37 protein-coding genes (1 of these 37 only partly in view) are annotated in these 43,154 nt (G+C 66.4%); 17 read left to right on the top strand and 20 right to left on the bottom strand.

The genetic code is table 11. From position 1 onward, the window contains the following. Positions 1–513: 513 nt before the first annotated feature. The 4 genes from EO139_RS19560 to EO139_RS19545 form a co-directional block, all read right to left on the bottom strand. The gene (locus tag EO139_RS19560; RefSeq protein ID WP_104535170.1) at positions 514–1,275 is read right to left on the bottom strand and encodes an ABC transporter permease; all 762 of its coding nucleotides are present in this window, start codon (positions 1,273–1,275) and stop codon (positions 514–516) included. After that, on the bottom strand, positions 1,272–2,216 hold the full coding sequence (locus EO139_RS19555) for an ABC transporter ATP-binding protein (protein WP_126972070.1): 945 nt from the start codon (positions 2,214–2,216) through the stop codon (positions 1,272–1,274). Before EO139_RS19555 ends, EO139_RS19560 begins: the two co-directional genes overlap by 4 nt. Positions 2,217–2,649: 433 nt before the next feature. Then, positions 2,650–4,287 (bottom strand): Na+/H+ antiporter, encoded by a 1,638-nt coding sequence (locus tag EO139_RS19550; RefSeq protein ID WP_104583208.1) that lies wholly within the window; start codon positions 4,285–4,287, stop codon positions 2,650–2,652. Between the two features lie 387 nt (positions 4,288–4,674). Continuing rightward, complete coding sequence (locus EO139_RS19545) at positions 4,675–4,995, bottom strand: hypothetical protein (protein WP_206515168.1); 321 nt, start codon at positions 4,993–4,995, stop codon at positions 4,675–4,677. A 323-nt stretch (positions 4,996–5,318) separates the two neighbouring features. Here EO139_RS19545 and EO139_RS19540 point away from each other — a divergent pair, with 323 nt between their 5' ends. After that, positions 5,319–5,876, top strand: coding sequence for a fasciclin domain-containing protein (locus tag EO139_RS19540; RefSeq protein ID WP_164739931.1), 558 nt, complete (start codon positions 5,319–5,321; stop codon positions 5,874–5,876). A gap of 470 nt (positions 5,877–6,346) precedes the next feature. Here EO139_RS19540 and EO139_RS19535 read toward each other — a convergent pair whose 3' ends face one another. The 4 genes from EO139_RS19535 to EO139_RS19520 all read right to left on the bottom strand — a co-directional run bounded on the left by EO139_RS19535 (position 6,347) and on the right by EO139_RS19520 (position 10,877). Beyond that, positions 6,347–7,786, bottom strand: coding sequence for a UdgX family uracil-DNA binding protein (locus EO139_RS19535; protein WP_119128270.1), 1,440 nt, complete (start codon positions 7,784–7,786; stop codon positions 6,347–6,349). Between the two features lie 192 nt (positions 7,787–7,978). Continuing rightward, a complete protein-coding gene (locus tag EO139_RS19530) occupies positions 7,979–9,223 on the bottom strand; it encodes a putative DNA modification/repair radical SAM protein (RefSeq protein WP_104650190.1) in 1,245 nt (414 codons plus the stop codon). A gap of 414 nt (positions 9,224–9,637) precedes the next feature. Next, complete coding sequence (locus tag EO139_RS19525) at positions 9,638–10,435, bottom strand: class III extradiol ring-cleavage dioxygenase (protein ID WP_104583205.1); 798 nt, start codon at positions 10,433–10,435, stop codon at positions 9,638–9,640. A gap of 25 nt (positions 10,436–10,460) precedes the next feature. After that, the gene (locus EO139_RS19520; RefSeq protein WP_126972068.1) at positions 10,461–10,877 is read right to left on the bottom strand and encodes a DoxX family protein; all 417 of its coding nucleotides are present in this window, start codon (positions 10,875–10,877) and stop codon (positions 10,461–10,463) included. Positions 10,878–10,982: 105 nt separating this feature from the next. Here EO139_RS19520 and EO139_RS19515 point away from each other — a divergent pair, with 105 nt between their 5' ends. The 5 genes from EO139_RS19515 to EO139_RS19495 all read left to right on the top strand — a co-directional run bounded on the left by EO139_RS19515 (position 10,983) and on the right by EO139_RS19495 (position 16,787). Beyond that, entirely contained in the window at positions 10,983–11,876 is an 894-nt protein-coding gene (locus EO139_RS19515; RefSeq protein WP_126946262.1) for a LysR family transcriptional regulator, read from the top strand. A gap of 91 nt (positions 11,877–11,967) precedes the next feature. Next, a complete protein-coding gene (locus EO139_RS19510) occupies positions 11,968–12,537 on the top strand; it encodes a flavodoxin family protein (RefSeq protein WP_126972066.1) in 570 nt (189 codons plus the stop codon). A gap of 221 nt (positions 12,538–12,758) precedes the next feature. Then, positions 12,759–13,754 (top strand): aldo/keto reductase, encoded by a 996-nt coding sequence (locus EO139_RS19505; RefSeq protein ID WP_104583202.1) that lies wholly within the window; start codon positions 12,759–12,761, stop codon positions 13,752–13,754. A gap of 118 nt (positions 13,755–13,872) precedes the next feature. Continuing rightward, complete coding sequence (locus EO139_RS19500) at positions 13,873–14,568, top strand: glycosyltransferase (RefSeq protein ID WP_126972064.1); 696 nt, start codon at positions 13,873–13,875, stop codon at positions 14,566–14,568. 149 nt (positions 14,569–14,717) lie between these two features. Continuing rightward, a complete protein-coding gene (locus EO139_RS19495; RefSeq protein ID WP_164739934.1) occupies positions 14,718–16,787 on the top strand; it encodes a M13 family metallopeptidase in 2,070 nt (689 codons plus the stop codon). A 109-nt stretch (positions 16,788–16,896) separates the two neighbouring features. Here the strand turns inward: EO139_RS19495 and EO139_RS19490 are convergent, their stop codons facing one another. After that, a complete protein-coding gene (locus EO139_RS19490) occupies positions 16,897–17,823 on the bottom strand; it encodes an oxygenase MpaB family protein (protein ID WP_104583318.1) in 927 nt (308 codons plus the stop codon). Between the two features lie 543 nt (positions 17,824–18,366). Between EO139_RS19490 and EO139_RS19485 the strand changes: the two genes are divergently transcribed. Further along, positions 18,367–18,996 (top strand): hypothetical protein, encoded by a 630-nt coding sequence (locus tag EO139_RS19485; protein WP_208411946.1) that lies wholly within the window; start codon positions 18,367–18,369, stop codon positions 18,994–18,996. A gap of 245 nt (positions 18,997–19,241) precedes the next feature. Here EO139_RS19485 and EO139_RS19480 read toward each other — a convergent pair whose 3' ends face one another. From EO139_RS19480 to EO139_RS19465, 4 genes are all read right to left on the bottom strand, one after another. Beyond that, positions 19,242–20,837: an APC family permease gene (locus EO139_RS19480; protein ID WP_104583200.1), complete on the bottom strand. Its 1,596-nt coding sequence runs from the start codon at positions 20,835–20,837 to the stop codon at positions 19,242–19,244. 162 nt (positions 20,838–20,999) lie between these two features. After that, on the bottom strand, positions 21,000–21,371 hold the full coding sequence (locus tag EO139_RS19475) for a hypothetical protein (RefSeq protein WP_119131737.1): 372 nt from the start codon (positions 21,369–21,371) through the stop codon (positions 21,000–21,002). Positions 21,372–21,406: 35 nt separating this feature from the next. Continuing rightward, complete coding sequence (locus tag EO139_RS19470) at positions 21,407–22,183, bottom strand: LytTR family DNA-binding domain-containing protein (RefSeq protein WP_104650182.1); 777 nt, start codon at positions 22,181–22,183, stop codon at positions 21,407–21,409. After that, positions 22,180–23,463 carry a histidine kinase gene (locus EO139_RS19465; RefSeq protein ID WP_126972060.1) on the bottom strand — a complete coding sequence of 428 codons (1,284 nt, stop codon included), beginning with the start codon at positions 23,461–23,463 and terminating at the stop codon, positions 22,180–22,182. The genes EO139_RS19470 and EO139_RS19465 overlap by 4 nt, the downstream gene beginning before the upstream one ends. A 308-nt stretch (positions 23,464–23,771) precedes the next feature. Between EO139_RS19465 and EO139_RS19460 the strand changes: the two genes are divergently transcribed. Continuing rightward, positions 23,772–24,986: an FAD-dependent oxidoreductase gene (locus EO139_RS19460; RefSeq protein ID WP_126972058.1), complete on the top strand. Its 1,215-nt coding sequence runs from the start codon at positions 23,772–23,774 to the stop codon at positions 24,984–24,986. Between the two features lie 23 nt (positions 24,987–25,009). On the opposite strand, the gene EO139_RS19455 is transcribed toward EO139_RS19460, so the two are convergent. Next, on the bottom strand, positions 25,010–25,204 hold the full coding sequence (locus EO139_RS19455; RefSeq protein ID WP_126972056.1) for a hypothetical protein: 195 nt from the start codon (positions 25,202–25,204) through the stop codon (positions 25,010–25,012). A gap of 512 nt (positions 25,205–25,716) precedes the next feature. Here EO139_RS19455 and EO139_RS19450 point away from each other — a divergent pair. Continuing rightward, positions 25,717–26,223: a ferritin-like domain-containing protein gene (locus EO139_RS19450; RefSeq protein WP_104583195.1), complete on the top strand. Its 507-nt coding sequence runs from the start codon at positions 25,717–25,719 to the stop codon at positions 26,221–26,223. Positions 26,224–26,357: 134 nt separating this feature from the next. Further along, positions 26,358–27,257, top strand: coding sequence for a manganese catalase family protein (locus EO139_RS19445; RefSeq protein WP_104583194.1), 900 nt, complete (start codon positions 26,358–26,360; stop codon positions 27,255–27,257). Between the two features lie 241 nt (positions 27,258–27,498). Here the strand turns inward: EO139_RS19445 and EO139_RS19440 are convergent, their stop codons facing one another. Together EO139_RS19440 and EO139_RS19435 are read right to left on the bottom strand one after the other, a co-directional pair. After that, entirely contained in the window at positions 27,499–28,071 is a 573-nt protein-coding gene (locus EO139_RS19440; protein ID WP_126972094.1) for a hypothetical protein, read from the bottom strand. Positions 28,072–28,333: 262 nt separating this feature from the next. After that, on the bottom strand, positions 28,334–31,888 hold the full coding sequence (locus EO139_RS19435; protein WP_164739929.1) for a CheR family methyltransferase: 3,555 nt from the start codon (positions 31,886–31,888) through the stop codon (positions 28,334–28,336). 205 nt (positions 31,889–32,093) lie between these two features. Here EO139_RS19435 and EO139_RS19430 point away from each other — a divergent pair, with 205 nt between their 5' ends. Next, on the top strand, positions 32,094–32,477 hold the full coding sequence (locus EO139_RS19430) for a response regulator (RefSeq protein WP_115677835.1): 384 nt from the start codon (positions 32,094–32,096) through the stop codon (positions 32,475–32,477). Here EO139_RS19430 and EO139_RS19425 read toward each other — a convergent pair. The 3 genes from EO139_RS19425 to EO139_RS19415 all read right to left on the bottom strand — a co-directional run bounded on the left by EO139_RS19425 (position 32,471) and on the right by EO139_RS19415 (position 34,736). Further along, positions 32,471–32,698: a hypothetical protein gene (locus EO139_RS19425; protein ID WP_164739928.1), complete on the bottom strand. Its 228-nt coding sequence runs from the start codon at positions 32,696–32,698 to the stop codon at positions 32,471–32,473. The two genes, EO139_RS19430 and EO139_RS19425, sit on opposite strands and share 7 nt — an antisense overlap. Further along, positions 32,699–33,979 (bottom strand): sigma-54 dependent transcriptional regulator, encoded by a 1,281-nt coding sequence (locus EO139_RS19420; protein WP_104583191.1) that lies wholly within the window; start codon positions 33,977–33,979, stop codon positions 32,699–32,701. A gap of 571 nt (positions 33,980–34,550) precedes the next feature. Continuing rightward, positions 34,551–34,736, bottom strand: coding sequence for a hypothetical protein (locus EO139_RS19415; RefSeq protein WP_104535190.1), 186 nt, complete (start codon positions 34,734–34,736; stop codon positions 34,551–34,553). Positions 34,737–34,950: 214 nt separating this feature from the next. Here EO139_RS19415 and EO139_RS19410 point away from each other — a divergent pair, with 214 nt between their 5' ends. The 6 genes from EO139_RS19410 (at position 34,951) to EO139_RS19385 (ending at position 42,861) form a co-directional block, all read left to right on the top strand. Continuing rightward, positions 34,951–35,817, top strand: coding sequence for an SDR family oxidoreductase (locus EO139_RS19410; protein ID WP_126972054.1), 867 nt, complete (start codon positions 34,951–34,953; stop codon positions 35,815–35,817). 418 nt (positions 35,818–36,235) lie between these two features. Further along, complete coding sequence (gene galE, locus EO139_RS19405; protein WP_126972052.1) at positions 36,236–37,405, top strand: UDP-glucose 4-epimerase GalE; 1,170 nt, start codon at positions 36,236–36,238, stop codon at positions 37,403–37,405. A gap of 37 nt (positions 37,406–37,442) precedes the next feature. Beyond that, on the top strand, positions 37,443–38,627 hold the full coding sequence (locus EO139_RS19400) for a glycosyltransferase family 1 protein (RefSeq protein WP_126972050.1): 1,185 nt from the start codon (positions 37,443–37,445) through the stop codon (positions 38,625–38,627). Continuing rightward, entirely contained in the window at positions 38,624–39,811 is a 1,188-nt protein-coding gene (gene glf / locus EO139_RS19395) for a UDP-galactopyranose mutase (protein WP_164739933.1), read from the top strand. The genes EO139_RS19400 and glf overlap by 4 nt, the downstream gene beginning before the upstream one ends. A 126-nt stretch (positions 39,812–39,937) precedes the next feature. Continuing rightward, entirely contained in the window at positions 39,938–41,089 is a 1,152-nt protein-coding gene (locus EO139_RS19390; RefSeq protein ID WP_126972046.1) for a beta-glucosidase, read from the top strand. Continuing rightward, entirely contained in the window at positions 41,086–42,861 is a 1,776-nt protein-coding gene (locus EO139_RS19385; RefSeq protein ID WP_126972044.1) for an ABC transporter ATP-binding protein, read from the top strand. Before EO139_RS19390 ends, EO139_RS19385 begins: the two co-directional genes overlap by 4 nt. A 167-nt stretch (positions 42,862–43,028) precedes the next feature. Here EO139_RS19385 and EO139_RS19380 read toward each other — a convergent pair whose 3' ends face one another. Next, positions 43,029–43,154 carry the 3' portion of a DUF4142 domain-containing protein gene (locus EO139_RS19380; protein ID WP_126972042.1) on the bottom strand. Its footprint extends 519 nt past the window's final position, so 126 of the gene's 645 nt are visible here — the last part of the coding sequence; its start codon lies beyond the right edge, outside the window — the gene reads right to left on this strand; its stop codon occupies positions 43,029–43,031.

Below are 43,154 nucleotides of genomic sequence, written 5' to 3'. Positions count from 1 at the left end.
ACCTCACGCTGTTCTATTGCAGAGCTGCCGGGCGGAGAGTTTGCTGCGGGGCCCCTGCCCGCCCACCCTCGCGGGACACGCTGCAAGGACGTTCGTGTAGCAGCGATGATTGGCGCATTCGCAGCTGATCTGCGACTTGGCTGCAGGGTCCTTGCCCGCCCGCCATCGCGGTACATGTCGCAAGTACGTCCATGCAGGCTCTTACGCGGCATCCATGCCGCGTAAGAGCCCGCGACGGTGGGCGGGCAAGGACCAGTCGCGATGGTCGGTGTTCATGGCTTTCAAACAACCAGCAGAGTTTCTGGTGCGGTGTCCTCACCGGTTGCGGGACCGTGTGGCGGCATGGATGCCGCCACCGAGCCTACATGGATGGGTTTACGGCGTGTCCCGCGAGCGGCGAGGACACCGCGCACTCGACCCACTCCGCGTTTGATCTGGACTTCCGACGCGTTTGACCTGGACGTCCGACGGCATCCACCAGGATGCGGCCGACCAAACCACTGCATCCACCTCTCAGGCCTTGAGCCGGTAACCGCTGCGGAAGATTGCCGCCACCACGCCCAGGCACACCAGCAGGAACAGGAAGGTCATGCCGGTGCTCACTGCGATGTGCACGTCGGCCTTGCCGTAGAAACTCCAGCGGAACCCGCTGATCAGGTACACCACCGGATTGAACAAGGTGACCTTCTGCCATAGCGGCGGCAGCATGTTGATCGAGTAGAAACTGCCGCCCAGGAAGGTCAGCGGCGTCACCACCATCAGCGGGATCACCTGCAGTTTCTCGAAGCCGTCGGCCCAGATGCCGATGATGAAACCGAACAGGCTGAAGGTCAGTGCGGTGAGCACCAGAAAGCCCAGCATCCACAGCGGATGGGCAATCTGGTAAGGCACGAACAGCCGCGCGGTGAGCAGGATCAGCAAGCCGAGCAACACCGACTTGGTCGCCGCCGCGCCCACATAGCCGATCACGATCTCCCACCAGGCCACCGGCGCCGACAGCACCTCGTAGATGGTGCCGGCCCAGCGCGGCATGTAGATGCCGAACGAGGCATTGGAAATGCTCTCGTTGAGCAGCGACAGCATCACCAGCCCGGGGATGATGAAGGCGCCGTAGCTGATGCCGTCGATGTCGCCCATGCGCGAACCGATCGCCGCGCCGAACACCACGAAATACAGCGAGGTCGACAACACCGGCGAGGCGATCGACTGGGTCAGCGTGCGGAAGGCGCGCGCCATTTCGAAGCGGTAGATCGCCGCGATCGCATGCCGGTTCATGCGTGCACCTCCACGTTGCGGGCGCCATGCACCAGGTTGACGAAGATCTCCTCCAGCGAGCTCTCGCTGGAATGCAGATCCTTGAAGTCGATGCCCTGCTCGTTGAGCCGGCGCAGCAATGCGCCGATGCCGGTCTGCTCGGCCTGGGTGTCGAAGGTGTAGACCAGGCTGTTGCCGTCGGCCGCCAGTTCCAGCGGCAGATCGCCCAGCGCAGTCGGGATGGCCTGCAGCGGCGCCTGCAGGCTCAGCGTGAGCTGCTTCTTGCCGAGCTTGCGCATCAGCGTGTGCTTGTCTTCCACCAGCACCAGCTCGCCGCGGTTGATCACCCCGACCCGGTCGGCCATGTCTTCGGCTTCCTCGATGTAATGGGTGGTCAGGATCACCGTGGTGCCCTGCTCGCGCAGCCGCCGCACCATCTGCCACATGTCGTGACGCAACTCCACGTCCACGCCGGCGGTGGGCTCGTCCAGGAACAGGATGCGCGGCTCGTGCGCCAGCGCCTTGGCGATCAGCACACGCCGCTTCATGCCGCCGGACAGCGTGGAAATCTTGTTGTGGCGCTTGTCCCACAGCGAAAGTTCGCGCAGCACCGTTTCCAGATACGCCGCATTGGCCGGCTTGCCGAACAGGCCGCGGCTGAAGCGCACGGTGGCCCACACGGTTTCGAACGCGTCGGTGGCCAGCTCCTGCGGCACCAGGCCGATGCTGGCACGCGCGGCCCGGTAGTCGCGCACGATGTCGTGGCCGTCGGCCAGCACGGTGCCGGTGCTGGGGTTGATCAGCCCGCAGATGATGCTGATCAGCGTGGTCTTGCCGGCGCCGTTGGGACCTAGCAGCGCGAAGATCTCGCCGCGCTGGATGTCCAGATCCACCTGCTTGAGCGCCTGGAAACCGCCGGCGTAGGTCTTGCTCAATCCCTGGATGGAAACGATGGAAGTCATGGGCTGTGCATGGCAACGATAAGCGCCACAGGGTAGGCCGCGCGCCGTGACGATGGGAGGGGGTCTGGTGGGATGGTGTCTCCCGACCCGTGGTTTGCCTGGTGCCTGGTGCCCGCTGCACACGGATAAGACCGGCAGGTTGCGCATTGCGTCGGCTCAAGGGCTGCGATGCTTACATCCTTGTGGCGCGCGCGGTGTCGTAGGAGCGCACCTGAGCGCGACGGGGCTGTCCAGAGAACGCCTCTCGCGCCCGGGTGCGCTCCTAGCGCAGCCGTAGTCATCGTCCTGGCCGCTGCGATTTCCGATTCCCGAGCCGGCACGCCTGGACGTGTGTCGGGACAGCCCGGTCGCGCCCTGGTGCGCTCCTACGATGGCCGTGGCCATTGCCCTGGCTTTTGCGATTCCCTATTCCCGAATCCCGATTCCCGCGCGCTCAAGCGCGCTTGCGCGACTCGATCAGATCCAGGTTGCGCACCAGCCGGCGCGACAGGTCATCGGAAATCTCGCGGCGCCTGGCCAGCTTGAACAACTCGTTGCGCTCGGCCACCAGCGCGGCATGGCGGAACTGGCGCAGCGCCTGTTCGTAGGCACCGGCCTCTTCCGGATCGGTCTCGGCCATGTCCACCGCGCCGAGCTTGCGTTGATAGCGCTGGCTGACCTGGTTGGCGGCGGCGTTGTAGCGCTCGGCATGCCGGCTGTCCTCCACCAGGCGCTGGCGCAGTTTTTCCACCGCTTCCAGCGCGGCCTGCGAGGCGGCCTTCACCGCCAGGTCTTCCTTGAGCTGTTCGTCTTCCTCTTCGGGCAGCTCCAGCCCGCGCAGCAGCCGCGGCAAGGCCACGCTGGCCACCAGCAACGACACCAGGATCACCGAGGCGGCCAGGAAGATCGCCAGCTGGCGCGCAGGAAACGGCGAGCCATCTTCCAGCATCAACGGCAGCGTGAGCACGCCGGCCAGGGTGATCGCACCGCGCACGCCAGCCAGCGAGACCGCCACCACGATGCGCCACGGCGGGCTGACATGCTGCTCGCCGCGCCACTGCGCCTTGAAGATGTTCCAGCGCAGCGACAGGAAGACCCATACGAAGCGCAGCGCCATCAGGCTGGCGCTGATGGTGGCCACGTACACCGCCAGCCACCACGGATTGAGGTGCCCGGCTTCCTGCACGCTGCGCACCGCCCCGTCCAGGATGCCCGGCAACTGCTCGCCCAGCAGCACGAAGATGATGCCGTTGAAGGTGAACTGCACCGTGTCCCACACCGCCGAACGCTGCAGCCGCATGTTGCCCGGCGCGTTGCCGGCCATTTCCACGTAGCTCATGGTGACGCCGGCCGCCACTGCGGCCAGGATGCCGGAGGCATGGAAGGCCTCGGCCAGCAGATAGGCCGCGAACGGGGTCAGCAGATTGACCAGGATCGCCGAACCCGGCTCCTCGCCGAAGTGGCGCCAGATCCAGGCCTGGATGCGGCTCAGGCCGAAGGTGGTGGCCACGCCCAGCGCCAGCCCGGCCAAGGCCACCCACAGGAAGGTCAGCGAGGCGGTGGCGATCGAGAAGCTGCCGGTCAGCACCGCGGCCACCGCAAACTGGAAGCACACCAGCCCGGAGGCATCGTTGAGCAGCGACTCGCCTTCCAGGATGTGCATCAGCCGCTTGGGGATCGGCACCTTGGAGGCGATCGAGGACACCGCCACCGGATCGGTCGGCGAGATGATCGCCGCCAGCGCGAAGGCCACCGCCAGCGGCATCGCCGGGATCAGCCAATGGATCAGCAGGCCCGCGCCGACCACGGTGAACACCACCAGCCCCAGCGCCAGCTCGAGGATGGCGGCCTTGTCGCGGAACAGGCCTTGTTTGGGAATGCGCCAGCCATCCAGAAACAGCAGCGGCGGCAGGAACAGCAGGAAGAACAGCTCCGGTTCCAGCTCATGCCCGGCATCGAACACACCCGAGACCACCGCGCCAAGCGCAATCTGGACCAACGGCAGGGGCAAGGAGAACGGCAGGATGCGGATCAGATAACCGCTGGCCGCGACCGCCAGCAACATGGCGAGGACGACATCGATCGAATGCATGGAAAACCCGGAAGAAAAAACAGTGCGCGTGCGGCATCGCAGAGTGCAACGCACCACCACGTGCCAACGGAAACATACCGGTTTGCACCCGGCGATGAAACCTCTGTGCCCCCTGACTGGCGCGCCACAGGCTGCGGCAGAGCTGCCATGCGCCCGTGTCGATGCCACGCGGTTGCCCATCCGTATGGCGCTGGCGCCGTTGGATACGCCAGCGGATGGACGCCGGCCCGATGGTGCGGCAGTGCCCTGCCCAGGCCCACGGCCTGACCCGATGGTCGGCCGCTGCAACGCCAGCAACGGCAACACTGCCGACCACGCACACCGCCTGCGAAAGAGCGCAGTTGCTGCGTTAGCCGCCTTGCAGGCAGCTCACCGGCGAAAACGCGATCAGGCGTGGCGAACGTGCTCCTTCGCATGCAGCGTCGATTGCCGCGTGGTCTCGACCGCGACGATGGAGGTTGCTTCCTGCAGTGTCAGCCTGGAAGCAAGGTGACTCCCCCTCACCTTGACCACCCTGGGCTTCTGCCTGAAGGCATACGGCCACTGCGCATCGACCATCTGCTGGCCCACCGTCCTGCCGCTGGCATTTTCCACGAGCGTGAAGTGCACCGGGTGATTGCCTGCGCCGCCATTGTCGGCATCGTCGGCATCGACCACCTCGATGTGGGCCCGCGAAAACGCGTGCCGTCGATTTTCCGCGTCATGCATCCACGAGCTTTGTGCGTGAGTCGAATTTCCCGCTTCATGCATCTAAGACCTTGTGCGTGATTCGGTGCGCCATGTCGCCCGCGAATGCGGATGCCGGACAGCGACTTCAACACCATGATCTGCATCCGCCCCCAACAAGGATGGCCGCCGTTGGCGCGAGGCTACATGGCGCAAGTGCGACGTCGCGCGCAGGAGCGTGCCCTGAACGCTGTATCGCGCACGCCTGTGTAAAGACGGCGTGATGCATCCGCGCTGCATCCACCCGCGTATCTGAGCACACGATTGCCAACCGGGCAGTCGCCTACCCAAAGGATCGATGCCTCATGAAGACCTCATTCCAGTCGCTTGCCGTCGCCACTGCCATCGCCCTGACCAGCGCAATGGCGCCCGCCTACGCCGCATCGAACCCGACCGTGGGCGGTGCGCCGATGCTGGTGACCAAGGACATTGTCGACAATGCCGTCAACTCCAAGGACCACACCACCCTGGTCGCCGCGGTCAAGGCCGCCGGCTTGGTCGACACGCTGAAGGGGCCGGGCCCGTTCACCGTCTTTGCCCCGACCAATGCCGCATTCGCCGCACTGCCGGCCGGCACGGTGGACACCCTGCTCAAGCCCGAATCCAAGCCCACGCTGACCAAGGTGCTGACCTACCACGTGGTACCGGGCAAGGTCGACGCTGCCTCGTTGATCGCCAAGATCAAGGCCGGTGGTGGGAGCGCGACGCTGACCACCGTGCAGGGCGAGGCACTGACCGCCAAGCTCAACGGCAAGAAGGTCACCATCACCGATGCCAAGGGCAACACCGCCAACGTCACCATTGCCGATGTCATGCAGAGCAATGGCGTGATCCATGTGGTCGACAAGGTGTTGATGCCGTAACTGGGTCTTGCTGTGAAGCAGGCGGTTGCATGCCCATGCCTCCATCGGCGGAACCGAGCCACGTTCCGCCGGTGGATCGACAACGATTTGCGCAAGCCGGCGCTTTAAGCGTGGAGATGAGGCATGACAAGCACTCCGGTAAGCGCGGACGGTGCGCTCGACGCCGGGCGTTCCGGCGGTGCATGCCGATTTCGCACACTGGCCGCGCCTGCCTGACGGCCATGTAGCAGTCCTGCGGGCCGTTCTTGCTTGACGTGTTTGGCTGCGCTGGCGTTGCACTACAACGCCAGCGCATCAGCTGCACGTTACGACGTGCACATTGTTGAATTGCGAATCCGCGCGTGCCTGGAAACAGGGTCCAGGCAGCGCCACCACACCGCGAAGCGGCGGTGAGGACCACTGGCTCGCCAGTGGCCCACTTGGTGTCATCATTCTCCGACACCGTGCGCGTGCACTTGCACGCGCATTTTTTATGTCCGGGCCGCGCGCGCTGCAGCGCTCGGTGCATCCAGCAACTGGCGCAGGTCGGCGACAAATCCGCGGTAGCCGTCCTCGCGTGCGGCCTCCGAACCCTGCCGCAGTACCCATGAGGGATGCACGGTGGTCAGCACCGGCGTGCCGTCGTCCAGCCGCAGCCACTGGCCACGCTGCTGCATCAAGCGGAAGCTGTTTCCCAGCACCGCCTGTGCGGCGGTCGCACCCAGGCACACGATCTGTGCCGGACGCAGCTGCGCGCGCTCGGCCTGCAACCAGCCACTGCAGGCCTGCACATGCGAGCGTTCCGGGTTGCGATGCAGACGCCGCTTGCCACGTTGCTCGAAACGGAAATGCTTGACCGCATTGGTCACGTAGACCGTGTTGCGATCGAGACCGATCTCGTCCAGTGCCCTATTGAACAAACGCCCGGCCGGCCCGACGAACGGACGCCCGCTCAGATCCTCTTCGTCGCCGGGCTGCTCGCCGATCACCATCACCGACGCGTCGCTCGGCCCCTCGCCGAACACCGTCTGCGTTGCCGGTTGCCATAATGCGCAGCGCCGGCAATCGCGCGCGGCCACGCGCAACTGCGCCAGGCTTTGCGTGGCCACTTCCGGGATCGGCGTTGGCGCTACCGGCACGCGCCGCCGCACCGGCTCGGGCGCACGCTCGGCCATCTCGCGCACGCGCACGCCGGCCTCGCGGATCAGCTCCGGCAGCAAGCGCGCCTCGGGCAGGTTCTTCCAGTATTTCTGCGGCATTTCCTGCCGCATCATGGTCGGGTTGAGCCGCGCCGGATTGAAGATATGCGCGTAATAGGTGCGCCAGAGCGTCTCCTGCGCATCGTCGGCCGGCACCTGGGTGCGCACGGCGCCCTCGCCGAACGTCAATGCCTCGCCATCCCAGCGCACGCTGCGATACGGGGTGAGGATCGCCCAGCGCATGCCGGCGAAGCGGCGCGCGAAAAACGGCCCCACCCGGTCCACGATCCAGTGCTCGGGCTCGAACCACGCCACGAAGTCTTCCTCTTCCACCGGCAACCGCCGAAAGCGCACGAACGCCTTCATCTTGTGGGTGTCGCGCTGCACCGCCTTTTGCCACTGCGTCACCCGATGCACGTCGACATCGGTGGCCCGCTCCAGCAGCGCGCGCTCTCCGCTCGCCACCCGCCACAACAAGCGGTACAGCACCGCATGGCGCTGCGGGTCGCGATGACACAGCACTGCCCCCGCCATCTGCAGGAACGCGGCCGACACCCGCGGCGGCGCAACCACGGCCGGCAGATCCAGCAGCCCCTGCCCCATCAACAGGCCGCCCTGCGCTCCGCCATTCCACGCGATGGAGTCCGGCTCCACCTGCGCGCACCACCCCGCCCGCGCCAGCGCACGCCATGCGTCAAGGCTCCAGCCCGGCGCAACGTCAGCGTTGAACATCGCGGTGGTCGGGATTGGGGATTGAGGGATTGGGGATTGGCAACAGCGTCATGTTCCTAGGTAGGCACTGGCGCTCGGTGGCGCCCTTGCGCTTGATGCCATCCTTATCCGCCCTTCGGGCGCCTCGGCCGGCAACAGGGGAGAAGCCAGTGGAAGCGGCGATGCGCCGGATGCTGGCGGAGAGCTGCGATCTCAATCGAACAGACTCGCCTGCCTGGGCGCTGGCGCCAGTTGCGCGCGCAAGCGCACCGGATCGTCCAGGCGCTGGCGCGGATGATGATCCAGCACACTCACGAACGGCAGCAGCTTCTTCATCGGCACCCGCAACCGCGCCAGATCGCCCACCCGCAGGCGCGCATGCCGGCGCGACAACAGCAGCCGGTCCACATTGCGGGTGCCCAGGCCTGGCACCCGCAGCAGCATCTCGCGCGGCGCCACGTTCAGGTCCACCGGAAAGCGCTCGGGATTGCGCAGCGCCCAGGCCAGCTTCGGGTCCACGTCCAGATCGAGCATGCCGCTGGACTGGGTTGGCGCGATTTCCTCCACGCTGAATTCGTAGAAGCGCAGCAGCCAGTCGGCCTGATACAGCCGGTGCTCGCGCTGCAGCGGCGGCGCCTGCAACGGCAGTTTGGACGAGGCATCCGGGATCGGGCTGAAGGCCGAGTAATACACCCGACGCATCCGGTAGTTGCCGTAGAGATTGTGGCTGGTGTCCAGGATGCTGCGGTCGTTGGCATCGTCGGCGCCGACGATCATCTGCGTGCTCTGCCCGGCCGGCGCAAAGCGCGGCGGCTTGGCACGGCGGACTTTTTCGGCCTTGCGCTCCAGCTGGTTTTCTTCGATGCGCCAGCGCAACTCGCCCATGGCCGAACGGATGCCGCCGACGCTTTTTTCCGGCGCCAGCAGCGTCAATCCCTGCTCGGTCGGCAGTTCCACGTTGATGCTCAGGCGGTCGGCATAGCGGCCGGCGGCAGCCAGCAGGTCGGGCGCGGCATCGGGAATGGTCTTGAGGTGGATGTAGCCGGCGAAGTGATGCACCTCGCGCAGCTGCCGCGCCACTTCCACCAGCTGCTCCATCGTGTAGTCGGAGTTGCGGATGATGCCGCTGGACAGGAACAGGCCTTCGATGTAATTGCGCTTGTAGAAGTCCAGCGTCAGCGTGACCACTTCTTCCGGCGTGAAGCGCGCGCGGCGCACGTTGCTGGAGACACGGTTGACGCAATACGCGCAATCGAACACGCAGAAGTTGGTGAGCAGGATCTTCAACAGCGACACGCAGCGGCCGTCGGGTGTGTACGAGTGGCAGATCCCCATGCCCTCGGTGCTGCCGACCCCGCCGGTCCCGAGCGAATTGCGCTTGTTCGCGCCACTGGAGGCGCAGGACGCGTCGTATTTGGCCGCATCGGCCAGCACTGCGAGTTTGTCGAGGATTTTCACGCGAGCAGCATGTCGCGCTGCAGTCTCAGCCTGTGAGACTGCAGCGCGCGTCATCGTGAATGCTTCAGAGCGCTGCGCTGCCGATGCTTATCGGCACCATACCTGGTGGCTGCAGTGCCGGCGCTTGTCGGCGCCATGCCTCACGCCCGGGGGCCGCGCTTGCCGGCACCCGGCCTATGGCTGCGGGCCGGTTCGCCGTAAGCCCAAGCCTTATCGCTGCGGGCCTTGCTCGTTGTCGCCACCGCACCGGGCCGGCTTGTAGCGGCAGCAACAGGCCGCATGCCATCGCGTGCCGGCGGTTGCGCGGTGCCCCGTGGCCGCCGGTCCGGCGCGCTGCCTGCACCGTCGATAACGGCCACGGTGCAGGCGTGCCGCGCTCGCCACGGCTCAGGCGACGACCGTGCCCGCGCGCGATCAGCATGGATCGCCATCGAACCGGTAGATATCCATCGCCAGAAACCCCGCATCGATGCCGGCATCGATGCGCTGTGCGCCGAGCCGGTCCCCGCCGGCCGCGCCCATCGCCACGTACAGCGGCAACAGGTGCTCGTCGGTGGGATGCGCGCGCGCGGCGTGCGGCGCCTGCCGGCGATAGTCCAGCAGTGCGGCGATGTCGTCCTGGACCAGCTTGCGCTCGGTCCACTCGATGAAGGGCCGCACATACGGCGCCTCGCGCTCGGCGCTGTAACCATGGCGGAAGTCGTGCAGGTTATGGGTGATGCTGCCGGAGCCGACCACCAGCACGCCGTCCTCGCGCAGCGGTGCCAGCGCGCGGCCGACCGCAAACTGGTGCGCCGGCCCCAGCTCGGGCTGGATCGACACCGACACCACCGGAATCCCGGCGGCCGGATACAGCAAGCGCAGCGGCACCCACACGCCATGATCGAAGCCGCGCTGCGGGTCCAGGTGCGGATGCAGGCCGGCCTGCTCCAGCCGGCGCACGATCTGCTGCGCCAGCGCCGGTTCGCCGGGTGCGGGATACTCCAGTTCGTACAGCGGTGCCGGAAAACCGCCGAAGTCATGGATGGTCTGCGGCTGCAGCGCGCCACTGACCAGCGGGCGGCGGCCCAGCCAATGCGCGGACGCCACGACGATCGCGCGCGGCTGCGGCAAGGTCTGCGCAAGCTCGGCCAGGCGCTCGCCGACCTGCCCCGGCTGCAAGGCGGTCATCGGCGATCCGTGCGAGATGTACAGGGAAGGCAAACGGCTCATGGCGCACTCCTCGGAAGAACGATCATCAGCCTCGACGCGCCGGCTTCAGCGCCCACGCGCCCTCGCCAAGCAGCAATTGCACGACCAGCAACACCGCCCACAGCGCCGGGTATTCCCAGCCGCCGCCCGGATTGGAGAAGCCGAAGCCATTGCCGCCATGCACGCTGATGATGGTGCCCAGCAGCAGCGGCACCCCCAGCAGCCCGACCCAGCGTGCGTAGATGCCCAGCAGCATGGACAGGCCCAGGCCGAGCTCCAGCGCGATGGTGAGGTAGGCCAGCGCGCCCGGCAGGCCGAGCGACTGGAAATAGGCCACGGTGCCGGCCGGGGTGAACACCAGCAACTTGATCAGGCCATGCACCAGAAACAGCGCGCCCAGACTGATGCGCAGCAAGGCCGCGCCATAGGCGGCGGTACGCGGGGAAGCGAGGGAGGTGGACATTGGACAGACTCCAGTGAAGACCTGCACAGCGTATTGCTTACAAATTTCTGATAAATAGCTTCACTTCGGATAATTTATTGCACTCAAGGCAACAATCGGATACCGATGGATACCCTCGATGCAATGCGCGTGTTTGCAGCGGTAGCCGAACGCAGCGGCTTCAGCGCCGCCGCCGATGCGCTGGACCGTTCCACCGCCAGCGTGACCCGGCAGGTCGCCGCGCTCGAGCAACGGCTGGGCACGCGCCTGCTCAACCGCACCACCCGGCGGGTCAGCCTGACCAGTGCCGGCACTGCGTACTACCAGCGCTGTCTGCAACTGCTGGCCGACCTGGACGATCTGGAGGCCACGGTCGGCGCGCAGGCACTGGAGCCGGCCGGCGTGCTGCGCGTCAACGCGCCGGTGAGTTACGGCATCGAGCGCCTGGCCGCGCTGCTGCCGGACTTCTGCGCGCGCTACCCGCAGGTGGAACTGGACCTGTCGCTGTCGGACCGGCTGGTCGACATGGTCGAGGAAGGCTTCGATGTGGCCATCCGCATCACCCGCCAGCCGGCGCCGACCTTGATCGCCCGGCGCCTGGGCACGGTCCGCCTGGTGCCCTGCGCGGCGCCGGCCTACCTGGCCCGTGCCGGCACCCCGATGCATCCGTCCGACCTGGCCGGCCACGACTGCCTGCTGTACCACTACTCGCCCAACGGCGACGAGGTGCGCTTCCATGGGCCCGAGGGCGATAGCGAGGTGCGCCTCCACGGCAACCTGCGTGCCAACAACGGGCATGTGCTGAGCGCGGCGGCGGTGGCCGGCCTGGGTATCGCGATGCAGCCGGACTTCCTGGCCGACGAGCACCTGGCCGCAGGCCGGCTGGTGCGTATCCTTCCGCAGTACGCGCTGGGAGAGATCGGCATCTTCGCCGTCTATACCAGCCGCAGCCACCTGGCCCCGAAGGTCCGCAGTTTCATCGATTACCTGGTCGAGCGCATGGGCGATGCCGGGCGCTGATGAGCCCGGCAACAGTACGTCCCGTCGATGGTCATTAACCTGACACGGCATGTGTGGTCACAATCGGCTCCCCCCGACCACAGGACTGCGCATGAGCAAGATCGCCATCATCTATTTCAGCGGCTACGGCCACACCAACAAGCTGGCCGAGGCCGTGCATGCCGGCGCCGCCAGTGTCGGCGAGGCCACGCTGTACCGCATCGACCAGGACGGCAACCTGCCCGACGACGCCTGGGAGGCGATCGGCGCCGCCGACGCCATCATCTACGGCAGCCCCACCTACATGGGCGGGCCGGCGTGGCAGTTCAAGAAGTTTGCCGACGCCAGCTCCAAGCCGTGGTTTGCGCAGGCCTGGAAGGACAAGATCGCAGCCGGCTTCACCAACTCGGCCTCGGTGAACGGCGACAAGTACGCCACCATCCAGTATTTCTGGACGCTGTCGCAGCAGCACGGCCAGGTCTGGGTCGGTACCGGTCTGCTGCCGGCCAACACCAAGGCGCACGGTCCGCAGGACATCAACTGGACCGCCGGCTCGGCAGGCGCGCTGGCGATCTCGCCCTCCGATGCCTCGCCGGAAGAAGCGCCACGCAGCGGCGATCTGGAAACCGCCAAGTTGCTCGGCAAGCGCGTGGCCGAGTTCGCCGGCAAGCTCAAGGGCTGACGCGGCAGCTGGTAGCGTCCGCGTCACGACACCCGTGCATGGCAGTGGACCCTGGTCTGCTGACATGTGCGGGTTGTTGGGTCGGTCGCAGCGCGCGTTCGGGTGTGTGATGTCGGGCCCAATGCCTGCCTGCTCGCGCATCGTCGCCCGGGCCACATCGCGCTAACGCACGCCGCTGCATCCTTCCCCTGCCTTCCTTGCCGCACGGAGTTTTCTCCACCATGCAAACCCGCACGCTTGGCCGTTCAGGCCCCACCGTTTCTGCGCTCGGCCTCGGTTGCATGGGCATGAGCGCGTTCTACGGCAATCGCAGTGACGAGGCCGCCTCGATCGCGGTGATCCACCGCGCCCTCGATCACGGCGTCAGCCTGCTCGACACCGCCGACATGTACGGCCCGCACACCAACGAAATCCTGGTCGGCAAGGCCATCGCCGCGCGCCGGCACGAGGTGTTCCTGGCCACCAAATTCGGCATCAAGCTCGATCCCAACGACCCGTCGGTGCGCGGCATCGATGGCAGCCCGGACTATGTGCAAACGGCCTGCGAAGCCAGCCTGCGCCGCCTGGGCGTGGAGCATATCGACCTGTACTACCAGCACCGCGTGGATCCCAACGTGCCGATCGAAGACACGGTGGGTGCGATGTCGCGCCTGGTCGAACAAGGCAAGGTGCGTTTCCTCGGGCTGTCGGAAGCCGCCGCAGCCACCATCCGCCGCGCGCATGCGGTGCATCCCATCACTGCAGTGCAGACCGAATATTCGCTGTGGTCGCGCGAGCCCGAGGACAATGGCGTCTTCGAAACCGTGCGCGAGCTGGGGATCGGATTCGTTCCGTATTCGCCGCTGGGTCGCGGTTTCCTGACTGGCGCATTCGCCTCTCCCGATGACTTCGACGCCGACGATTACCGTCGCCATTCGCCGCGTTTCCAGGGCGAGAACTTCACCCGCAACCTGCAGCTGGTGGAGCAGGTCAAGGCGATCGCCGCCGACAAGGGCATCACGCCGGGGCAGCTGGCGCTGGCCTGGGTGTTGGCGCAGGGCCAGGACCTGGTGCCGATCCCGGGCACCAAGCGGCTGGCCTACCTGGAAGAAAACCTCGGCGCGCTCGACGTGGCGCTGATGCCGGACGAGCTCGCACGCATCGATGCGATCTTCCCGCTGCAGGCCGCGTCCGGGACGCGTTATCCGGAAGCGATGATGGGCGCGCTCAGCCGCTGAGCGGTACGCGTGGAAGCGCACGCCGCCACAGTGGCCCGGCGATGGCGTGCGCTCACGCCATCGCACCGGCATGGCTCGCACACTGGGCCTCACCGCCATCGGAGTGACGCGTCCTGCCATGCTGTCTTTCGTGATCCCCGCCCATGACGAGGCCGCGCTGATCGGCCAGACGCTGCAGTGCCTGCACGCCTGTGCGCAGACCCTGCAGCTGGAATACGAGGTGATCGTGGTGGCCGATGCCTGCGAGGACGCCACCGCCGCCATCGCGCGTGCGGCCGGTGCGCAGGTGCTGGAGGTGCAATTGCGCCATATCGCCGCCACCCGCAATGCCGGCGCGCAGCAGGCGCAAGGCGATCGCCTGCTGTTTCTGGACGCCGATACGCTGGTGAACCCGCAGGTGCTCGGCGCCGCGCTGGCGGCGCTGGATGCCGGCGCCGTCGGCGGTGGCGCGCAGGTGCATCTGCAGGGCAGGCGCGTGTGGTTCGAGCGCATGGCGCAGGCGATCTTCGGCGGGTTGTTCCGTCTCGGCGGCATCGCACCGGGCTGCTTCCTGTTCTGCACGCGCGCCGCATTCGTCAGCGCCGGCGGCTTCGATACGCGTTACTACGCCGGCGAAGACGTGGCATTGAGCCGCGCGCTGGCGCGCTGCGGGCGGTTCGTGATCCTGCGCCAGACCGTGCACACCTCCGACCGCAAGCTGCGCAGCTTTTCCAAGCGCGAGCACCTGGGCCTGCTGTTGCGCTTCCTGTGGCGTGGGCGAGGCATGCTGCAGACCCGCGATGCCCTGGGCTTCTGGTACCAGCGCCGGCGCTGAACCGCGCGTGTCCGCAGGGCGGCCACGGCGGCGGCGCGCTGCCTTGCGTGGGGACGTGGCGACGGTGGCAATTTACACTGGTATGTCTGTTTTTCGTTTCCGAGTTGCACCGCATGGCTCTTCTGCACCGTCCTGTCCTGATCGCTGCCCTGTCGGCTGCCCTGCTGAGCACCGCCGCGTGCCACCGCGATGGCGCCTCACCGGCAACGACGACGCACGCCAAGGCCACGCCCACCACGCCCAAGCTGGGCGATTTCGGTTTCGATGCGGCGGGCATGGACCGCAGCGTGGCGGCGGGCGACGACTTCTTCAGCTACGCCAGCGGCAACTGGGTCAAGACCACCCAGATCCCGGACGACCGCTCCAGCTTCAACAGCTTCGTCGGCATCGCGATCGAAACCGAGCAGCACAGCCGCGACATCATCGAAGGCGCCGCTGCCAACGACCGCGTCACCGGCGAAGACAAGCAGATCGGCGATTACTACGCCGCCTACATGGATGAAGCCGGGATCGAGACCAAGGGCGTGCGCCCGGTGCAACCGGAACTGGACGCCATCGCGCAGCTGGACGACAAACAGGCGCTGGCGCGCACCCTGGGCGGCCAGCTGCGCGCCGATGTGGACCTGCTCAACTCCACCAATTTTTATACCGACCGGCTGTTCGGCCTGTGGATCTCGCAGGATCTGCATCACCCCGGCCGCTACGTGCCGTATCTGGTGCAGGGCGGCCTGGGCATGCCGGACCGCAGCTTCTATCTGGACGACGGGCGCATGACGCAGATGCGCGAGGCCTACCGCGCGCACATCGTCAAGCTGCTGGAACTGGCCGGCATCGCCGACGCGCCAGCCAGGGCCGAGCGCATCCTGGCCCTGGAAACCGCGATGGCGCGCGTGCACGCCACCGCCGAACAGACCAACAACGTGCAGGCCGGCGCCAATGCCTGGAAACAGGCCGATTTCGCGCGTAATGCGCCCGGCCTGGATTGGGCGCCGTTCTTCGAAGCGGCCGGCCTGAAGGCGCAGCAGGATTTCATCGTCTGGCAGCCCGGTGCGGTGACCGGCCTGTCGGCGCTGGTGCGCTCCGAGCCCCTGCAGACCTGGAAGGATTACCTGAGCTTTCGCGCCCTGGACCGCGCCTCGCCGTACCTGTCCAAGGCCTTCGCCGACGAACGCTTTGCGTTCTACGGCACCACGCTGGAAGGCACGCCGCAACAACGCCAGCGCTGGAAGCGCGGCATCGACGCCACCAACGCAGCCTTGGGCGAAGCGGTGGGCCAGCGCTACGTGCAGAAGTACGTCAGTGCCCAGACCAAGACCCGTGCCGAGGAGATGGTCAAGAACATCGTCACCGCCTTCGGCAAGCGCATCGACGCGCTGGCGTGGATGAGTCCGGAAACCAAGCAGCATGCCAAGGCCAAGATTGCCGGGCTGACCGTGGCGGTGGGTTATCCGGAGACCTGGCGCGACTACAGCGGGCTGGACGTGCGCCGCGACGATGCGCTGGGCAATGTGCAGCGCTCGGAGCTGTTCGAGTACCGGCGCAATCTGGCCAAGCTGGGCAAGGCCGTGGATCACCGCGAGTGGTATCTGCTGCCGCAGGAGGTCAACGCGCTGAACGTGCCGCTGGAAAACCGCCTGCTGTTTCCGGCGGCGATCCTGCAGCCGCCGTTCTTCAACCCCGCAGCCGACGATGCGGTGAACTACGGCGCCATCGGCGCGGTGATCGGCCACGAGATCAGCCACAGCTTCGACAACATGGGCGCGCAGTTCGACGAACATGGCGAGCTGCACAACTGGTGGACGCCGCAGGACCTGAAAAAATTCGCAGCCGCCGGCGATGCGCTCGCAGCGCAGTTCAGCGCCTACAAGCCGTTCGACGATCTGAACGTCAACGGCAAGCTGACGCTGGGCGAGAACATCGCCGATGTGGCCGGCCTGGCGACCGCCTACGATGCCTATCAGCTGTCGCTGCAGGGCAAGCAGCCGCAGACCATCGACGGGTTCAGCCCGGACCAGCGCTTCTTCCTGGGCTTTGCGCAGGCCTGGCGCGGCAAGTACCGCGACGCGGCGCTACGCAACGCCGTGCTCACCGACGTGCACGCACCCGGACGCTTCCGCGCGCAGACCGTGCGCAACCTCGATGCCTGGTATCCGGCATTCGATGTGCAGCCGGGCCAGCAGTTGTATCTGCCGCCCGAGCAGCGGGTGCGGATCTGGTAACAGACTGCCCCTCACCCCTCGGGAGAGGGCATGGGGCGAGGGTACGGTCACACGGCGCACCATCCTCCGCATGACGCCATTGCCTTGCACTCCAGGCAGGCACCCGCACTCACCGCTGCCCGGGCCACTCCAGCAACATCGCCTGCGGCAGCTGCATGCGACGGCACGCGCGTGCAGACAGCCCATCGCGTAGCGCAGTACGGAACAGCGGCGACAGGCTGCGCAGCAACCGCGCCGACGCATGCGCCTGTGCGCGCTGGGTGGTGGTGCGGCCAAGCATGTCGCTGGCCCAGCCTGGCAACAGGGCGGTACCGGCACCGAGGAACACGCCGCGCGACAGCCCGGCCGCCGGCACCGGCAACTGGATGCTGGTGAGGATGTCGAGCACCTCGCGCGAGCGCGTGTCCATGCGCAGCTGCCCGCGCACGGTGGCGAAATAGGCATCGACCTGCGCCTCGCTGGCGGGTACATCGGCCGCGCCCAGCGCTTCGGCGACACGTCGCGCTTCGTCGTAGTAGCGATCGGCGATGCTTGCCGGCACGTCGCGGCAATAACGTCGGCAGCCCTGCAGAAAACCGTAGGCCTCGGTGACGTGCACCCAGGTCAGCAACTGCGGGTCGTTGGCGTCGTAGGGCACGCCGTCGGCGGTGTGGCCGTGGATATGCGCATGGATGCTGCGCACGCGGGCGATCAACTGCTCGGCCTCGGCGCGCGGGGCATAGGTGGTGCCGGCAACGAAGTTGGTGGTGCGCCGCAGCCGCCCGATCAGGTCGGCGCGGAAGTTGGAATGGTCGTAGACCCCGGCCAGCGCGCGTGGATGCAGCAACTGCAGCATCAAGGCGCACAATCCGCCGGACAACATGCCGGGAAATTCCGAATGCACCCGCCAGGTGACGCTGTCGGGCCCGAAGATGCCGGGATCGCCGAGGGGCTGGTCGTAGTCGATGGAGCTCTGACCACGCGGAAACGCGCCCAGCACCCAGCGATGGATCTGTCTGGCGGCAGGGGCAGTGAGGGTACGCAGGACGGCTGACATGCATGCGAGCATACCCAGCCCGCTGCAAGACCGCGTCGTGGCCGTGAGGGGCTGGGATTGGGGATTCGGGATTTGGGATTGGTGAAAGGCGGCTCCGTGTTCGCTGCTCGTCCCCATGCGCATCGACCGTCTCGACGGGTGCGTGCCCGCCTGTCGCCGGACCTTGCGCGGCAGGGATGCTTGCGCGGCGCTCACGCGACCTGCACGCCGGAATCGATTGCGCGCCGGTCGCACCCGCCTCGATCACGGATGCATGCACGCAAGCGCGAGTGTGCAGTGCAGCAAGAATGGCCACGCACTGGCGCTGCAGTCGTCCGGCAAACGCTGCGAAGCGCCTGAATACCGCGATTTGTGCGCAGGTGCGCAGGATTGGCCGCTCATCGGATCGCAGCAGGCATTGCCATGCACAGCGAAAGTGCTAGAACTAGGGCAGTCCGAGCGCCGGCCTGCATCACTGCCAGCCATTGCCCGGCCGCTCCAGGGCACCGGCGCTTTGCCGGGTGCAGCAAGTCGTTCGTACCAGCCATCCGTCAGGAGCTTGTCATGATCGCTTTGTTCCAGGGTTTGGGCCTGCTATTGCAGGACAACGCACTCCATCGACTCCCCTTCGACGAGCAGGTCGCGCACTGGCGCGAGAAAACCGACGACCAGCTCGACCAGGAGCTCAATCTGCTCAAGGTGGCCAAGAAACAATGGGTGATCGCCTCGATCATCGGCTGGCAGGCGATCTCGCTGGTGTTGCTGGGCGTGATCACCCATCAGCTGTGGCAGAACGACTACCACCTCACCTTCAGCCGCGTGGTGATCATCTTTACCTCGTGGGCCTCGATCCTGTTCGTCATGTGGTACATCGCCGATCTGTTCGATCACAGCGCCGGTTTCGAACGCTGGCTGCGCGCCTTCAACAGCCGCGCGCGGCTCACCCCGGATGCCGACTCGGTCGAGTGCGTGGCCGATGCGCTGGACATGACCCGTCGCTACCCGGAAGTGCTGCGCTACAAGCAGGAAGTCAGTTCCAGGCGCGAATTGCGCCACGAGGACATCGTCAACATGCGCGAGATGGGGCGGCTGCGTCGCTACACCGAGTTGTTGCGCGATCTGGACCGCTTCGATGGTGCGCCACGCCTGGTGACCAATACCAATACCCATAGCGCAGCGGCGACACTGGCGTAGCGGTCAAGCGATGGATGCGGTGGTTGCCGCAGCGCATCGGCAATGCGGCGCGCCGGGCGAAAACAGGCGGATTGATCGGCCCGATATCTGATCGCTCCAGGGCGTGCGCTGCCAAGGCAGTGCCAGTCGCTGCACTCTCGGCGTGCGTGGCGACCAACAAGAACGGCCGGTGCAGTGCACCGGCCGTCGTTGTTTGCGGCGCCTGGAGACGGCGCCCGGTCGATCCGTTGTCAGCAAGCAGGCGCTTACGCCTGCGCGACGGCCTTCTCCACCGACGGCGTGCGCCAACCGCTGCGCACACCCCAGAGGTAGAACACCGCGCCGACCACCGCGACCACGGCCAGATCGGTGCCGTAGCTGAGGTAGCCATGCCCGCCGAAGTCGCTGCTGCCGGCCCAGGACAGCAGCGCGATCGTCGGCAGGTAGCAGATCATCCAGGCCGCGCCCTTGAGGTTGCGCCCAAGATCCGGCCAGCCCTGCTTGGCCTGGTAGTAGCAGTACACCGGCAGCGCCACGACCATCAGCAGGATGATCTCGCCGGTCAGCGGCCAGCGCGCCCAGTACAGCAGCTCGGTGGCCATCACGAAGGCCACGCCGGCCAGCACCGGCAGCGCGGCGATGCGCAGCGGGCGGTGCAGTTCGGGCGCATGACGACGCAGCGCCATCGCGCTGATCGGGCCGGTGAGGTAGGAGATGATGGTCGCCACCGAGATCACCGCCGCCAGCGTGCCCCAGCCACGGAAGAAGAACAGGAACACGAACGACACCGCCAGGTTGAAGAACATCGCCATGCGCGGCACGCCCCAGACCGGGTGCAGCTTGCCCAGCACCGACGGCATGGTGCCGTTCTTTTCCATGCCGTAGACCATGCGCGCGGTGGTGGCGGTATAGGTGATGCCGGTGCCGCTGGGGCTGACGAACGCATCGATGTACAGCAGCATCGCCAGCCAATGCAGGTTGACGATGATGGCCAGCTCGGCGAACGGCGAACGGAAGTCGATGCCGTGCCAGCCGGCCTTGGCCAGCAGGTCCGGCGGCACCGCGCCGATGTAGGCCACCTGCAGGATCACGTAGACCACCGTGGCCAGCGCGATCGAGCCCAGCACCGCGAAGGGGATGCTGCGCCCCGGGTTGCGCGCTTCACCTGCCAGGTTCACCGGGCTCTGGAAGCCGTTGAAGCTGAAGACGATGCCGGCAGTAGCCACCGCGGTGAGCACCGCGGCCAGGTCGATGACATGCGCATCGCCGTGGATGCCGACGCTGAAGTTCTCGCTGTGGAAGCCGCTGGCGATCAGGGCCACGCCGGTCGCCGCCGGCACCACCAGCTTGAACACGGTGATCAGGGTATTGGAGCGCGCGAACAGCTTGACGCTCCAGAAATTGAGGAAGAAATACACCAGCACCAGCACCGCCGAGATCAGCAGGCCGGGTACCGACAACTCCCCCGCCCCGCCGGGTGCCTGCACATACAGGCCCTGCGCCCAGGCCCACGGCCAGGACGCCATGTACTGCACCGAGGCCTCGGCCTCGACCGGGATCACCGAGACGATCGCGATCCAGTTGGCCCAGCCGGCGATGAAGCCCACCAGCGAGCCGTGCGAGTAATGGCTGTAGCGCACCATGCCGCCGGACTCGGGGAACATCGCGCCCAGTTCGGCGTAGGACAGCGCGATGGTGGTGATGATCGCCGCGCCCAGGATCCAGGCCCAGATCGCACCGGGGCCAGCCAGGCCAGCGGCGCGCCAGGCGCCAAACAGCCAGCCGGAACCGATGATCGAGCCCAGGCCGGTAAGCATGAGGGCGAAGGGGCCAACGTCGCGGCGTAGCGATTGTTCGGACATGAGAGCCTGACTGTGAGGACGCCGTGAACCGGCAACAAGCCGGCAATGATCGCAGAAGCGGCCGCTGATCGTCAGTGCGTATTCAGGCTTGCGTCCGGTTGCGGCCTGCCTCACGACAGGGATGAAGCGTCGTTGCGCCGGTTCCGGCATCAGACGTCCGGCTCAGCCATGGCAATCGGCGCCGGGCGCGCTGGTATCCACGCAGGTGCGCGCCTGACGCGGGATGCCGTGCAGTTCGCGCACCTGCCCGGGTGTCAGCGCAAAGCTGTCCAGGGTCCTGCGTGCGCAGGCCGGCGTGCCCGCGGCCTGCCCGGCGGCAGACGCAGCGCAGTGGTCCTCGTAGACCAGGTAATGGCAGCGGCCGCTGCTGCTGGCCAGGCAGTGCACATTGAGATCGGTGGCAGTGGCCAGGGTCTTGCTGAACAGCACGTCCTGGCCATTGCTGGTGGCGCGGGTGATGGAGGTGGTGCCGTTGCGGTCGTGGCAACCGGCCAATGCCAGCAGGCAATACACGAGGGAAGCGATCAGGCGCATATCAGCAATCCTTTCAGTCGATGCGATCGGGGGAATTACATGCCGCGAAACAGGGTCATGAAGGGTTGGCTGACGGTGAGCGTTTCGCTGCGCCCGCGCAGCGCCAGCCGGCCCTTGCCGGTGTCCTCGCGCACCACCGAGGCGACCGCCTTCATGTTGACGATGGTGGAGCGGTGGATCTGCTTGAACACCTGCGGGTCCAGCACGTCGAGCAACTCGCGCAGCGGCGTGCGCAGGATCGCCTCGCCGGCGGCGGTCATCACCGTGGTGTATTTCTGATCGGCCTGGAAATACGCCACCTCGTCCAGCGCGATCAGGCGCGTTTCGCGGCCGCTGCTGGCGGTGAGCCAGGCCAGCGGTGGCGCGGCGCTGGCGGCGGCAGGGCGCGCGGACAGGCGCTGCAACAAGGCCTCCAGCAGCTGGCCGTCCGGCTGGCCGGCGGCGGCGCGCTGTTGCACGCGCTGCCAGGTGGCCTGCAGGCGCTCGCGGCTGATCGGCTTGAGCAGGTAGTCCACCGCGCCGTGTTCGAACGCATCGATGGCGTACTGATCGTAGGCGGTGACGAACACCACCTGGGTGCGCGGGCTGACTTCGCGCAATGCACGCGCCACCTCGATGCCGGTGAGCCCGGGCATGCGGATATCCAGGAACACCACATCGGGCTGCTGCGTGGCGATGGTTTCCAGCGCGCTGGCGCCGTCCTCGCATTCGCCCACGATCTGCAGTTGCGGGCACACCTGCGCCAGCAGGGTCAGCAACGATTGCCGCAGCAGCGCCTCGTCTTCGGCGATCACCGCACGCAGCGCGCTCATGCCTGCACCTGTGTGGCATGAATCTGCGCAGCGGGCACCGGCGGCGGCATGATGGACGCGGGCAGCGGCAAGGTGATGATGGCGGCCACACCGCTGGGGAAGTTGGACACGATGGCAAAGCTGGCCCTGCCGGCGTAGATCAGCTGCAGACGTTCGCGCAGGTTCTTCAGGCCGATGCCGGTACCTTGCGTGTGCGTGCTGAAGCCCTGGCCATCGTCGGCCACGGTCAGCGTGGCATGGTCGTCGACGCGACGCGCCAGGATCCACACCGTGCCGCCGCCGGGCTTGGGTTCCAGCCCATGCTTGATCGCATTCTCCACCAGGGTCTGCAGCATCATCGAGGGCAGTTGCAGCGTGCGTAGCTCGTACGGCACCTCCACCTGCAGCGCCAGCCGCGTGCCCATGCGGATGCGCAGGATCTCCAGGTAGGCCTGGGTGCGCTCCAGTTCCTCGCCCAGGGTGGAGATGGCCCCGTCGGCGCTGGGCAGCGAGCTGCGCAGGTACTGGATCAGATGGCCGATCATGATGTCGGCGCGCGGCGGGTCGGTGCGCGCCAGTACCTGCGCGCTGGCCAGCGTGTTGTAGAGAAAGTGCGGCTCGACCTGGGCATGCAGCAGATTCAGGCGTGCCACGGCCAGCTCCTTTTCCATCACCGACTGCTCGGCCGCGGCCTGTTCGTCGCGGCGCTGCTCGCCGACCCGCCGCACCACCGCGCGGTTGATCGCCTCGGCGTTCTCGTAATTGCTGCCTTCGTCCACCGCAAACAGGTCCACCCAGGCGCCGGCGTCCGGCTCGCACAGCACGGTGACGCTGCTGGTGCCCTGCCCTGGCGTGATCGTCACCAGCACCTGGTTGCGCTTGATCGCAAAACGCGCAAACAGGTTCCAGCGCGAGGGCTGGCGTCCTTCGTAGGGGTCGATGCGGCGCACCTTGGCGCGGATCAGCAGGCTGCCGGGCGCGCACTCGATGTCCTGCACGCGTGGCAGCACGCGCACCGCCTCTTCGACCACGGCGAAGCTGGCCTGCACGTCCAGCGGCACTTCGATCTGGCGCCGCTGGCGGGTCGACAAGGTGTCGTGATCCAGCCGCCCGGCGATCAGGCGCACCCGCCGCACATGGGTGATCGCACTCATCAGGGCCAGGGTCAGCAGCACCACGCAGATCAGCCCGAAGAACGCGCCGGTGGAGCCGAACAGCTGCGCCCACATGATCCCGGCCACCACCAACGCCGCGGCCCAGGCGAACACGATACGTACGATCAGGAAGACGCTGGCAGACACGGGTGGCGACTCGTCGGGTTGGGACGCGGCGAGCATAGCCGGCAAGCGATCGGACGAAAGCCCCGGGCGACGAATGGCCGTCAGCGCGGCCCCAATTGCCCAGATCGCGGTGCGAAACCCGGCCCGGCCGGCGATGGCAGGCGCTGACGCGCGCGGTATGCTCCAGGTCCGCAAGCGTCGGCCACCGGGCGTCGCGCGCGGCGACGCAGCTCCTGGCTTCTACCGATGCTGCGTGGTGCGCGCGGCGCGTGGCCGGTCGCGCAGGCGCCGTGGTCCCGATCATCTCCTCCATACCGCTCAGGAGTCGCATGCACCGTCGTCATTTCCTGCACAGCGCCGGTCTTGCGCTTGCGGCCGCTTCCACCGGAAGCTGGGCCGCGACCGGCAAGGCGGCCGCTGCGCCGTCTTCGCCATTGCCCGCCATGCCACCGGGCGCCCTGCCCGAGCAGTTCGCCGCAGCGCTGCCGCTGGCACCGATCCGTGCGTCCGTCGATCGCATCATTGCGATCAACGGCTGCACCCGCCCGTTCCGTGCGCAGGGGCCGCGGATCGAGGCCGAGCGCATCGGCCGCAAGACGGTGGTGCACAACTATGGACATGGCGGCAGCGGGTGGTCGCTGTCGTGGGGCGCGGCCGAGCACGCGCTGCGGCTGGTGCGCGCGGCCGATGCGGATGTGCGCGAGCTGGCGGTGATCGGCTGCGGTGCGATCGGGCTGACCACCGCGCTGGTGGCGCAACGCGCGGGCCTGCGCGTGCGCATCTATGCGCGCGAGCGCCTGCCGGACGTGCGCTCGTTCTACGCCACCGGCGTGTGGTCGCCGGACTCGCGGGTGTGCACCAGCGAATATGCCAGCGCCGATTTCATGACCCGCTGGGAAGAGATGGCGCGCATCTCGTTCCGCCGCTACCAGACCCTGCTGGGCCTGCCGGGCGAGCCGATCGAATGGCGCGATGGTTACGCGCTGTCGGATGTGCCGTTCGACCAGCCGAGCACATCGGCCGAAGCGCACGAGCCGGATTACCCGCCGCTGGAGCGCGAACTGCTCGACGATCTCGGCCCGCGCTCGCAGCCGGTCGCCCCCGGCAGGCATCCGTTTCCGGTGCCGTTCGTGCGTCGCTACAGCCAGTTGACCTTCAACCTCAGCGCCTATGCGCGGCTGCTGATGGACGACTTCCTGCAGGCCGGCGGCGAGCTGCAGACGCGCAGCTTCGAGCATCCGCGCCAGTTCGGCCAGTTGCGCGAAAAGATCCTGGTCAATGCCACCGGTTACGGGGCGCGTGCCTTGCTTGGCGACGACAGCGTCATCCCGGTGCGCGGGCAGACCGCGCGCCTGATTCCGCAACCGGAAGTGACCTACGGGCTGGTGTGGCGTGGCCACAATCTCAACGTGGTGCCACGCCGCGATGGCGTGCTGGTGCAGGCGCAGGGTGCCAACGATTTCAACAACCCCGACCCCACGCCGGATCACGCTGCATCCGCAGCGGCGGTCCGCGAGCTGGCGCGGCTGTTTCCTCAGGCCTGAGTCGCCTTGCCTGCGCGCTGCAGTCAGGACTCGCCGAGCGAGGCCTGCAGCGCGTGGGCCAGTGCGGCATCGCCGCTGACCAGCTCGTCCCAGCGCAAGGTCACGCCGTTGCGGCGGCCTTTTTCGACCAGCTTCAAGCCCTGCGCGTCGATGATCAAGGTGTAGGCCTGCTCGCCGATCTGCAGCTCGCGGCGTAGCGGTTTGTCCAACGGCGTCATGGCAGCCTCCGGGGGCAAGGACGAGCCATCGGTTGTAGCGCATCGGTCCGCAACGGCGTGCATCCTCCGCCGTCCATGCTGCACGGTGCCGATACTGGCGCGAATCGCCGGTCTGCCCTCTGCGCAAGGTGGGTGCGTGATGCGGCAGGTAGCGCATTCACCATGCGCGGTGCACGGGCGCAGCTCGAGAAAGTGCCCCTGTTGCTTGCAGCGCGGCCCCACCACGTGGCGCCATCGCATCGGCGACCGCGTGTGGTCGGCGCAGCGTACGGCACAGGTCGCCATCGCATCGGGATCACCGCATCCACCAATTGCGCTAACACGCCGACAGCTAGCGTAGCGACCATGCGAGACAGCGTGCATGTGCACGACCCAACGCTGCATGCCACGCGTCATGGCAGGCAGCGTGCCGTCGAGGCGATGCAACTGCTGGCTCGCGCGCATCGAAGGGCAAGACCCACACCCGGTGCACCGCATTGTTCATTCATCCATTCATCCCCTAGGAGCCGCCCATGGCGATCAAGACAATTGAAGAGCTTTTCGTCCACGAGCTGTCGGACATCTACAGTGCAGAAAAGCAGTTGACCAAATCACTGCCGCGTCTGGCACGTGCGGCAACCGAACCCAAGCTGGTGGAAGCGTTCAAGCTGCATCTGGAAGAAACCCAGGGCCAGATCGAACGCATCGACCAGATCGTCGAACTGCTCGGCATCAAGCTCAAGCGCATCAAGTGTGCCGCGATGGAAGGCCTGGTCGAGGAAAGCCGTGAGGTGATCGATGAGATCGAGGAAGGTCCGGTACGCGATGCGGCGCTGATTGGCGGCGCGCAGAAGGTGGAGCATTACGAGATCGCCTCGTACGGCACCATTGCAGCGATCGCAAAGCAGCTGGGCTACACCGATGCGGTCACCTTGCTGCTGTCCACGCTGGAAGAAGAAAAAGCCACCGATGAAAAGCTGACCCTGCTCGCCGAGCAAGGCGGCAATCAGAAGGCATCCAAGCCCAGCAAGGCGGCCTGATGCATTGCGCAGGCGGCGCTGCCGCCTGCGTTTGCCTGCATCCCGCAGGCAACCCCCACCCGTAGCCAGCCTCAGGTTTCTGCGCGCATGCCGCGTTGCAGTTGTCGCCGGGCGCCAGCCAGGAAACATGACCCATGTTCATGCATAACAAGCGTTTGATGTACACCGTTCGCGTCGCCGAACCCAATCCGGATCTGGCCACGTTGATGCTCGAGCAGTTCGGCGGGCCGCAGGGCGAGCTTGCCGCGGCGATGCGGTACTTCACCCAGGCACTGGGCGAAAACGATCCGGGCCGCAAGGACCTGTTGTTCGATATCGCCACCGAAGAACTGAGCCACCTGGAAATCATCGGTTCGATCATCGCCATGCTCAACAAGGGCCCGAAGGCCGTGTTGTCCGAGGGCATGGAAGAGGCCATGGAGATGCGCTCCATGACCCAGAACAGCACCAGCCACACCCAGCAGATCCTGTACGGCGGCGGCCCGGCGCTGGTCAATTCCAGCGGCGTGCCGTGGACCTCGGCCTATGTCGATTCGATCGGCTGCCCGACCTCGGACATGCGCTCCAACATCGCTGCCGAAGCCCGCGCCAAGCTGGTCTACGAGCGCCTGATCACCGTCACCGATGACCCGGGTATCGTCGATGCGCTGCGCTTTTTGATGACGCGCGAAGTGGCGCATCAGAAATCATTCGAGAAGGCGCTGTACGCGATCGAACCGAACTTCCCGCCGGGCAAGCTGCCGGGCGACCCGCGCTTCACCGACGTCTACTACAACATGTCGCAGGGCGAAGGCGATACGGTCGGCCCCTGGAATGCCGGCGAGCAGTGGGACGTGGTGGAAGACCGTGAGTTGCAGTCCGCGGTGGACGGCGGCGATGGCTCGGCCACGGTCACGCTGGATGCAACGCAGACCGAAGCACTGGATGCGATGTCGCTGCGCCTGCTGTCCAACCCGGAGCTGGATCGGGTGACCGGTGCAGACCTGGGCGCAGGCCCGGGGGCCGGCTCCACCACTGGCGACATCCAGCGCTGATCGTCCTCGACAGCGATTGCTGAGATTAGCCCGGGTCGTTCGCGACCCGGGCTTTTTAATGCGCGACGTACTTTCCGTTGACGGTCCTGCAGGTGGCTGTTGCCGCACCTGGGCACATCATCTGCCACGACCACGCACTGTAGCTGGCGCGCCAAGGGACGCCGCCCCGTGGGCAACGCGTTACCGAACGACAAAAAAGAGGCCCACCGGGCCTCTCGTTGTCACTGCCTGCCACTACGCCTCACACCGGCGCGGCCTGTCGGGCCTGCGCATCGGTGGCCCACTCGGGCCGCACGTCCGCCGCGGCGGTGCAACGCTCCAGCCGCCAGGGCAGGAGGTGACGCATCGCCTCCTCGCCACTGCGCTGCAGCCACTGCGTGGCATCGCCGTCGACGCATAAGGGACGCTGCGTCGGCAGGCTGGCCGAGGACGCGACCAGCAGTGAGAACCCCATTTGCAGGCGGCCGCCGATATCCATGACATTGCGCAGACCTGCGGCGTACCGCGCACCCCCGTCCTGGCTCAACCAGGTTGCCGAGGTGGCGCCATCTGCCGATGCGGTGCAGACGAATCCGCACAGCGGGATCAGGCAGCGCTGGGTTTCCCAGATGGCGAGGTCGACCCGCCCCAGCCACTCCGGCTCCTGGGTATTGATCGAGCGCTGCTGTCCCGGCGCACGTCGACCGAAGGTTGCACGCTCCTCGCGTCTGCCGCCACGGTCGGCAACCAGAATGTCGGCATCGGCACCGACACCGATCTCGACCCAGGCATTGCTCGCAACGCGGCCTGACAACTGAAGGATGCGCGTAATCATGTTGACTCCACTGTGCAGCTTGATGACAGCAGCAGCTACGCACAATACGCGCCAAGTTTTTCGATCCCGCACACAGGCGTCCTGCAACGGTCTTGGATGACGGCAGCGGCAGCGGCGGTGCTGCGAGGTGCGAATTGGTCGCAAACATCTGCACGCACGCGCAGGATTTTCCGTGCGGGTGCGTGGATGTGCACTGCATTCGCACATCGGCACCGTAGCGCCTGCCAGCGTGCGCAGAGACTGCACGCACGCGTGCGCTCGGCTATGGATCGTGCAGCGAGGTCAGCGGCAACTGGATCTCGCATTCCAGGCGTGTATCGCTGAGCTCGTAACGCGTCTGCGCGCCATGGCTGTACGGCAGGGCTTTTTCGATCAGGCGGCGGCCGAATCCGCTTGCCTGGTCGCGATCGTTGCGTCGTTGCTGGCTGGCGCCTTCTTCGGTCCACAACAACACCAGGCGCGCCGAGGCGTCGTCGTTGGTCACCACTTCCCAGCGCACCGACAAGGTGCCGGTCGCTACCGCCAATGCGCCATGCTTGAGTGCATTGGTCGCGAGCTCGTGCAGTGCCAGCGCCAGCGTCTGCACGGTGGACTTGCGCAGTGCCACCTCCGGGCCGTCCACCACGATGCGCCGTTGGTCGGGCTCGGCACCGAGCGCATCCAGCTCCATGCGCAGCAATGCGCCAATGGTGGTGGGCCCGTTGTCCGACTGCGACAACAGCCCTTGCACGCGCGACAACGCCGAGAGCCGGTCGTCGAACCTGCCGGCGAATTCCGGCATGCTGTGGCTGGTCTGTACGGTCTGCTTGGCGACCGACTGCACCACGGTGATCAGGTTGCGGGTGCGATGCTGCAATTCGCTGACCAGCACGCGCTGCTCATCCTGCAGGCGGCGCAGGTTGTCCGATTCGGTCGAGGTTCCCAGCCACTCCAGCACCTGGCCACGTTCGTCCAGCACCGGCGCGCTGCGCGTATGGAACCAGCGGTAGCGGTGCTCGGCTGCATTGAACAGGCGGTGCTCCACGTCCAGCCCGCCAGTGCGCGCACTGTCGTGCCAGGCATTCAAGGTCAGCTCGCGCTCGTCCGGATGCACTGCCTGCAACCAGCCCAGCTCCAGGCTCTGCCCATCGTGTTGCCCGGTATAGCTGGACCATTGCGGGCTGGACCAGGTCCAGCGGCCGCCATCGCGCGAACGCCACACCAGTTGTGGAATCCCCTCCATCAAGGTACGCAGGCGCTGCTCGCTGCTGCGCAACGCGCGCTCGGCGCGCGTCAGCGGGGTGACGTCCATGAAGGTCAACACCGCGCCGCCGATGAAGTTGTTGACCGTGCGGTATGGCAGCACCCGCACCATGTAGCGGGCACGGGTGGCGGGGTTTTCCACCTCGCGATCCAGCACCGCCAGCGTGCGGATCACCCGGCGCACATCGTCCTGCAGTTCGTCATAGGTCACGTGCAGCTTGATGTTGCTGATCGGCCGGTGGATATCGCTTTCCACTAACGGCAGGATGTCGGTCACCGCGGGGGTGAAGTTGGTCACGCGCAGCTCGTTGTCCAGGAACACGGTCGCGATCTGGGTGCTTTCCAGCAGGTTCTTCAGGTCGCTGTTGGCATGCGCCAGTTCCTGCACGCGGTGGGCCAGCTCGCCGTTGACCGTGGTGACTTCCTCGTTGACTGACTGCAGCTCTTCCTTGGAGGTTTCCAGTTCTTCGTTGGCGCTCTGCAGTTCTTCGTTGAGCGACTGGTACTCCTCGTTGGAGGACTTGAGCTCTTCGTTGGTGCTCTCCAGCTCCTCGATCATCGACTGCAGCCGCTCGCGGGTCATGCGCAGCTCGTTCTCCAGCGCCTGCACATGTGCGTTGTCGGACACGGTGTCTTTCTGCGGCGCCAGCTCGGCCCGCTCACGCGCTTCCACTTCCTGGAACAGCACCACGTAGCCGCGCGGCACCTCCGAATCCGAGGTCGGCTCCACGAACAGGTCCACCGCCAGGGTCGCCGCATCCTCGTGCATCTGGATGCCCTTGGCCTGCACCGGCGTCATGTCCGCTTCGGCACGGCCGAGCGCGCTGCGCAACTCCAGCCGCAGGTCGCGGTGAACGAGGTTGAGCAGGTTGAGGCTGGGCGCGCCGCCGCCGGGACGGATGAAGCGTCCGGCCTGCGAGGAGAAATGCAGCACATCGAAATGCTCGTCCAGCACCGCATAGGCCGGCGCGTAGCGGTCGGCGATGCGCTCGCCGGCAAGCACCAGTGCATTGCTGACGCTGCGCTGCTGGCGGCTTGCCGCCGGCGCGTGGCCGTCCAGTCCGGGCGCAGACGACGGGAAGGGGGCATGCATGCGGCTGTCGGCATCGATCTTCTGGAACACGCGGAAGCTGCGCTCCACCGGTGCGAACAACTTGGCATGCCGCGAAACGTTTTCGGCATTGCCCAGGAACAGGTAGCCGCCCGGCTTGAGCGCAAAGTGAAACACCGGGATCACCCGGTTCTGCAGCTCGGCATCCAGGTAGATCAGCAGGTTGCGGCACGACACCAGATCCAGCCGCGAGAACGGCGGGTCCTTGACGATGCTGTGCTGCGAGAACACGCACAACTCGCGCAGCTGCTTGCTCACCACATAGGTGTCACCTTCCTTGACGAACCAGCGCTGCAGGCGCTCCGGCCCCACATCGGCGACGATGCTGGACGAATAACGCCCCACCCGCGCAATGGCCAATGCCCGCCCGTCGATGTCGCTGGCGAAGATCTGGATGCGTGGCGCCACGTCCAGCGTCTGCGCATGCTCGCGCAACAGCATCGCCAGCGAATACGCCTCTTCGCCGGTGGAACAGCCCAGCACCCACACACGCAGGTGGTCGCCCGGCTGCTTGCCCTGGAACAGGCGCGGAATCACCTGCTGCTCCAGGAACTCGAACTCGCGGCGGTCGCGGAAGAACTGGGTCACGCCGATCAGCAGATCGTTGAACAACAACAGCGGTTCGTCGAAGCGGCTGCGCAGCTGCTCCAGATACTGCTCCAGCGTGTCCGCCTGCACCACCTGCATGCGGCGCTGCACGCGGCGCAGGAACGTGGCGCGCTTGTACCCATGGAAATCGTGGCCGGTGGCATTGCGCAGGATGCTGGCGACCTGGCTGAGCTGATCGTTCTCGCTGCCGTTGCGCACGCCCACCGGTGCCGGATGACCGAAGCGATGGTGGCGCTGCATGTGTGCGGCGATGCGTGCGGCCACCCGCGGCAGCGGCAGGATGTCGTCGCTGATGGCGGCCGGGTTGCCGGCATTGCGCAGATCCATGCCGTGCAAGGACGGGTCGTCCACCGCCAGCGCCAGGCCGCCACACTCCTTGATGGCCGCGGTGCCGAGGGTGCCGTCGCCATCGAAGCGCCCCATGATCACGCCGATCACGTTGCCGTCCTGGTCATGCGCCATCGAGACGAAGAAGCTGTCGATCAGGCCGTGATCGCTGGCGTCCTCCAGCGGGCGCAGCCGCAGCCGGCCTTCTTCCAGGGTCACCAGCGTCTGGCTGGGCGGCAGGTAGATGCGTCCGGGATGCAGCGCATCGCCATCTGCGGGTGCCAGCAGCAGACTGGATTGCGGGCCGAGCAACTCGCGCAGGCGCGACTCGTCGAGCAGGTGACGATCGCGCAGCAACAGCATGATGACCAGATTGGGCGCGCCGGCCACTGCGTCAAGCAGTTCGGCCAGGCGCGTGGCGTCCAGGCCATCGGCACCGACACCGAGAATGAACAACGGCGGTGGCGCCACGGCATCGGGCGCAGTGGCCGCTGCGGTGTCGTCGCAGGAGGTGTCGTCGTCTGTCATTGCAGCCATCGCATCAACGGCGCCGGGTGTCAGGCGCAATCGTCAATGATGGCGTAAACCTGACTCTACCGCTACGCGGCATCTGAGCGGTACAGGCACTGCACGCGATGGGTCTGGAAGCGCCTGCTTACGCGCGGCCTTAACCGACACGGCGCGCACTATGGCGTGCGCGTCGCCGGACCGCGCCACCGCGCGAGGAATTCCCATGCTGGACAATCCACTCAACGGACTTCGCATTCTCGTGGTCGAGGATGATTACCTGCTGGCCGAATCACTCAACGACCTGTTGCTGGAGGCCGGCGTCTGCGTGCTCGGACCGGTGGGCAATGTGCCCGAGGCGCTGTCGCTGGTGACCTCCGGACAGGCCATCGACGGCGCATTGCTCGACGTCAATGTGCGTGGCCAACCGGTGTTCCCGGTGGCCGATGCGCTGCTGCAGCGCGGGGTACCGTTTTCATTCTGCTCCGGCTACGACCGCTACACGCTACCGCCGCGGTTTGCGCACCTGTCGTACTGCATGAAGCCCTACAACCCGCGAACGATCACCGCGCTGCTCAGCAGCCAGACCCAACCGGCCGAGCATTACTGATCGGTGCCGTCGGCAGGCACCGCACCGTCCTGGCGCAGGGCGCGCTCTTCCTCTCCGAGCTGGTTGAGCAACTCCACCGCCGACTGATGGGTGCCACGCAAGGTCTCCATGGGCTTGGAGGTCTCGCTGCGTAATGCATACAACGCAAAGCCCATCACGTTGAGGCGGTTGCGCAGCTGATGCAGCAGCTCGCGCCGCCGTCCATGCGATGCGTCGCTCACTTACGCGTCCTTGTCGCTGAGCCGGTTGTGCAGCGTGCGCACGCTGATCCCCAATTCGCGCGCAGCCGCCTTCTTGTTGAAGCGCGTGCGCGCCAGTGCCGCCTCGATCATGGCGTCCTCGGCCTGGCGCATGGTCCACCCCGCCGGAATCAGCAAGCCGTCTTCGTCGGCCTGCGGCACGGTCTGCACCACATCCGGCGCGCTCAACAGGTCGCCGTCCGAGCGCAGGTACAGGTAGCGGATGAACGAGCGCAACTCGCGCACGTTCCCCGGCCAGGTGTGGTAGGCCAGATAACGCAGCAACGATTTGGTCGGCAGCTTGCGGGTGCCGTACTTGACGTTGAGCTCGTCAATCACGCGCAGGCCCAGCAGACGCGCATCGCCGCGACGCTCGCGCAGCGGCGGCACCTGGATCGGGTATTCGTTGAGCCGGTAGAACAGATCCTCGCGCAGCACGCCGTGCTCGCGTTGCACATGCTGGTGCGTCGCCGCGACGACCCGCGCGTCCAGCGGAATTTCCTCGCTGCCGCCCACACGCATGAAGCTGCGCGACTCGATCGCGCGCAGCAGGTAGACCTGCAGCCGGGTCGGCATCTCGCCGATCTCATCCAGGAACAGCGTGCCATCTGCCGCCTGCTCCAGGAACCCGGCATGCCGACGATCGGCACCGGTGAAGCTGCCACGCTCGTGGCCGAACAGCTGGCTGGCCAGCAGTTCCTCGGGAATGGCGCCGCAGTTGACCGGCACGAAGCGACCACGCCGGCCGGAGACCCGATGGATGGCGCGCGCGACCAGGTCCTTGCCGGTGCCGGTTTCGCCGGTCACCAGCACATTCAGATCGGTCGGCGCCACGCGCACGATGTCCTTACGCAACAGCACGATGCTGTCGCTGTTGCCGATGATGCCCAGGTTGCCCTGCTGCGCCTCACGCAGGCCGCCGAGCACGCGTTCCAGCCGTTCGGGCGCGAACGGTTTGGTGAGGAACTCGCTGACGCCGAACTGCTGCGCGCGGCCCTGGGTTTCGTAGGCGTAATCGCCCGAGACCACCACGATCTGCGGCGTGTGATCCGGGTCGAGCCGTTCGATGAGATCGAAACCGCTGCCGTCGGGCAGGCCAACATCCACCACCAACAGGTCGGGAAAGTTGCTGTCCAGCCAACGGCTGGCTTCGCCAAGGGTGTGGATGCCCTTGGCACGGAAGCCGCTATCGGTGGCTAGCTCAACCACCTGATCGCAGAACTCCACGTCGTCGTCGATGATGGCGCAGGAAAGACGGTCCATGAGCGCTTCTGTCCGCAATGACTAATACATGTTCAGTTGAGAATTGTGACGGCGGCGCGAAAAACGCGCCTGCACGCCACCACGAAAATCGCACATCGCTGTCACGGCCGTCCGGCCACCTGGCGCTCGCTTCCCCAGAGTCGAGCTCGCCGTAGAAGTTTGCCCGAAGTACGCAGGGCAACGCGGGATTGCGCCAGTGCCAAGCGTCACGGTTGGGGTCGGTCGACGCGTCGAATGCGTCGAAACGCCAAACAGCGCAAGCTTTGATGGGAATAGGAGCGCGGCCTGCGCGGGCGCGGCTAGACCGAGCTGCTGGATCAGCTCGCTTGCGCCATGATGTGGCGGCGAGGCGGTTGAGGGGCGATGAGGCGAGCCGAGACGCTGGTTGCAGCGTCGCGCAACCGAGGCTTCAGGGCCAACGGATGCAAGCCGTGATCGCGAGGTATGACCGCTAGCCTACGCGGCAGGCGTAGAGACGGTGTGCATGGATCCGCCACGCCAGCGCCATGACGCTGCGCGCGCCTGCGTGCGCCGGCATGACGGACGCCGCAATTGCAGCATTGCGCGTGACTCAGCGCTTTTCTGAGCCGTCTGGACGTTCGTAGTCGTGTTCAGGGTCGGCCTTGTTCACATCGCGGTCTTCGTCGGGCATGTCGTGGACCTTCCACTCCACATCCTCGTTGCGCTGTTCCTGCGGCGTAAACGGCTTTTTCTGATCATCGTCCGGACCCCACGGCTTTTTCGGTTCACTGCCCATCGTCGTTCTCCTGCGTTGTGGTCATGAGCCCACGCTAGGCCGGTGCGCATTGCAGAGCAGTGAACAAAGCTGCGCGGTGGCGTGAAGCAAGCGGCGCGCGCAATCGGCGGCGGCGGCACCACACACGCCGCCGACATCGCCTAGCCCGTGCGTTTACGTTTGCGTGCGCACACTGCTGCATCACAGTGATGCGTCATCTCGTCAGGAGACAACAATGCCCGTACCCAACTACCCCCGCCCACCGTTCAAACCGCAGCAACAGGGTTTCCCCGGGCGTACCGAAAAGATGGACCCGCGCCCGGACCATGGCGAAGACAGTTATGTCGGCCACGGGCAGCTCACCGGCAAACGTGCGTTGATCACCGGCGGAGACAGCGGCATCGGCGCGGCCGTGGCGATTGCGTATGCACGCGAGGGGGCCGACGTGGCAATTGCCTATCTTCCCGATGAGCAGGAAGACGCCGCCAAAATCGGCGCATTGATCGAGAAGGCCGGCGTCAAGGCGTTGCTGGTGGGCTGCGATATCAGCGACCCCCCCCAGGCCGCTGCGTTGATCGACAAGGTCAACAGCACCTTCGGCGGTCTGGACATCCTGGTCAACAACGCCGGCTACCAGCAGTATTTCGAAAATTTTGAAGACATCACGCTGGAGGAGTGGCGCAAGACCTTCGACACCAACGTGCATGCCGTGTTCCATCTGGTGCAGTTGTCGGTGCCGCTGATGACCGACGGTGGCTCCATCATCAACACCGCCTCGGTGCAATCCAAGAAACCGACGCCGAACATCCTGCCGTATGCCGCCACCAAGGGGGCATTGGCCAACCTGACCATTGGCCTGGCCGGCGTGCTGGCCGACAAGCACATCCGCGTCAATGCGGTATTGCCGGGTCCGATCTGGACGCCGTTCATTCCCGCCGGCATGGATGAGGAGTCGGTGGAAAACTTCGGCGGCCAGACACCGATGGGCCGCCCCGGGCAGCCGGTCGAGCTGGCATCGGCGTACGTGATGCTGGCAGCCGATACCGCCAGCTACACCTCGGGCACCTTGCTCACCATTGCCGGCGGCGCCGTCACGCTGTAACCCGCCGAGAGTTGCACCGCATCGTCAAGCCCGCCTGGCGTCCCTAGCCAGGCGGGCTTTTTCGTTGCCGCAGCGTGCGCTTGCAGTGCCCGGGGCGATGCGCTGCGCGCCGCCAGCAACACGGCGCGCGCATCCACCGACCCACAGTCACGGTGAGGTTTCGGTCAAGGCCACACTCGCGCGGCACGCACCCACCACTGTGCCTGCTCTCACGGCCGCACTCCTACCGTGGGTGGCGTTGGACCGTGATGCACACCCCCTTCTTCTCGCCCAGAGCTGCCCGTCACCCATGCGTGGCGCAGGAGCAGTGCACTGCCGGCGCGATGACGTCACGCAACACGCATCGAAACGTGCGACGTGGTGCATCCGCGCCATTGAGAGGCCGGCGCGTGAGCGCCCTCCACAAGGCAGACAATCAATGAGAATCCTGGTCACTGGCGGCACCGGCTATATCGGCTCACACACCTGCGTCGAATTGGCACTGCGTGGCCACCAGGTGTGCATTGTCGATAATTTGAGCAATTCCTCCGAGCGCGTGCTCGACCATCTGCAGCACCTGATGGGGTTTCGCCCGGACTTCCATCGCATGGATGTGCGCGCACCCGAGCTGGGCACGCTGCTGGCCGCAAGGAAGATCGAGGCGGTGCTGCATTTTGCCGCGCTCAAGGCGGTGGGCGAATCGGTGCGCGAACCGTTGCTGTACTTCAACAACAACGTGACCGGCACGCTGGCACTGCTGCGCGCGATGCGCACCGCCCAGGTGAGCACGCTGGTATTCAGTTCCTCGGCCACCGTGTATGGCGATGCCAACACCAGCCCGATCCGGGAGGACGCGCCGCTGAAGGCGAGCAACCCCTACGGGCGCACCAAGCTGATGATGGAAGAGATGATCGCCGACCTCAGCGCGGCCTGGCCGGAATTCAGCGCGGCGCTGCTGCGCTACTTCAACCCGGTCGGTGCGCATCCCAGCGGTTACCTGGGCGAAGACCCGCGCGGCGTACCGAACAATCTGATGCCCTATATCGCACAGGTGGCGGTCGGTCGCCGCGATGCGCTGCAGGTCTTTGGCGACGACTACCCCACTGCCGACGGCACCGGCGTGCGCGACTACCTGCATGTGATGGATCTGGCACGCGCGCACGTGGATGCCATCGACTACCTGCAGCGCGAGCGCACCGGCCTGGTGGTGAACCTGGGCACCGGGCGCGGCTACAGCGTGCGCGAAGTGGCTGCCGCATTCGAGCGCGCCAGTGGCCGGCGCATACCGCTGCGCATTGCGCCGCGTCGCGGCGGCGATGTGGCGGTGTACTACGCCAATGCCACGCTCGCCCATCGCCTGCTCGGCTGGAAGGCCGAACACGACCTGGAGCGCATGTGTGGCGACGCCTGGCGCTGGCAGTCCATGCATCCGGACGGCTATGCCACCTCGCGCCTGCGCACGTCGCGCACACCGGCACCGGTGCCGGACCCCGAGCTTGCGCGCGACGCAGGTGCGCCGGCGCGCTGCCTGTTGCCGGCTGCCGAGGGCCGCCGGCGCAGCGAACCTGCACGCACGCTGGTCCCGACGGACCGTCTGTCGCGCGCCTGAGTGGCGCGCATTCCTTTTTCTTCAGCGAGGTCATTCCATGAGTTGGGCTGTTCAGTTCCACGACGACATCGGCAAGAGCCGCCGAGCCGTTTCCTCCGACAGCGCGCCGCAGTTCGATCCGGCACGCACCACCCTATTGTGCCTGTCGCATCTGCGCTGGAGCTTTGTCTACCAACGCCCGCAGCACCTGATGTCACGCTTTGCCGGCGACTGCAATGTGCTGTTCTGGGAAGAGCCCATCGCCTGCCATGAATCCGAACCCTGGTTGCAGGTGCGTGGCGAAGAAGGCGGCCTGCATGTGCTGGTGCCACGCCTGCCGGCCGGGTGCACGGGCGAGGATGCGGTGCAGGCGCAGCGCCAGTTGCTGGATGGCTACCTGGCCGAGCTTGGCGTGGGCGATCTGCTGCTGTGGTACTACACGCCGATGAGTCTGAGCTTCAGTGCGCATCTGCGTGCGCGCGCAATCGTCTACGACTGCATGGACGAGCTGTCGGCATTTGCCGGTGCGCCACCCGAGCTGGTACAGCGCGAGCGCGAACTGCTGCAACGCGCCGACGTGGTGTTCACCGGTGGCTACAGCATCTGGGAGGCCAAGCGTGCACTGCACGCCAACATTCATGCGTTTCCCAGCAGCGTGGACGTGGCGCATTTTGCCGCCGCACGCCAGCCGCAGCAGGAACCGGCCGACCAGGCCGCCGTCCCGCACCCGCGCCTGGGCTTCTATGGCGTGATCGACGAGCGCTTCGATGTGGCCCTGCTGCGCGATATCGCCAGGCAGCGGCCGCAGTGGCAGTTCGTGATGATCGGGCCGGTGGTCAAGATCGCCGCGTCCGACCTGCCGCAGGCCGCCAACATCCATTATCTCGGCGGCAAGACGTATGACGCGCTGCCCGGCTATCTGTCCGGTTGGCAGGTGGCGCTGATGCCGTTCGCAATGAACGCCTCAACACGTTTCATCAGCCCGACCAAGACCCCGGAATACCTGGCCGGCGGCTGCCCGGTGGTGTCCACGCCGATCCACGATGTGGTGCGCACCTATGGCGACACCGGCGTGGTGCGTATTGCCGACACCGCTGCGGCCTTCGTGGCCGCCTGCGAGGACGCGCTGCGCGACGGCAGCGACCGCGCGCAGCTGCTGGACACCGCCGACCATGTGTTGGGCGAGATGTCCTGGGACCACACCCATGCCTTGATGCAGGAGAAACTCACGTGGAAGCAATGACACCGTCGGGCACCGTCCCGCTGGCGAGCACGCGCGTGCTCGGCGGCACCCGGCGCGGATTCGACTACCTGATCATCGGCGCGGGCTTTGCCGGCAGCGTGCTGGCCGAGCGTCTGGCCGCAGGTCTGGGCAAGCGCGTGCTGGTGGTCGACCGCCGCCCGCATATCGGTGGCAATGCCTACGACTTCCATGACGACGCCGGGGTGCTGATCCATCGCTACGGCCCGCATATCTTCCACACCAATGCGCAGCGCATCGTGGATTACCTGTCCAGCTTCACCCAGTGGCGGCCCTACGAGCACCGCGTGCTGGCGCAGGTGGGCGAGCAGCAGGTGCCGATCCCGATCAACATGACCACCTTGAACCGGCTCTACGGCCTGCAGCTCACCACCGAGGACGCCGCTGCCGCGTTCCTGGCCAGCCGCGCCGAGCCGGTGGCCGACATCCAGACCAGCGAGGATGTGGTGATCAACCAGGTGGGCCGCGAGCTGTACGAAACCTTCTTCCAGGGCTATACGCGCAAGCAATGGGGCCTGGATCCGTCGCAGCTGGACAAATCGGTGACCTCGCGCGTGCCCACCCGCACCAACGACGACGACCGCTACTTCACCGACACCTTCCAGCAGATGCCGCTGCACGGCTATACGCGCATGTTCGAACGCATGCTCGATCACCCCAACATCAAAGTGATGCTCAATACCGACTACCGCGAGATCCGCGACGAGCTGGACTACGACCAGCTGGTCTACAGCGGCCCGGTGGACGAATACTTCGACCATTGCTACGGCAAGCTGCCGTATCGCTCGCTCAGGTTCGAACACAGCACCGTGGATCAGGAACAGGTTCAATCGGTGGCGACGGTCAACTACCCGGCCGAAGCTGTCGCCTACACACGCATCACCGAGTACAAGCACCTGACCGGCCAGCTGCATCCCAAGACCAGCCTCACCCGCGAGTATCCTTCGGCCGAGGGCGACCCGTATTATCCGATCCCGCGTGCGGAAAACGCCGAGCTGTACCGGCGCTACGAACGGCTGGCCGCCCAGACGCCCAATGTCACCTTCCTGGGGCGGCTGGGCACCTACAAGTACTACAACATGGATCAGGTCGTCGGCCAGGCGCTGGCCTTGTTCAAGCGCATCGAAGACGCCGAGCACCAACGCCGCGCCGAACTGATGGCCTGAGCGGCCGGATCTCACCCGGCAGAATTGCGCGGCGGTGATGCGAAGCGACGTTCCAGGCCGGCGTGGCGTGTCAATCACATTTCATTGTTCCGCCTGCAGTGCGGCGAAGATGCAGCAGGACCCCAAATGCACAGCCCCACAGTGTTCGACAGTTTTTTCATGGCGGGCTTCGAGTGTTCGACCCATCGCCGGCGCGATGGCCGCCGGCTGGATCTGATCGCCGGCACCCGGCACGACCGCTGGGCGGAAAACGACTATCGCGCCGTGTCCGCGCACGGCATGCGTACGGCGCGCGATGGCCTGCGCTGGCACCTGATCGAGCAACGGCCAGGGCAGTACGACTGGTCCAGCTTCCTGCCGATGCTGCATGCCGCCAATGCCGCCGGTACCCAGGTGATCTGGGATCTGTGCCACTACGGCTGGCCGGACGATGTGGATATCTGGACCCCGCAGTTCGTCGATCGTTTCGCGCGTTTTGCTGCCGCCGCGGCGCAATGCGTCAAGAACGCAAGCGATGCCGTGCCGTTCTACGCGCCGATCAACGAGATCTCGTTCTGGGCCTGGAATGGCGGCGACCACGCGCGCATGCATCCGAAGGCGCGCGGGCGCGGCTTCGAGCTCAAGCACCAGCTGGTACGCGCCACCATTGCCGCGATCGACGCGGTGCGACAGGTCGAACCGCGCGCGCGCTTCGTGCAGGTGGACCCGGCCATCCATGTGGCCGCCGCCAACGACCGCCCCGGCCCGCGCCGGGAAGCCGAGCGCCTGCGGGTGGCGCAATTCGAGGCCTGGGACATGATCTGCGGCAGGCAGTGGCCCGGGCTGGGCGGCGCGCCGCAGTATCTGGACATCGTCGGCCTCAACTACTACGCAGACAACCAGTGGTATCTGGGCGGTGCGCCGATCCCGCGCACGTCCGCCGACCACCGCCCGCTCTCGGCGATCATGGACGGGTTCTGGCAGCGCTATCAGCGCCCGCTGATCCTCTCCGAAACCGGTGCCGAAGGCGACAAACGTGCCGGCTGGCTTGCGCACGTCGCCAGTGAAGTGGCACTGGCCATGCAGCAGGGCGTGCCGATGGAGGGGATCTGCCTGTATCCGGTGCTGGACTATCCGGGCTGGGACAACTACCGCCATTGCCCCACCGGCCTGTTCGGCTATGCCGACGAACACGGGCAGCGCCCGCTGGACGCCGGGCTGGCCGGGCAGTTACGCCGCGAGCACGAACGCTTCGGCCTGCGTGTGCCGCAGCGGGCGCTGGCCGACATCGATACGTGAACACCATCGCGCAGCCCGCGCTGTTGCCGGACACGCCTGCGCGTTTTCTATGGCATTACATTCGCCAGCGGCCCTGGCATTTTGCCGGCTTGCTGCTGTTGATCGTCGGCGCTGCCGGCTGCGCGGTCTCGGTGCAGTACGGCATGAAGGTGCTGGTCGATGCGATGGCAGGCGACCAACGGACCGAGGCCGAGGTCTGGCTGCCGCTGGGCGTGTTCATCGGCCTGATCGCCATCGAAAACCTGCTGTGGCGGCTGGGCGGCTGGCTGGGCTGTCGCACCGTGGTGGCCAGCGTGGTGGACATCCGCGTGGATCTGTTCCGCCACCTCACCGGCCACCCGATGCGGTATTTCAGCGAGCACCTTGCCGGCGCGCTGGGCAACCGCATCACCGCACTGGGCAGCGCGGCCGGGCAGATCTATGGCGGGCTGGCCTGGAAGATCGTGCCACCGGTCGTGGACTTCATCGGCGCCATCGTGCTGCTGCTCACGGTGGACTGGCGCATGGCCGCCACCCTGGTCGGCTTTATCGCGGTGGTGGCGGCCATCATCACCAGCTTCGGCATCCGCGGCCGCGCCAAGCATCAGCGCTTTGCCGCGCAGGCCGCACGCGTGGGCGGCGAGCTGGTGGATGCAGTGTCCAATGTGTGGACGATCAAGGCGTTTGCGGCGCGCGATCGCGAAAGCGCGCGGCTGGCCGAGCAGATCGGCGACGAGGCGGTCGCCCATCGACGCAGCTGGATGTATGTGGAAAAGGCCAGGGTGATCCACGACATCTGCCTGTCGGTGATGGCCGGCGGCATGCTGATCTGGGCGATCAGCCTGTGGCGCGCCGGCACGGTGAGCGCCGGCGATGTGGTGCTGGTCAGCGCGTTGACCTTCCGCATCCTGCACGGCTCGCGCGACCTGGCGCTGACGCTGGTGGACACCACCCAGCAGATGGGCGCCATCGCCGACACGCTGCAGATCATCCTGCAACCGCATGCCATCGTCGATGCGGACACACCGCTGGCGCTGGCGCAGGGCGATGTGCGTTTCGAAGATGTGTGCTTTGCCTATCCGCAGCGTGCGGCCGTGCTGGACGGCTTGACCCTGCATATCCCTGCCGGCCAGAAGGTCGGCATCGTCGGGCCCTCCGGTGCCGGCAAGTCCACCCTGATCGCCTTGATCCAGCGCCTGGACGATGTGCAATCCGGACGCGTGCTGATCGATGGCCAGGACATCCGCAGCGTCAGCCAGGACAGCCTGCGCGAAAGGATTGCGGTGGTGCCGCAGGAGACCGCGCTGTTCAATCGCAGCATTGCCGACAACATCCGTTACGGCCGCCCGGAGGCCAGCGATGCGCAGGTGCAGGACGCCGCGCGGCATGCCTTCTGCGATGGCTTCATCCGGCAGTTGCCGCATGGCTACGACACCCAGGTCGGCGAACGCGGGGTCCTGTTGTCCGGGGGTCAACGCCAGCGCCTGGGCATCGCGCGCGCCTTTCTGAAGGACGCGCCGATCCTGATCCTGGACGAGGCCACCTCGGCGCTGGATACCGAGTCGGAAGCGGAAATCCAGGCCGCGCTGGATCACCTGATGCGCGATCGCACGGTGCTGGCGGTGGCGCACCGCCTGTCCACGGTGATCGGCTTCGATCGCATCGTGGTGCTGCAGCACGGCCGCGTGGTCGAAGATGGCAGTCCCGCGCAGCTGCGTGGACACGGTGGCGTGTTCGATGGCCTGTGGCAACGCCAGGCCGCGGGATTCGAGCAGGCGGCGCCTGACGCGTGATGACGACCGTGTTGTGCCAAGGTCGCCCGGCAACGGCTGAACCTGCGGCCTGCGGCGTACATGGGCGATGCGCGCCGTGCTTGCCCACAACGGCAACAGGCAGCCGAAGCTGCCTGTTGTCCGTGTTCACCGCATACACTGCGGTGCGCGATCAGCGATCGCGGTGATCAAGGCGCCTGGTTCACCTTGGCCCGCAGCGACTTGGCATGTTCCAGATGCTGGGCGATGGTCTGGCGTGCACGCTGCAATTCCTTGCCCAGATCACTCGATCCCGGCTCGCTGGCCAGCTGTGC

The sequence above is a fragment of the Xanthomonas sp. BRIP62411 genome (assembly GCF_003993525.1).
In the GTDB taxonomy this organism is placed as follows: domain Bacteria; phylum Pseudomonadota; class Gammaproteobacteria; order Xanthomonadales; family Xanthomonadaceae; genus Xanthomonas; species Xanthomonas euroxanthea.
Note: the sequence above shows the minus strand (reverse complement) of the source record. Positions and strands in the feature narration are given on the sequence as shown.

What these genes read in the sequence shown, in the direction of transcription:
- EO139_RS19560 (WP_104535170.1), bottom strand. Translation starts at nt 1,275, where the DNA reads ATGAACCGGCATGCGATCGCGGCGATCTACCGCTTCGAAATGGCGCGC.
- EO139_RS19555 (WP_126972070.1), bottom strand. Translation starts at nt 2,216, where the DNA reads ATGACTTCCATCGTTTCCATCCAGGGATTGAGCAAGACCTACGCCGGC.
- EO139_RS19550 (WP_104583208.1), bottom strand. Translation starts at nt 4,287, where the DNA reads ATGCATTCGATCGATGTCGTCCTCGCCATGTTGCTGGCGGTCGCGGCC.
- EO139_RS19545 (WP_206515168.1), bottom strand. Translation starts at nt 4,995, where the DNA reads ATGCATGACGCGGAAAATCGACGGCACGCGTTTTCGCGGGCCCACATC.
- EO139_RS19540 (WP_164739931.1), top strand. Translation starts at nt 5,319, where the DNA reads ATGAAGACCTCATTCCAGTCGCTTGCCGTCGCCACTGCCATCGCCCTG.
- EO139_RS19535 (WP_119128270.1), bottom strand. Translation starts at nt 7,786, where the DNA reads ATGTTCAACGCTGACGTTGCGCCGGGCTGGAGCCTTGACGCATGGCGT.
- EO139_RS19525 (WP_104583205.1), bottom strand. Translation starts at nt 10,435, where the DNA reads ATGAGCCGTTTGCCTTCCCTGTACATCTCGCACGGATCGCCGATGACC.
- EO139_RS19520 (WP_126972068.1), bottom strand. Translation starts at nt 10,877, where the DNA reads ATGTCCACCTCCCTCGCTTCCCCGCGTACCGCCGCCTATGGCGCGGCC.
- EO139_RS19515 (WP_126946262.1), top strand. Translation starts at nt 10,983, where the DNA reads ATGGATACCCTCGATGCAATGCGCGTGTTTGCAGCGGTAGCCGAACGC.
- EO139_RS19510 (WP_126972066.1), top strand. Translation starts at nt 11,968, where the DNA reads ATGAGCAAGATCGCCATCATCTATTTCAGCGGCTACGGCCACACCAAC.
- EO139_RS19505 (WP_104583202.1), top strand. Translation starts at nt 12,759, where the DNA reads ATGCAAACCCGCACGCTTGGCCGTTCAGGCCCCACCGTTTCTGCGCTC.
- EO139_RS19500 (WP_126972064.1), top strand. Translation starts at nt 13,873, where the DNA reads ATGCTGTCTTTCGTGATCCCCGCCCATGACGAGGCCGCGCTGATCGGC.
- EO139_RS19490 (WP_104583318.1), bottom strand. Translation starts at nt 17,823, where the DNA reads ATGTCAGCCGTCCTGCGTACCCTCACTGCCCCTGCCGCCAGACAGATC.
- EO139_RS19485 (WP_208411946.1), top strand. Translation starts at nt 18,367, where the DNA reads ATGATCGCTTTGTTCCAGGGTTTGGGCCTGCTATTGCAGGACAACGCA.
- EO139_RS19480 (WP_104583200.1), bottom strand. Translation starts at nt 20,837, where the DNA reads ATGTCCGAACAATCGCTACGCCGCGACGTTGGCCCCTTCGCCCTCATG.
- EO139_RS19475 (WP_119131737.1), bottom strand. Translation starts at nt 21,371, where the DNA reads ATGCGCCTGATCGCTTCCCTCGTGTATTGCCTGCTGGCATTGGCCGGT.
- EO139_RS19470 (WP_104650182.1), bottom strand. Translation starts at nt 22,183, where the DNA reads ATGAGCGCGCTGCGTGCGGTGATCGCCGAAGACGAGGCGCTGCTGCGG.
- EO139_RS19460 (WP_126972058.1), top strand. Translation starts at nt 23,772, where the DNA reads ATGCACCGTCGTCATTTCCTGCACAGCGCCGGTCTTGCGCTTGCGGCC.
- EO139_RS19455 (WP_126972056.1), bottom strand. Translation starts at nt 25,204, where the DNA reads ATGACGCCGTTGGACAAACCGCTACGCCGCGAGCTGCAGATCGGCGAG.
- EO139_RS19450 (WP_104583195.1), top strand. Translation starts at nt 25,717, where the DNA reads ATGGCGATCAAGACAATTGAAGAGCTTTTCGTCCACGAGCTGTCGGAC.
- EO139_RS19445 (WP_104583194.1), top strand. Translation starts at nt 26,358, where the DNA reads ATGTTCATGCATAACAAGCGTTTGATGTACACCGTTCGCGTCGCCGAA.
- EO139_RS19440 (WP_126972094.1), bottom strand. Translation starts at nt 28,071, where the DNA reads ATGATTACGCGCATCCTTCAGTTGTCAGGCCGCGTTGCGAGCAATGCC.
- EO139_RS19435 (WP_164739929.1), bottom strand. Translation starts at nt 31,888, where the DNA reads ATGACAGACGACGACACCTCCTGCGACGACACCGCAGCGGCCACTGCG.
- EO139_RS19430 (WP_115677835.1), top strand. Translation starts at nt 32,094, where the DNA reads ATGCTGGACAATCCACTCAACGGACTTCGCATTCTCGTGGTCGAGGAT.
- EO139_RS19420 (WP_104583191.1), bottom strand. Translation starts at nt 33,979, where the DNA reads ATGGACCGTCTTTCCTGCGCCATCATCGACGACGACGTGGAGTTCTGC.
- EO139_RS19415 (WP_104535190.1), bottom strand. Translation starts at nt 34,736, where the DNA reads ATGGGCAGTGAACCGAAAAAGCCGTGGGGTCCGGACGATGATCAGAAA.
- EO139_RS19410 (WP_126972054.1), top strand. Translation starts at nt 34,951, where the DNA reads ATGCCCGTACCCAACTACCCCCGCCCACCGTTCAAACCGCAGCAACAG.
- galE (WP_126972052.1), top strand. Translation starts at nt 36,236, where the DNA reads ATGAGAATCCTGGTCACTGGCGGCACCGGCTATATCGGCTCACACACC.
- EO139_RS19400 (WP_126972050.1), top strand. Translation starts at nt 37,443, where the DNA reads ATGAGTTGGGCTGTTCAGTTCCACGACGACATCGGCAAGAGCCGCCGA.
- glf (WP_164739933.1), top strand. Translation starts at nt 38,624, where the DNA reads ATGACACCGTCGGGCACCGTCCCGCTGGCGAGCACGCGCGTGCTCGGC.
- EO139_RS19390 (WP_126972046.1), top strand. Translation starts at nt 39,938, where the DNA reads ATGCACAGCCCCACAGTGTTCGACAGTTTTTTCATGGCGGGCTTCGAG.